The 54588-nt window shown below is 61.3% G+C and carries 58 protein-coding genes (2 of these 58 cut by a window edge); 27 read left to right on the top strand and 31 right to left on the bottom strand.

Features of this window, described 5'->3' with window-relative positions; translation table 11 throughout:
* The 4 genes from sucC to ACI2I1_RS12735 all read left to right on the top strand — a co-directional run.
* Positions 1-301, top strand: the end of a protein-coding gene (sucC, locus tag ACI2I1_RS12750) for an ADP-forming succinate--CoA ligase subunit beta (RefSeq protein WP_404679405.1). The gene continues 899 nt to the left of window position 1, outside the view; the window shows 301 of its 1200 coding nt (coding positions 900-1200); its start codon lies off the left edge, out of view; the stop codon is at positions 299-301.
* A gap of 197 nt (positions 302-498) precedes the next feature.
* Positions 499-1245: an electron transfer flavoprotein subunit beta/FixA family protein gene (locus tag ACI2I1_RS12745; RefSeq protein WP_221543727.1), complete on the top strand. Its 747-nt coding sequence runs from the start codon at positions 499-501 to the stop codon at positions 1243-1245.
* Between the two features lie 140 nt (positions 1246-1385).
* Positions 1386-2315 carry an electron transfer flavoprotein subunit alpha/FixB family protein gene (locus ACI2I1_RS12740; protein WP_221543728.1) on the top strand — a complete coding sequence of 310 codons (930 nt, stop codon included), beginning with the start codon at positions 1386-1388 and terminating at the stop codon, positions 2313-2315.
* A 61-nt stretch (positions 2316-2376) separates the two neighbouring features.
* Complete coding sequence (locus ACI2I1_RS12735; RefSeq protein WP_404679404.1) at positions 2377-3297, top strand: energy transducer TonB; 921 nt, start codon at positions 2377-2379, stop codon at positions 3295-3297.
* A gap of 21 nt (positions 3298-3318) precedes the next feature.
* Here ACI2I1_RS12735 and ACI2I1_RS12730 read toward each other — a convergent pair whose 3' ends face one another.
* The 6 genes from ACI2I1_RS12730 to ACI2I1_RS12705 all read right to left on the bottom strand — a co-directional run bounded on the left by ACI2I1_RS12730 (position 3319) and on the right by ACI2I1_RS12705 (position 10263).
* Complete coding sequence (locus ACI2I1_RS12730; protein ID WP_404679660.1) at positions 3319-4530, bottom strand: DUF445 domain-containing protein; 1212 nt, start codon at positions 4528-4530, stop codon at positions 3319-3321.
* A gap of 86 nt (positions 4531-4616) precedes the next feature.
* Positions 4617-7814, bottom strand: a complete 3198-nt coding sequence (locus tag ACI2I1_RS12725; protein ID WP_404679403.1) for an efflux RND transporter permease subunit — start codon at positions 7812-7814, stop codon at positions 4617-4619.
* Between the two features lie 3 nt (positions 7815-7817).
* Complete coding sequence (locus tag ACI2I1_RS12720; RefSeq protein ID WP_404679402.1) at positions 7818-9014, bottom strand: efflux RND transporter periplasmic adaptor subunit; 1197 nt, start codon at positions 9012-9014, stop codon at positions 7818-7820.
* A 226-nt stretch (positions 9015-9240) separates the two neighbouring features.
* Positions 9241-9507, bottom strand: a complete 267-nt coding sequence (locus ACI2I1_RS12715) for a GlsB/YeaQ/YmgE family stress response membrane protein (RefSeq protein WP_221543732.1) — start codon at positions 9505-9507, stop codon at positions 9241-9243.
* A gap of 141 nt (positions 9508-9648) precedes the next feature.
* Positions 9649-9948: a DUF1153 domain-containing protein gene (locus tag ACI2I1_RS12710; RefSeq protein ID WP_221543733.1), complete on the bottom strand. Its 300-nt coding sequence runs from the start codon at positions 9946-9948 to the stop codon at positions 9649-9651.
* Positions 9949-10263 (bottom strand): hypothetical protein, encoded by a 315-nt coding sequence (locus tag ACI2I1_RS12705; RefSeq protein WP_404679401.1) that lies wholly within the window; start codon positions 10261-10263, stop codon positions 9949-9951.
* 83 nt (positions 10264-10346) lie between these two features.
* Here ACI2I1_RS12705 and mnmA point away from each other — a divergent pair, with 83 nt between their 5' ends.
* Positions 10347-11501, top strand: a complete 1155-nt coding sequence (mnmA, locus tag ACI2I1_RS12700) for a tRNA 2-thiouridine(34) synthase MnmA (RefSeq protein ID WP_404679400.1) — start codon at positions 10347-10349, stop codon at positions 11499-11501.
* Positions 11502-11537: 36 nt separating this feature from the next.
* Here mnmA and ACI2I1_RS12695 read toward each other — a convergent pair whose 3' ends face one another.
* A complete protein-coding gene (locus ACI2I1_RS12695) occupies positions 11538-11876 on the bottom strand; it encodes a hypothetical protein (RefSeq protein WP_404679399.1) in 339 nt (112 codons plus the stop codon).
* Positions 11877-11911: 35 nt separating this feature from the next.
* On the opposite strand from ACI2I1_RS12695, the gene ACI2I1_RS12690 reads away from it, so the two are divergent.
* Positions 11912-13045 (top strand): serine hydrolase domain-containing protein, encoded by a 1134-nt coding sequence (locus tag ACI2I1_RS12690; protein WP_404679398.1) that lies wholly within the window; start codon positions 11912-11914, stop codon positions 13043-13045.
* Here the strand turns inward: ACI2I1_RS12690 and ACI2I1_RS12685 are convergent.
* Genes ACI2I1_RS12685 through pdxH form a run of 3 tightly spaced genes read right to left on the bottom strand, consistent with a single transcriptional unit; the run spans position 13024 to position 15403 of the window.
* On the bottom strand, positions 13024-13824 hold the full coding sequence (locus ACI2I1_RS12685) for a PhzF family phenazine biosynthesis protein (RefSeq protein WP_404679397.1): 801 nt from the start codon (positions 13822-13824) through the stop codon (positions 13024-13026). The two genes, ACI2I1_RS12690 and ACI2I1_RS12685, sit on opposite strands and share 22 nt — an antisense overlap.
* Positions 13824-14771: a cation diffusion facilitator family transporter gene (locus ACI2I1_RS12680; protein WP_404679396.1), complete on the bottom strand. Its 948-nt coding sequence runs from the start codon at positions 14769-14771 to the stop codon at positions 13824-13826. The genes ACI2I1_RS12685 and ACI2I1_RS12680 overlap by 1 nt, the downstream gene beginning before the upstream one ends.
* Positions 14768-15403: a pyridoxamine 5'-phosphate oxidase gene (pdxH, locus tag ACI2I1_RS12675; RefSeq protein ID WP_221543740.1), complete on the bottom strand. Its 636-nt coding sequence runs from the start codon at positions 15401-15403 to the stop codon at positions 14768-14770. Before pdxH ends, ACI2I1_RS12680 begins: the two co-directional genes overlap by 4 nt.
* 213 nt (positions 15404-15616) lie before the next feature.
* On the opposite strand from pdxH, the gene ACI2I1_RS12670 reads away from it, so the two are divergent.
* Genes ACI2I1_RS12670 through ACI2I1_RS12650 form a run of 5 tightly spaced genes read left to right on the top strand, consistent with a single transcriptional unit; the run spans position 15617 to position 19877 of the window.
* The gene (locus ACI2I1_RS12670) at positions 15617-16579 is read left to right on the top strand and encodes a DnaJ C-terminal domain-containing protein (RefSeq protein ID WP_404679395.1); all 963 of its coding nucleotides are present in this window, start codon (positions 15617-15619) and stop codon (positions 16577-16579) included.
* The gene (locus ACI2I1_RS12665; protein WP_221543742.1) at positions 16533-17609 is read left to right on the top strand and encodes a YihY/virulence factor BrkB family protein; all 1077 of its coding nucleotides are present in this window, start codon (positions 16533-16535) and stop codon (positions 17607-17609) included. Before ACI2I1_RS12670 ends, ACI2I1_RS12665 begins: the two co-directional genes overlap by 47 nt.
* Positions 17606-18415, top strand: coding sequence for an enoyl-ACP reductase FabI (gene fabI / locus ACI2I1_RS12660; protein WP_221543743.1), 810 nt, complete (start codon positions 17606-17608; stop codon positions 18413-18415). Before ACI2I1_RS12665 ends, fabI begins: the two co-directional genes overlap by 4 nt.
* A gap of 6 nt (positions 18416-18421) precedes the next feature.
* The gene (locus ACI2I1_RS12655) at positions 18422-19420 is read left to right on the top strand and encodes an NAD-dependent epimerase/dehydratase family protein (protein ID WP_404679394.1); all 999 of its coding nucleotides are present in this window, start codon (positions 18422-18424) and stop codon (positions 19418-19420) included.
* Positions 19421-19478: 58 nt separating this feature from the next.
* Positions 19479-19877, top strand: a complete 399-nt coding sequence (locus ACI2I1_RS12650; RefSeq protein ID WP_404679393.1) for a GFA family protein — start codon at positions 19479-19481, stop codon at positions 19875-19877.
* Between the two features lie 10 nt (positions 19878-19887).
* Here ACI2I1_RS12650 and wecB read toward each other — a convergent pair whose 3' ends face one another.
* The 9 genes from wecB to ACI2I1_RS12605 form a co-directional block, all read right to left on the bottom strand.
* A complete protein-coding gene (wecB, locus tag ACI2I1_RS12645; protein ID WP_404679392.1) occupies positions 19888-21012 on the bottom strand; it encodes a non-hydrolyzing UDP-N-acetylglucosamine 2-epimerase in 1125 nt (374 codons plus the stop codon).
* Between the two features lie 41 nt (positions 21013-21053).
* A complete protein-coding gene (locus tag ACI2I1_RS12640; protein ID WP_404679391.1) occupies positions 21054-21641 on the bottom strand; it encodes a hypothetical protein in 588 nt (195 codons plus the stop codon).
* A 104-nt stretch (positions 21642-21745) separates the two neighbouring features.
* A complete protein-coding gene (locus ACI2I1_RS12635; RefSeq protein WP_224812838.1) occupies positions 21746-22291 on the bottom strand; it encodes a demethoxyubiquinone hydroxylase family protein in 546 nt (181 codons plus the stop codon).
* Positions 22288-22767, bottom strand: coding sequence for a disulfide bond formation protein B (locus ACI2I1_RS12630; RefSeq protein ID WP_404679659.1), 480 nt, complete (start codon positions 22765-22767; stop codon positions 22288-22290). The genes ACI2I1_RS12635 and ACI2I1_RS12630 overlap by 4 nt, the downstream gene beginning before the upstream one ends.
* 22 nt (positions 22768-22789) lie before the next feature.
* Complete coding sequence (locus ACI2I1_RS12625; RefSeq protein ID WP_404679390.1) at positions 22790-24130, bottom strand: S41 family peptidase; 1341 nt, start codon at positions 24128-24130, stop codon at positions 22790-22792.
* A gap of 117 nt (positions 24131-24247) precedes the next feature.
* Entirely contained in the window at positions 24248-25420 is a 1173-nt protein-coding gene (locus tag ACI2I1_RS12620) for a murein hydrolase activator EnvC family protein (RefSeq protein ID WP_404679389.1), read from the bottom strand.
* Positions 25421-25438: 18 nt separating this feature from the next.
* Entirely contained in the window at positions 25439-25861 is a 423-nt protein-coding gene (locus ACI2I1_RS12615; protein WP_404679388.1) for a 23S rRNA (pseudouridine(1915)-N(3))-methyltransferase RlmH, read from the bottom strand.
* Between the two features lie 100 nt (positions 25862-25961).
* The gene (rsfS, locus tag ACI2I1_RS12610; protein ID WP_224812833.1) at positions 25962-26321 is read right to left on the bottom strand and encodes a ribosome silencing factor; all 360 of its coding nucleotides are present in this window, start codon (positions 26319-26321) and stop codon (positions 25962-25964) included.
* A gap of 129 nt (positions 26322-26450) precedes the next feature.
* Entirely contained in the window at positions 26451-27110 is a 660-nt protein-coding gene (locus tag ACI2I1_RS12605; protein WP_404679387.1) for a nicotinate-nucleotide adenylyltransferase, read from the bottom strand.
* A 237-nt stretch (positions 27111-27347) separates the two neighbouring features.
* On the opposite strand from ACI2I1_RS12605, the gene ACI2I1_RS12600 reads away from it, so the two are divergent.
* A complete protein-coding gene (locus ACI2I1_RS12600) occupies positions 27348-28526 on the top strand; it encodes a M23 family metallopeptidase (RefSeq protein ID WP_221543753.1) in 1179 nt (392 codons plus the stop codon).
* A 19-nt stretch (positions 28527-28545) separates the two neighbouring features.
* Positions 28546-28938, top strand: coding sequence for a polymer-forming cytoskeletal protein (locus tag ACI2I1_RS12595; protein ID WP_404679386.1), 393 nt, complete (start codon positions 28546-28548; stop codon positions 28936-28938).
* 103 nt (positions 28939-29041) lie between these two features.
* On the opposite strand, the gene ACI2I1_RS12590 is transcribed toward ACI2I1_RS12595, so the two are convergent.
* From ACI2I1_RS12590 to ACI2I1_RS12570, 5 genes are all read right to left on the bottom strand, one after another.
* Positions 29042-30712 (bottom strand): long-chain fatty acid--CoA ligase, encoded by a 1671-nt coding sequence (locus ACI2I1_RS12590; protein ID WP_404679385.1) that lies wholly within the window; start codon positions 30710-30712, stop codon positions 29042-29044.
* 92 nt (positions 30713-30804) lie between these two features.
* The gene (locus ACI2I1_RS12585; RefSeq protein WP_221543756.1) at positions 30805-31527 is read right to left on the bottom strand and encodes a DUF1013 domain-containing protein; all 723 of its coding nucleotides are present in this window, start codon (positions 31525-31527) and stop codon (positions 30805-30807) included.
* Between the two features lie 135 nt (positions 31528-31662).
* On the bottom strand, positions 31663-32646 hold the full coding sequence (locus ACI2I1_RS12580; RefSeq protein WP_404679384.1) for a glycosyltransferase family 4 protein: 984 nt from the start codon (positions 32644-32646) through the stop codon (positions 31663-31665).
* Between the two features lie 86 nt (positions 32647-32732).
* Positions 32733-33620: a UDP-2,3-diacylglucosamine diphosphatase gene (locus tag ACI2I1_RS12575; RefSeq protein ID WP_404679383.1), complete on the bottom strand. Its 888-nt coding sequence runs from the start codon at positions 33618-33620 to the stop codon at positions 32733-32735.
* A 98-nt stretch (positions 33621-33718) separates the two neighbouring features.
* Complete coding sequence (locus tag ACI2I1_RS12570) at positions 33719-34732, bottom strand: NAD(P)H-quinone oxidoreductase (RefSeq protein WP_404679382.1); 1014 nt, start codon at positions 34730-34732, stop codon at positions 33719-33721.
* Positions 34733-34828: 96 nt separating this feature from the next.
* On the opposite strand from ACI2I1_RS12570, the gene ACI2I1_RS12565 reads away from it, so the two are divergent.
* The 6 genes from ACI2I1_RS12565 to ACI2I1_RS12540 all read left to right on the top strand — a co-directional run bounded on the left by ACI2I1_RS12565 (position 34829) and on the right by ACI2I1_RS12540 (position 42748).
* Entirely contained in the window at positions 34829-35029 is a 201-nt protein-coding gene (locus tag ACI2I1_RS12565; protein ID WP_404679381.1) for a DUF1192 family protein, read from the top strand.
* A gap of 129 nt (positions 35030-35158) precedes the next feature.
* Positions 35159-37528, top strand: a complete 2370-nt coding sequence (gene clpA, locus ACI2I1_RS12560) for an ATP-dependent Clp protease ATP-binding subunit ClpA (RefSeq protein WP_404679380.1) — start codon at positions 35159-35161, stop codon at positions 37526-37528.
* 134 nt (positions 37529-37662) lie between these two features.
* Complete coding sequence (locus ACI2I1_RS12555; RefSeq protein ID WP_404679379.1) at positions 37663-38580, top strand: ABC transporter ATP-binding protein; 918 nt, start codon at positions 37663-37665, stop codon at positions 38578-38580.
* Positions 38577-40064: an ABC transporter permease gene (locus ACI2I1_RS12550; protein ID WP_404679378.1), complete on the top strand. Its 1488-nt coding sequence runs from the start codon at positions 38577-38579 to the stop codon at positions 40062-40064. Before ACI2I1_RS12555 ends, ACI2I1_RS12550 begins: the two co-directional genes overlap by 4 nt.
* A gap of 56 nt (positions 40065-40120) precedes the next feature.
* Entirely contained in the window at positions 40121-41152 is a 1032-nt protein-coding gene (locus ACI2I1_RS12545; RefSeq protein ID WP_404679377.1) for a ligase-associated DNA damage response exonuclease, read from the top strand.
* 3 nt (positions 41153-41155) lie between these two features.
* On the top strand, positions 41156-42748 hold the full coding sequence (locus ACI2I1_RS12540) for a cisplatin damage response ATP-dependent DNA ligase (RefSeq protein ID WP_404679376.1): 1593 nt from the start codon (positions 41156-41158) through the stop codon (positions 42746-42748).
* 37 nt (positions 42749-42785) lie between these two features.
* Here ACI2I1_RS12540 and ACI2I1_RS12535 read toward each other — a convergent pair whose 3' ends face one another.
* Genes ACI2I1_RS12535 through ACI2I1_RS12510 form a run of 6 tightly spaced genes read right to left on the bottom strand, consistent with a single transcriptional unit; the run spans position 42786 to position 47361 of the window.
* Positions 42786-43067 carry a DUF167 domain-containing protein gene (locus tag ACI2I1_RS12535; RefSeq protein WP_404679375.1) on the bottom strand — a complete coding sequence of 94 codons (282 nt, stop codon included), beginning with the start codon at positions 43065-43067 and terminating at the stop codon, positions 42786-42788.
* Positions 43048-43617, bottom strand: a complete 570-nt coding sequence (locus ACI2I1_RS12530; protein WP_404679374.1) for a gamma carbonic anhydrase family protein — start codon at positions 43615-43617, stop codon at positions 43048-43050. The genes ACI2I1_RS12535 and ACI2I1_RS12530 overlap by 20 nt, the downstream gene beginning before the upstream one ends.
* A complete protein-coding gene (locus ACI2I1_RS12525) occupies positions 43614-44171 on the bottom strand; it encodes a GNAT family N-acetyltransferase (protein ID WP_404679373.1) in 558 nt (185 codons plus the stop codon). Before ACI2I1_RS12525 ends, ACI2I1_RS12530 begins: the two co-directional genes overlap by 4 nt.
* Positions 44164-44715: a GNAT family N-acetyltransferase gene (locus ACI2I1_RS12520; protein WP_404679372.1), complete on the bottom strand. Its 552-nt coding sequence runs from the start codon at positions 44713-44715 to the stop codon at positions 44164-44166. Before ACI2I1_RS12520 ends, ACI2I1_RS12525 begins: the two co-directional genes overlap by 8 nt.
* Positions 44708-45706 carry a porphobilinogen synthase gene (hemB, locus tag ACI2I1_RS12515; protein WP_404679371.1) on the bottom strand — a complete coding sequence of 333 codons (999 nt, stop codon included), beginning with the start codon at positions 45704-45706 and terminating at the stop codon, positions 44708-44710. The genes ACI2I1_RS12520 and hemB overlap by 8 nt, the downstream gene beginning before the upstream one ends.
* 50 nt (positions 45707-45756) lie before the next feature.
* Positions 45757-47361, bottom strand: a complete 1605-nt coding sequence (locus ACI2I1_RS12510; protein WP_404679370.1) for a peptidoglycan DD-metalloendopeptidase family protein — start codon at positions 47359-47361, stop codon at positions 45757-45759.
* Positions 47362-47525: 164 nt separating this feature from the next.
* Between ACI2I1_RS12510 and ACI2I1_RS12505 the strand changes: the two genes are divergently transcribed.
* The 7 genes from ACI2I1_RS12505 to ACI2I1_RS12475 all read left to right on the top strand — a co-directional run bounded on the left by ACI2I1_RS12505 (position 47526) and on the right by ACI2I1_RS12475 (position 53531).
* Positions 47526-50039, top strand: coding sequence for a helicase-related protein (locus tag ACI2I1_RS12505; protein ID WP_404679369.1), 2514 nt, complete (start codon positions 47526-47528; stop codon positions 50037-50039).
* A gap of 3 nt (positions 50040-50042) precedes the next feature.
* On the top strand, positions 50043-50300 hold the full coding sequence (locus ACI2I1_RS12500; protein ID WP_221543771.1) for an RNA-binding S4 domain-containing protein: 258 nt from the start codon (positions 50043-50045) through the stop codon (positions 50298-50300).
* A 49-nt stretch (positions 50301-50349) separates the two neighbouring features.
* The gene (fdxA, locus tag ACI2I1_RS12495; RefSeq protein ID WP_221543772.1) at positions 50350-50688 is read left to right on the top strand and encodes a ferredoxin FdxA; all 339 of its coding nucleotides are present in this window, start codon (positions 50350-50352) and stop codon (positions 50686-50688) included.
* On the top strand, positions 50685-51491 hold the full coding sequence (locus ACI2I1_RS12490) for a YihY/virulence factor BrkB family protein (RefSeq protein ID WP_404679658.1): 807 nt from the start codon (positions 50685-50687) through the stop codon (positions 51489-51491). Before fdxA ends, ACI2I1_RS12490 begins: the two co-directional genes overlap by 4 nt.
* A gap of 216 nt (positions 51492-51707) precedes the next feature.
* Positions 51708-52244 carry a CarD family transcriptional regulator gene (locus ACI2I1_RS12485; RefSeq protein WP_221543773.1) on the top strand — a complete coding sequence of 179 codons (537 nt, stop codon included), beginning with the start codon at positions 51708-51710 and terminating at the stop codon, positions 52242-52244.
* Positions 52245-52381: 137 nt separating this feature from the next.
* A complete protein-coding gene (locus tag ACI2I1_RS12480; RefSeq protein WP_404679368.1) occupies positions 52382-53131 on the top strand; it encodes a head GIN domain-containing protein in 750 nt (249 codons plus the stop codon).
* A 73-nt stretch (positions 53132-53204) separates the two neighbouring features.
* Positions 53205-53531, top strand: coding sequence for a hypothetical protein (locus ACI2I1_RS12475; protein WP_221543775.1), 327 nt, complete (start codon positions 53205-53207; stop codon positions 53529-53531).
* Here ACI2I1_RS12475 and ACI2I1_RS12470 read toward each other — a convergent pair.
* Positions 53528-54463, bottom strand: coding sequence for an L-threonylcarbamoyladenylate synthase (locus tag ACI2I1_RS12470; protein ID WP_404679367.1), 936 nt, complete (start codon positions 54461-54463; stop codon positions 53528-53530). The two genes, ACI2I1_RS12475 and ACI2I1_RS12470, sit on opposite strands and share 4 nt — an antisense overlap.
* Before the next feature lie 47 nt (positions 54464-54510).
* Here ACI2I1_RS12470 and ACI2I1_RS12465 point away from each other — a divergent pair, with 47 nt between their 5' ends.
* Positions 54511-54588: the beginning of an acyl-CoA dehydrogenase gene (locus ACI2I1_RS12465; protein WP_404679366.1), read on the top strand. It continues 1656 nt past the right edge of the window; the window shows 78 of its 1734 coding nt (coding positions 1-78); the start codon lies at positions 54511-54513; its stop codon lies off the right edge, out of view.

The following is a 54588-nucleotide window of genomic DNA, read 5'->3' as shown; positions in this document are numbered from 1 at the left end:
CGGCGGCGCCACCACCGAGAAGGTGACGGCAGCGTTCAAGATCATCCTCAAGGATCCGGCGGTCGAGGGCATCCTCGTCAACATCTTCGGCGGCATCATGAAGTGCGACGTGATCGCCAACGGCATCGTACAGGCGGCGAAGGACGTGAACCTGTCGGTCCCGCTTGTGGTTCGCCTCGAAGGCACCAATGTCGAAGCTGGCAAGGAAATCCTCGAGAATTCCGGCCTGCCCATCGTCAGTGCCGACGATCTCGGCGATGCAGCGAAGAAGATCGTGGCGGAGGTCAAGAAAGCGGCCTGATCGCCTCTTTCGAGATAGAGACACCGGAAGGCGGGCCAGCGGAAACGCGGCCCGCCTTTCCTTTTGCAGCAGGGCGCGGGAACGCTCGCAGGCGCCCCGCCTTATCTAAGCAAGCACTCGCCCCGCCTTGCTTGACGTTTACGTAAACGCAAGCTAGGCGGGACCAACAGTTTTCAAGTCGAGAGGAAGGTACCCCCATGAAGATCCTCGTCCCCGTCAAGCGGGTGATCGATTACAACGTCAAACCGCGCGTGAAGGCCGATGGCTCGGGCGTGGACCTCGCCAACGTCAAGATGAGCATGAACCCCTTCGACGAAATCGCCGTCGAAGAGGCGATCCGCATCAAGGAAGCGGGCAATGCCGAAGAAATCGTGGCCGTATCCATCGGCCCGGCAAAGGCGCAGGAAACACTGCGCACCGCGCTCGCCATGGGTGCCGACCGGGCGATCCTCGTCGAAACCGATGACGAAGTCGAACCGCTCGCCGTCGCGAAGATCCTCAAGGCCATTGCCGAAGAGGAAGAGCCCGGCCTCGTGATGCTCGGCAAGCAGGCGATCGACGACGATTCGAACCAGACCGGCCAGATGCTCGCCGCCCTGATGGGCCGTCCGCAGGGCACCTTCGCCAACACGGTCGAAGTGGCCGGTGATAGCGTCACCGTGAAGCGCGAAGTCGATGGCGGTCTCGAAACCGTGAAACTGACGCTCCCCGCGATCGTCACCACCGACCTGCGCCTGAACGAACCGCGCTATGCTTCGCTGCCGAACATCATGAAGGCGAAGAAGAAGCCGCTCGATACCAAGAGCCCGGCCGATTACGGTGTCGACACCGCGCCGCGCCTCAAGACCACCAATGTCTCCGAACCGCCGGTTCGCCAGGCTGGCGAGAAGGTCGAGGACGTCGATGCGCTGGTCGCCAAGATCAAGGCGATGGGCATCGTTTAAGGAATTCACCCATCATCCGTTCGTGCTGAGCTTGTCGAAGCACCGTCCTTCTTTCGGGCGCTCGGATGAAGAAAAGTACGGCCCTTCTCAAGCGACGGACAGGCAGTCGCTGTAGGGCGAACGGACTTAGAGGTTTGAAAATGAAGACACTCGTATGGGTCGAACACGACAATGCCGAGATCAAGGACGCAACGCTGGCAGCCGTCACTGCGGCGGGCAAGCTGGGTGAAGTTCACCTGCTGGTCGCCGGATCGGGCTGCCGCGCCGTTGCCGAAGCTGCTGCGAAGATCGCCGGAGTGGGCAAGGTCCACCTCGCCGACGATGCGGCTTACGAACATGCGCTGGCCGAAAACGTCGCGCCGCTGATCGCCGATCAGATGGGCCATCACGACGCCTTCGTCGCGCCTGCCACCACCACCGGCAAGAACATCGCGCCGCGCGTCGCCGCCCTGCTCGACGTGATGCAGATTTCGGACATCCTTTCGGTCGAAGGCGACAAGACCTTCACCCGTCCGATCTATGCCGGCAACGCCATCGCCACCGTCGAATCGAGCGACGAGAAGCTCGTCATCACCGTGCGCGGCACTGCTTTCGACAAGGCGGAAGCAGAAGGCGGATCGGGCGAGATCGAGGAAATCTCCGGCCCTACCGATGCCGGGATCTCCAGCTTCGTCAGCCAGGAAATCGCGGAAAGCGATCGTCCCGAACTGACCAGCGCCAGCGTGATCGTTTCGGGCGGACGCGCGCTGAAGGATGCGGAGACCTTCGAGGAATACATCACGCCGTTGGCCGACAAGCTCGGCGCAGGCATCGGCGCATCGCGGGCCGCAGTGGATGCAGGCTATGTCCCCAACGATTACCAGGTCGGCCAGACCGGCAAGATCGTGGCGCCGGAAGTCTACATCGCCATCGGCATCTCGGGAGCGATCCAGCACCTGGCAGGCATGAAGGATTCCAAGACCATCATCGCCATCAACAAGGATGAAGACGCGCCGATCTTCCAGGTCGCGGACATCGGCCTCGTCGCCGATCTGTTCAAGGCAGTGCCGGAACTGACCGAGAAACTTTAAGATCAAAACCAATTGAAAACACACCCTCTTCGCGGCATGTTCGCTGCGAGGGGGGTTTTTCGTGAATATTTCCAGATTTGTTTTCGCGATTACTTCGCTGGGTCTTGCATCTTCGGCTGTCCAGCCGACCTTCGCTGCCGAGGATGAGGCAAAGATTCTCGAACCCGTCGGCCCGTGGCAGCTCGACATGGGCGAAAACAAGTGCCGGATCGCGCGCGTATTCGGCGAAGACGGCCAGCAGACGATGTTCTATCTCGAACAATGGGATCCCTCCTCTGCAGCGCACTGGTTGGTCGCAGGTCCCCCTCTCGAAAAGTACAAATCCTGGCGTGACACCCGCTTCCAATTCGGGCCCGACGGCGCCGAGGACGAATTCCGTTTCCAAGAATCGACTATGGGCGAATGGGGTAATGCGATTTCCCATTTGTCTGGCCTGACCTCTTCCGACACGGATAAAGATGGCGCTTCCGGAAGCGATGAGGCCGCCAAGCCGCGCGGGCTGCCGGGCATGGATGCCGAAGCCGGGGCGAATATAAACAGGCTCACCCTCAGCCAGAGCGGCCGCCCGGCAGTCGTCCTCGAGCTGGGCGAGATGAAGAATGTCATGATCGCCATGAACGATTGCATGGCAAATTTGGTCGAACACTGGGGCTTCGATGTCGAGGAACAGAAAAGCGTCCAGTCGTCCCCGAAGGTGACCAATCTCGCGCGGGTGACGAGAAGGATCGTGGATTATTATCCGCATGATGCGCGGCGCAAAGGCGCGCAGGCCGACTTCCACCTGCGGCTGACCGTAGGGGCCGATGGCTCGTTCAAGTCATGCACGCTGCTCAACCAGACCCTGGCGCCCGACTTCGACATGGAGCGGCACCCCTGCACGGCCTTCGAGAGGATCGGCGAATTCGAGCCTGCGCTGACGGCAAATGGCACTCCGGTGGAATCTTTTTACACCGTCCGGATCAGGTACGTAATGCCCAGTTGAGCCCCCGCTCCTCGTCCGACCTCAACCTAGAACGGTCGACAGTGCGTGGAGCGTGAGCCCGACAAGGCCGCCGACCAGCGTGCCGTTGATGCGGATGAACTGCAGATCGCGGCCCACGGCACTTTCTACGCGGTCGGTCAGCGTTGTCGCATCCCAGCGGCGGACGGTCTCGCTCACGAGCTGCACGATCTGGTCGCCGTAGCGGGTCGAGACGCCGACGGCGGTGCGGCGGGCGAACCGGTTGATCTGGCGCTGAAGGCGGATGTCGTCACGGAGCGCGCGGCCCAGTTCCGCGATCGTCTCGGCAAGATGGCCGCCGCCCGATCCGCCTGACTCGCGGATGCTGGCAATCAGGCGGGCGCGCAGACGCTCCCACACCGATTGCCACCAGTCGCCGACCGCCGGATTGTTCAGCAGCTCGATCTTGATCCGCTCGACCCTCGCCTGCATCTCCGGATCCTCGCGCAGATCGCGGGCGAAGTCCTGCAGGCCTTCCTCGATCTTGTTGCGCAGGGGATGCTCGGGATCGATCAGGACTTCGGCGAGAAGCTTGTAGAGGCCGTCGATCACCGAATTGGCCAGCCGTTCGTCGAGGCCGGTGAAGCGCAGCACGGCATTGGCACGGTTGTGCACCATGTCGCGCACCATCTGCTCATTGTCTTCGAGCACCAGCCCGGCCCGGCGGATGATCTTGTCGATCAGCTCCCTGTGCCGCCCCTTCTCGATCATCGCATCGAGCATGGAGCCCAGCAGCGGGGCGATTTCGAGCTTTTCAAGCTGCGCGGCAAGACCGGCGCGAACCTGTGTGCCCAGACGATCGGGATCGAGCGATTCGAGCACCTCGACCATCAGCTCCCCCGCCCCGGCCCGCACGCGCGAATCCCGCGATGCGGCAGGGTCTGCAAGGTAGCTGCCGACGGCGCCGGCCAGGTTCATCGCACCCATGCGCCGCGCCACCACCTGCGGCGTCAGGAAGTTCTCCCGCAGAAACCCGGCCATCGTATCGGCGATACGGTCCTTGTTCTCCGGGATGATGGCGGTGTGCGTGATCGGCAAACCGAGCGGACGGCGGAAGAGCGCGGTGACCGCGAACCAGTCTGCGAGACCTCCGACCATCGCCGCTTCCGCGAAGGCGTGAACGTAACCCCAGGCAGGATGTATCTCGAGCCACCGGCCCGACGCGATGAAGATCGCCGCCATCAGCACCAGCATGCCGGTCGCCGTGCGGCGCATCACGCGGGCGCGGTCCGGCGGAATGGGCGCACCGCCCGCCGGTTTGATCGAAATCGAGAATTTGCCCGCCATATATCAGGCGACGCTTATTCCGCCGGTTCGATCCCGGTTTTGCGTCCGCGGATCTCCCCCGTGTCCATTCCCGGGCGATAGGAGAGGAAGCGGTTTCGCAGCGCCGGTCCCACGCGCTTCTCGATCCCGTCTGCCAGGCTGAAGCCTGCAGGAACGATCAGCAGGGTGAGGAAGGTCGACAGGATGAGCCCGCCGATCACGGCCACGCCCATGGGCTGGCGCCATGCACCGTCGGCCGACAGCGACAGCGCCGTGGGGATCATGCCCGCAGTCATGGCGACCGTGGTCATCACGATGGGCTGCGCACGCTTCTGGCCGGCTTCCATGATCGCATCGTACTTGCGCTGGCCGTGCTCCATCGCCTCGATCGCGAAATCGACCAGCAGGATCGAGTTCTTGGCGACGATGCCGAACAACAGCAGCACGCCGATGAAAACGGGCAGCGAGAGCGCGAGACCAACCATCTTGATGGCGATGATGCCGCCAAGAGGCGCGAGAAGAAGCGACCCCATGTTGACCAGCGGCGACATCAGGCGCCGGTAGAGCAATACAAGGACCGCAAAGACCAGGAGAATGCCGGACAGAAGAGCGATCTGGAAGTTCGCCACGAATTCCAGCAGCCAGCGATCCTGCCCGCTCGGTGCATTCGACACACCGATCGGCAGATCCTGCATGATCGGCAGTTCGTTGATCCGCTTCTTCGCCACGCCTTCCTCTGCGCCGGGGGCAAGGTCGGCGCTGACATAGACGCGGCGCTTGCGATCTTCGCGCTGGATGGTCGTCGGACCGGCCCCGAAACGAATGTCGGCGACGCGTTCGAGCGGAACGGAGCCGCCGCTCGCCGTGGGCACCGGCAGATTGCGGATGGTCGAGATCCGGTCGCGCGAATTTTCCGGCAGCATGACCCTGATCGGAATCTGGCGATCGGAGAGCGAGAACCGTGCGGCATTCTGGTCGATCTCGCCGATCGTGGCGATACGGATCGCCTGGCTGAGCGATGCGGTAGTCACACCCAGCGACGCCGCCAGATCCGCACGCGGTTCGATGATCAGTTCCGGGCGCTGCAGATCGGCTTCGAGCCTGGGACCCTGGATCTCGGAGACGTCGCCCATCTGCTCGACCAGCGTTTCGGCGGTCCGTTCGAGAAGATCTGGATTGCTGCCCGAAAGCATCACATTGATGGCGCGGCCTGAACCGCCTCCACCGCCGCCCTGCTGATCGCGGAAGTTGATGCGCGCATCGGCGACCTGGTTGAAAAGGACGGACACATCGCGTTCGATTTCCTGGCTCGTCCGTTCACGCTCGGCCTTATAGGTCACGAAGAAGCTCGCGCTTCCTTCGGATACGGTCAGGAGCACATTCTCGACTTCGGGCTGGTCCTCGATAATAGCGAGCGCCTGTTCAGCACGCTCTTCCGTCTGTTCCAGCGTGGTACCGGGGACCATTTCCATGCGCACTTCGCCGAAGTCGAAATCGGCATCGGGGAAGAACTGGGTCGGAGTCGTCACGAAAAGGAAAATGGTCAGAATGAAGGACAGGAAGCCCACGCCCATGACCCAGGCGCGGTGATCTCCGCGCATATGGGCGCCAAGCTTGCCCCAAAAACCGATCTTGCCGCGGCGCTCGATCCGCGCCTTTTTCAGTTCCTGCGCGCGCGTGCGGTCGAGCGTCCACTCAAGAACCCGTGTATAACGCTGTATCCAGGGGCCGTTCGCATGCTCGGCATGGCCATGCGGCTTGAGGAAATACGCAGCCATGAGCGGCGTAATCATACGGGCGACGGCAAGGCTCATCAGCACCGAGACGACGACGGTGACGCCAAAGTTCTGGAAGAACTGGCCCGCCACCCCGGGGAGCAACGCCACGGGCAGAAAGACAGCAATGATCGAAAAGGATGTCGCAGCGACAGCAAGGCCGATTTCGTCGGCCGCATCGATCGATGCCTGAAACGCGTTCTTGCCCATCCGCATGTGCCGGACGATATTCTCGATCTCCACGATAGCATCGTCGACCAGAACCCCGGCCACCAGCCCCAGCGCCAGCAGGCTCATCTGGTTCAGCGTGTACCCCATGTATTCGAGGAAGAAGAAAGTGGGGATGGCGGACAGCGGGATGGCGATGGCTGAGATGAACGTCGCGCGCCAGTCGCGCAGGAAGAAGAAGACGACGACGACCGCGAGGATCGCGCCTTCGACAAGCGCGGCGATCGAGCTTTCGTATTGCGCCTTGGTATATTGGACGATGTTGAAGAGTTCGACGAATTCGACGCCGGGATATTCCTCTTCGATTTCCTGCATCACGATCTGCGCTTCGTCATAGACCGACACGTCGGATTCGCCGCGGGCGCGGGACAGATCGATGGTCACCACAGGCCGTCCATTGACCTTGGAGATCGACTTGATTTCGCTCTCCCCGTCGCTGACGTCGGCGATATCCGCGAGCTTGATCGACCGGCCTCCGCCAAGCGAAATGCGGCGCTGGCTCAGTTCGTAAGCTGTTTCGGCATTGCCGACCACGCGGACCGACTGGCGAACGCCAGCGATTTCAGCCTGGCCGCCGCCCGCGTTGAGGTTGTTCTGCCGCAGGACGGAGTTGACCTGGGATGCCGTGACACCGAGCGATTGCATCCTGGAGGGATCCAGAATGACCCGGATCTCGCGATTGACGCCGCCACTTCGCGACGCGCTGGCCATTCCGGGAACTGCCAAGAGCCGTTTCGAGACCGTGTCGTCGACGAACCAGCTCAGCTGCTCCATCGTCATGTCCTGCGAGACGACAGCATAGTTCGCGAAACTGTTGTTGCTCGTCTGGACCTTGTAGACCCGGGGCTCGATGATGCCTTCGGGCAGATCTCCCCGTATCTGGTCGATATTGGCCTTCACCTCGTTGACGAGGTCATTCACGTCATAGCCGAGTTCGAAGGTGATGAAGGTGCTCGAGCTACCTTCCCGCACGGTGCTGCGGATGGATTCCAGCCCTTCGAGCGAGGCAATCGCGGATTCCACCTTTTCGGTGATCTGCGTATCGATTTCCGTCGGCGCCGCGCCGGGCTGAGCGATCGAAACGATCACTGCCGGAAATTCGATATCCGGATCGTTCTGCACCTGCATCCGGTTGAATGCCACGATGCCGGCAAGCGTGAGCGCGGCGAACAGGACCAGCGGCACCACCGGGTTGCGGATGGACCAAGCGGAAAGGTTGCGCAGGTTCATGGTCTACTGGCCCGCCCGGCGTTGCAGCATCGGTTTGACTTCCTGACCTTCACGCAGGAACCCGCCCGCGCGAAGAACCACGCGCTCGTTACCCGTCAAACCTTCGGTCACGGACAGACCGCCATCGGTTATGATGCCAGTCTCGACATTGCGGCGGACGACCTTGTCCTCGCTGTCGATGATATAGACATAGGTCTGCCCGTCGTCGTCGAGCAAGGCGCTCTCCGGCAAGACCGGTGCCACTACGGTACCCGAATTGATCGTCGCGTTGGCGAAACCGCCGGGCTTAAGTTCCGGGCTGTAGGACAGGGCGATGCGCGCCGTACCCTGCCGCGTGCTGTCGTCGATCGTCGGGGCGATCTGCCAGATCTGGCCGGTGAACCCCTCGTCGGTTCCGACCGGGAACACCGTGGCCGATGCGCCTGCGCGCAAGCTTGCCAGTTCGGTCTCGCCCAGTTGGGCCAGCATTTCCATCTCGCCGCCCTGGGCGATGGTGAAGAGGGCCTGCGATCCGGCACCGACCGTCTGGCCGGGCTCGACATTGCGTTCAAGCACGAGGCCGGCTGCGGGGGCGACGATATTGAGGCGGGCATTGCGTGCCTGCAATTCGCCCGCTTGCGCCTTGGCGACGCGAACGCGCGCGACGGCGGCGTCGCGGGTCGCCGTCAGGCGGTCCACATCGGCCTTGGAAACGAATCCCCGCTCGACCAGCTGGAGGGCGCGGTCGAGATTGGACTGTGCGAGATTGGCATCGGCCTGCGCGACTTGGACCTGCGCAGCGGCGCTGAGGGCCTGCTGGTTTTGCACCGAGCGGTCGATCACGGCGAGGACCTGGCCCTGGCGCACCCAGCTGCCCGCATCGACGGGTACCGAAACCACGCGCCCGCCTTCGCCGACCACGCCGACCGGCAGGGTCCGGCGGGCGGCGATCGTTCCGGTCGCGGAAATTTCGCCTTCGACGGTAGTACGCCCGGGCGCCACGACGGTTACCGCAGGCAATTGCGGTTCGGATGGGGCCTGTTCTTCGTCTCCGGCAAGAAAATACCAGGCCAGAGCGAGGGCGGCCACCAGGATGACTGCGGCAATCGCCAGCTTGCGGCGCCGACCCGGGCGTTTCTCAGCATCTACGCTATCAACCTCGATCCGCTCCGGCGGCAAGGCACCGTCGTCATCAGCGCGAATTTCCGTTTCGTACGTCATCAAATAGCCCCGTCTGGCAGCAGCCTATATCGATTGGTGTATTACTCTGCTAAATCACAGAGCGCAAGGCTGTCGAATTGTCGTAGGGGCTTGCCCTGTCTGGAGCAATCTTACACTCGACAGGGGCATTAGCGAAACAGACGAATGTCTTCGATGTTCGAAAAGCACGAAAAAGGGCGGCTCAGATGCCGAACCGCCCTTCTCGATTTAAACTTCGTGCTGGTTTTTAGCGCACACGACCACGCTGAATGAGGTTGGCGATACCAAGCAGAACGATTGCACCAACGATCGCGATGATGAAACCGGTCAAGTTGAAGGTCTGAATGGTGCCCTCAATGCCGAACAGGGCTCCGGCGAGAAAGTTACCGATCAGTGCGCCGATGATACCGACGATGATATTCCAGAAAATGCCCATCGAAGCGTCGCGCGCCATGACCATGCTTGCGAGCCATCCGGCGACGCCGCCGACGATAATTGCGATAATCCAACCCATTGCAAATCCTCCTTTACTTCCCATCCGACCCAATGCCAGCCGAACGGGTGGCAGTGCCAGCGGTTCCCCTTTTTTGCATGGGGGACACGAATTTAGCGGATTTACAGGGTTTTTGTTCCCGCCTCTTGGCGGGACGCGCGATCAATACTTGAACTGGCGTTCGTATAAATCGCGGTAATGCTGGATCCGGGTGACCCTCAGTCCCTGCATTCCCGACCGGTCGACTGCGCGCTGCCAGGAGGCAAACTCTTCCAGCGTCAAGCCGTAGCGCTCGAGAACTTCATCGATACTGAGCAGGCCGCCATTCACGGCAGCGACCACCTCGGCCTTGCGGCGCACCACCCACCGCTTCGTGGACGGGGACGGCAAATCCTCAAGGGTCAGCGGCTCGCCAAGCGGGCCGATCACCTGTGCAGGGCGGATGTCCTGATTTTCGATCATCTATTTCTCTCGGTCGCCATGCACCGCACCATCTGCGGCGGAGTCCTCGTCTAACGGTTCAGATTTTCCATGCGCTAAACCATCATGGTAAACGGGCCGTTTACTTTCTCCTTCCGTTTCCCGCCTCGCTTCGCCGAAAGACTGGAAACCGGCATGCTCCCTTCTCGCCACTTCCTCGCGAAAGTCGCGAGTCGCGGACAATTTTGCGACAAGTTCGGTCCAACGGAATTTGTGCAGGACGTCCTTGTTCTTGGTCGCCTCTTCGCTTTTCTTGGTGAATTGCCCCTCGATCATGAGGCTGTGATAATCAGACATGGTAAAGAGGAAGTGAATCATGTTTCGTGGCTCAAACCGGGAAATACTGGAGCCCGGGGCCAAGGCCGTGTAAGGGGCCGCGCATGCTCGAATCCCGTTTTCTCGACCCGGCCGGCGCCGCCGCGCTGTTCGATCTTGGTAAGCCCGCATCGCAGGCCCGCATCGTCGTCGCGATGTCGGGCGGCGTCGATTCATCCGTGGTTGCCGCACTCGCCGCAAAGAGCGGGGCGGAAGTCATCGGAATTACCTTGCAACTCTACGATTATGGCGCGGCAACCGGGCGCAAGGGTGCCTGCTGCGCGGGTGACGATATCGCCGATGCACGCGCCGTGGCAGAACGTCTGGGCATTGCTCACTATGTGTCCGATCACGAAAGCGCCTTCCGCGAAGAAGTGGTCGAAACTTTTGCCGACGAATATCTGGCCGGGCGCACGCCGGTGCCCTGCATCCGCTGCAACATGGGGCCCAAATTCACCGATCTCTTCGCCATGGCCCGCGAACTGGGCGCCGATTGCCTGGCGACCGGTCATTACGTCCAGCGGGTAATGGGGCCGGCCGGGGCGGAGCTTCACCGGGCCACCGATCCGGCGCGCGATCAGTCCTATTTCCTTTATGCGACGACAGACGACCAGCTGGCCTATCTGCGCTTCCCCCTGGGCGGCCTGCCCAAGAGCGAAGTGCGCGAGCTCGCCGAAGCTGCCGGCCTGCGCAATGCCGCCAAGCCCGACAGCCAGGACATCTGCTTCGTGCCCGATGGCGATTACGCGAAGATCGTCAAGAAGATGCGCCCCGAAGGCGCGCGTCCGGGCGCGATCGTCCATGCCGGGACCGGGGAGGAACTGGGCGAGCATCGCGGCGTGATCCATTATACCGTCGGCCAGCGCCGGGGGCTGGAAATCGGCGGCCAGCCGGAGCCGCTCTACGTCGTCGGCATCGATGCTGCCGAGGCGCAGGTAAAGGTCGGCCCCAAGCGCATGCTTGCCGTGTCCGCCGCCCATCTTGTCGAGACCAATCGCATCGGCCCGCTGCCCGATGTACCGCTGACGGCCAAGGTCCGCAGCCTGGCCAAGCCAGTGCCGATCACGCTGGAGGGGTCGCTGGGCAATGATGAAGCGGCGACAATACGCTTCGATACACCCGAATTCGGCGTCGCGCCCGGCCAGGCGGCGGTCATCTACGCCGGAGAGCGGGTCGTGGGTGGCGGCTGGATCGACAGCACGACGCGCTGCGAAGGCTGACCGGCAGGAGCCATCTGCGGCTGCTGATAGTCTGCCTCAATATTCCCATTCATCCAGAACGCAGCCGTAACCTTCACGATAGCGCGCCGTATCCGCGGCAATGACCGGAATGCTCGCCGTCACGGTGCGGTCGGCAGCATTTTCGCTCAGCGAGACAAGTTCCATGCCTTCGAGCTTGTCCTTGCCGCAATCCTCAAGACTGCGCCCGGCCACAAAGCGGCAGGAGCAACCCACCCGCGCAGCATAGGCCGTGGCAACCTCTCCCGTGCGCGTTGCCGTCTCGCCATAGGCCAGCCAGGCGCCGCCCGCTGCGGCGGCGAGAACCAGCGCCAGCCAGAACCACCAGCGGGAAAGAAGGGAGCGTTTTTTCGCCATTGCGCGGGTGTAGTCCTCATGCGAGTGGAGCGGGCATGTTCCCGCGGCCCCTGCCCCTTATCGCTCTTGCCCTCCTCGCCACAAGCCTTGCCGCATGCGGTTCGTCCGGAGGCGAGGAAGAACCGCCGCTGAGCGAGGCAGCGCTGGCTGCGGTCGGGGAGGATCCCGGTGCCCCCACCAAGGCGCTCGCCCGCGAGATCGACGATCTTTTCACGCAGGAGGGCCTTGGCGAGACCCGCGCCCTGATCGTGATGCACGATGGCAAGCGTGCGGCGGAACGCTATGCCGAAGGATATAACGAAGACACGCTCTTCGTCAGCTGGTCGATGGCCAAGCCCGTTACCGCCATGATGATCGGCCAGCTGGTCGGCGATGGCCTGCTGCGGCTCGATCAGCCCGCCCCGGTGCCGCGCTGGCAGCGCAGCGGCGATCCACGTGCCGACATCACCCTGCGGCATCTCCTTCAGATGCGCAGCGGGCTCGAGCATACCGAAGCGGGCGATCCGCCCTATGAGAGCAGCGAAGTCCGCATGCTCTTCCTCGACGGGCGGGACGATATGGCGGATTACGCCACCGCCCAGCCTCCCGAAGCGGAGCCGGGCGAGAAGTTCGAATATTCATCGAACACCACCGTCATCCTGGCCGACATCGCGGCCCGTGCCCTGACCGATAGCGATCAGCCCGAAGCCCGCCGCCGGGCGCTGTCCGATTATCTCCACGCCCGCCTGTTCGAGCCGCTGGGCATGTCTACCGCCGTCCCCGAGTTCGACCGCGCCGGTACGCTGATCGGCGGCAGCCTGATGCATGCAAGTGCCCGCGACTGGGCCAAGCTCGGCGAATTGCTGCGCAACAAGGGCTCCTATCGCGGGGAGCAGCTGGTCCCCCGCAGCTGGGTGGGACAGATGGTGACCCCCAGCCCCAAATCGCCGCAATACGGCCTGCAGACTTGGCTCAACCGGCCGACTGGCGAGGCGGAGCACCCGCTGTTTCCCGACCGAGCGCCCGAAACGGCCTTTTCCATGATCGGCCACATGGGCCAGTATGTCTTCGTGTCGCCCGAGCAGGGGCTCACCATCGTGCGGCTCGGCCATTCGAATGCCGCCGAACGCAAGGCGATGCTCCAGCAGCTGGCCGATATCGTCGAGCTTTACCCCGCCGAGGGAAGGTAGAAGCTCCCCTCCACCACGGTCACGCATTGGCCGGAGAGGATCGCACGGTCGCCCTCCAGTCGGCAGCCTACATGGCCGCCGCGGCGGCTTGCCTGATAGGCGGTGAAGCTTTCGCGCGAGAGGCGCTCGGCCCAGAAGGGTGTAAGCGTGGCGTGGGCCGCACCGGTCACCGGATCCTCGTCCACTCCGCCGCCCGGTACGAAGACGCGGCTCACCACGTCGGTATCTCGTCCCGGAGCAGTGCAGACGAAGAGATTGTTGCCCAGCTTCGCCAGCCCGCGCAGATCGGGCTCAAGCGTATGGATCGAGTCCTCATCCGGGTAAAGGAACAGGTCGTAACCATGCGGATTGCGCCAGCATTCGGTGGGCGAGCCGCCGAGTAGCGCGGCCGCCTCGGGCCACTCGCCCTGCTCGGTCCGGATCGCGGGTAAGGCGAGCTCGTATACCTCGCCAAGCTTGCGCACTTCGAGAATCCCCGACTGGCGCGTGCGAAAGCTCACGGCCTCGCCCCCATCGCGCCCAAGCATCACGTGCCCGCTCGCAAGCGTCGCGTGGCCGCACAGGCGAACTTCTTCGGTCGGCGTGAACCAGCGCAGTTCCCAATCGGCCTCGCCAGTATCGTCCTTCACCAGGAAAGCCGTTTCGGCGAAGTTGTTCTCTTCCGCGATCGCGAGCAGCGTCGCATCGTCCAGCCACTCGTCGAGCGGCATCACCGCCGCCTGATTGCCCGTGAAGGGCCGTGAAGCAAAGGCATCGACATGGGTGTAAGGCAGTTTCATCAGCTGTCGCCCTCCAGTTTTGCAAACTCGTCTTCCTCGACCAGCGGATTGCCCGGCTCGTCGACATGGCCTCGGGGATCGATGTGGATCAGCAGCTCCATGTTCGGGAAGCGCTGGCACAGGTCCTTTTCCACCCGCTCGATGATATCATGCGCTTCTTCCACCGTCATGGTGCCGGGCAGATCGACATGGAACTGGACGAAATCACGATTGCCGCTGGCCCGCGTGCGCAGATCGTGCAGATTGGTAAGCTCGGGATGGAGCGCCGCCGCCTCCACGAAGGCGAGTCGCTTTTCTTCCGGCCATTCGCGGTCCATCAGATCGTCCACGGCTTCGCGCGCCGCAGTGAAGGCGCCCCACGCCAGCCAGGCGGCGATGGCGAGGCCGAACAGCGGATCGGCCATGCCGAAGCCCGCATATTGGTCGAGGACCAGCGCCGCGATCACCGCGAGGTTAAGCAGCAGGTCGGATTTGTAATGCAGATGATCGGTCTGGATCGCGAGGCTGCGCGTCCGGTTCATCACGTATTTCTGCCAAGCGAGCAGAGCGAAGGTGAGCACGATGGCGATGGCCGACACCGCTATGCCTTCCCCAGCAGCGGAAGTCTGCGTGCCGCCGGCCAGCTGGCTCAGCGCCCGCGCCGCGATGCCGAAAGCCGAAACCGCGATCAGCATGACCTGGAAGATCGCCGCCAGCGCCTCTGCCTTTCCGTGCCCGAACCGATGGTCCTGATCGGCGGGCATCGAGGCGATCCAGACACCTGTCAGCGTGGCGATGCTGGCAATCAGATCGAGCGCCGAATCGGCGAGGCTGCCGAGCATGGCGGTCGAACCGGTTTGCCAGCTCGCCCAGCTTTTCAGCGCGACGAGGATGAGCGCCACCGAGATCGAGGCGATCGCGGCAGAACGCGTTAGTTTCGCGCGATTGTCGGCCGTGGTTTCCGTCATGGATAGAGCAGCGTGTTGGACCACGCTTCTCCCGGCCCGCTACGCGTGAACTGCCGCCGGTCGTGGAGGCGGAATTCGCGGTCGCGCCAGAACTCCACCGTGTGCGGGGTCAGCAGGAACCCGGTCCAGTGCGCCGGCCGCGGGATATCACCTTCGGGATAGCGGGCCTCCAGCGCGGCGACCCGGTCGAGATAGATCTGCCGGTCCGGCAGGGGGCGCGACTGGTCGCTAGCAGCCGAGCCGATCTGCGAGGCGTGCGGGCGCGAGTGGAAATAGTCGTCCGCCTGCTCCGCGGCGACTTCTTCCAGCGTGCCTTCGATCCGGATCTGGCGGCGCAGGCTCTTCCAGTGAAACAGCAGCGAGGCGTGCATATTGCTCAGGATTTCCTGGCCCTTGCGGCTTTCGGCATTGGTGTAGAAGACGAAACCGCCCCCCTCGCCCCAATGCGAGCCATGCCCTTTCAGCAGCACCATGCGGACCGACGGGCGGCCCTGCGCAGTGGCCGTTGCCAGAGCCATGGCATTGGCATCATTGGGTTCGCTCGCCTTGGCTTCGCCGTACCAGATCTCGAACAGCGAGAAAGGATCGGCAACCGGAATAGCGCTTTCGGATTCGGGGGCATTGTTGCTCATAACGCAATCCTACAGGATGGAGCACATGGAGCACGGTCCAGAGCAAAAAAACGGACGGGGTATATTTCCCCCGAAAACGGCGGAACCACGCGGGCTTGCGGCACATTGAACGGGGACATGAGACATTCCCTAGCCCGAGCCGCCTGTGTAGGAAAGCCTCGCCGCGAACAGGCACGCTTGCGGTCGGCCACCGTCGCAACTAGCTAACACACCATGGCAGACCCCTACACCACCCTCGGCGTCACGCGTTCCGCGAACGAGAAGGACATCAAGAGCGCTTATCGCAAGCTGGCGAAGGAGCTTCATCCCGATCGCAACAAGGACAATCCCAAGGCATCCGAACGCTTTTCGGACGTGACCAAGGCGTATGACCTCCTGTCCGACAAGGACAAGCGCGCGCAGTTCGACCGCGGCGAGATCGACATGGAAGGCAATCCGACCAATCCCTTTGGCGGAATGGGCAGCGGTGGCGGCGGATTTCGCGGTGCCGGTGGCGGCCAGCGCGGGTTCCGGGCAGAGGATTTCCAGGGCTTCGGCACCGACCAGGGCGATCTCGGCGATATTTTCGAAGGGCTCTTCGGTGGCGGCGGCGCGCGCGGACGTGCGGGCGGCATGGGAGGCGATCCGTTCGGCGGCCGGCGGCAGCGCCCCCCGCAGAAAGGCGCGGACATCGCCTACACGCTGCGCGTGTCCTTCATCGATGCGGCGACGCTCAAGGACCAGCGGATTACGCTGGCCGACGGCAAGACAATCGATCTCAAGCTGCCCAAGGGCGTGGAGGACGGCACGCAGATGCGCCTCAAGGGCAAGGGCCAGCAGGGCCCCGGCGGCGCGGGCGACGGGCTGGTGACGATTAAGGTCGACAAGCACCGCGTCTACCAGCGGGACGGGTCCGACGTGCGCTTCGACCTGCCCATCACGCTCGACGAGGCGGTCAATGGCGGCAAGGTCCGGGTTCCCACCGTGGATGGTCCGGTGATGATGACGATCAGGCCCGGCACGAGCGGCGGTGCGGTGCTGCGCCTCAAGGGCAAGGGCTTCACCAAGAAGGATGGCAGCCGCGGCGATCAGCTGGTGACGCTCGAAATTCAGCTACCCGAGGATCTTGGAGAACTTGCCAAGCGGCTCGATGGGTGGAAGGACGAAAGCGACCCGCGCAGCAAACTCCAGGTGTAACCTGCCCCCAGCCGACCTACCCTCGACGAAGGAACGTGAGCGCCAGTCGCTTTCCCCCGAAGCCCGGCGGAAGGAGGCGTACCACCTCCGCGATCGAATCGAGGATCGCGTCGGTCCGGGCACCCGCGCGTGGGACGTCGCCAAGCGGACGCTGGTTGGCACCTATAACGACGGTTTCATCCATGCGGGCAATCTCGCCTATCTCGCCATGCTGGCGATTTTTCCCTTCTTTATCCTCGGCGCCGCTGTCTTCTCGGCCATCGGCGAGGAAAGCGAACGGGCCGCCACGATCAATGCGATTCTCTTCGCCCTCCCCCCGGTTGTCGGCAATGTGATCGAACCCGTTGCGCGCGATGTCATTCAGGCGCGCAGCGGATGGCTGCTGTGGGCCGGTGCGCTGGTGGCGCTCTGGACGGTGGGCAGCCTGGTCGAGACGATCAGGGATATCCTGCGCCGCGCCTATGGCACGGAGGCCACGCATGCGTTCTGGAAATACCGCCTGCTGTCAGCAGGCGTCATCCTCGGCTCGGTATTCCTGTTGATGATGAGCCTGATGGCGCAGTTCCTGATCGGAGCGGCACAGGAAGTAATCCAGGCCTATTTTCCCCAGCTCGTCGATCGGATCCTCGATCTGCAATTGTCACGCATAGTCCCGGCGCTGGGCCTCTTCGGTTCGCTTTACCTGCTGTTCTATACGCTGACGCCATCGAAATACCGGCGGAACCGTTACCCCAAATGGCCCGGAGTGCTCCTCACCTCCATTTGGTGGATTGCAGTGACGACGCTGCTGCCCGCCGTATTGAAACAATTCTTTGCTTACGATCTGACCTATGGCGGCCTTGCAGGCGTAATGGTGGTCCTGTTCTTTTTCTGGCTTGTCGGACTTGGTGTGGTTATCGGCGCTGAATTGAATGCTGCGCTTGCTGAAACGCCGGAAGAAGAAATGAACCTGATCGGGCAGTCGGACAACCGCCGGCGGGCGCAGCTCAAACAGGAAATGATCGAAGAGCAGGAAGGAAAAGAGGAATGAGCGGTTTGATGGAGGGCAAACGTGGCCTCATCATGGGCCTCGCCAACGACAAGTCGCTGGCCTGGGGCATAGCCAAGCAATTGCGCGACCAGGGCGCCGAGATGGCGTTCTCCTATCAAGGCGAAGCGCTGAAGAAGCGCGTCGGTCCGCTTGCCGAACAGCTGGGCAGCGACTTCATCTTCGAATGCGACGTGTCTGACATGGACGCGCTCGACAGCGCCTTTGCCACGCTGAAGGAACGCTGGGACACCATCGACTTCGTCGTCCACGCCATCGGTTTTTCGGACAAGAGCGAGCTGCGCGGCAAATATGTCGATACCAGTCTCGACAACTTCCTGATGACGATGAACATTTCCGCCTACAGCCTGGTCGCGGTGGCCAAGCGCGCGCGCGAAATGATGCCGAATGGCGGCAGCATTCTGACGCTGACCTATTACGGCGCGGAAAAGGTCATCCCGCATTACAATGTGATGGGTGTCGCCAAGGCGGCGCTGGAAACTTCGGTCCAGTATCTCGCCAACGATCTCGGCCCCGAGGGCATTCGCGTCAACGCCATCAGCGCGGGACCGATCAAGACGCTGGCCGCCAGCGGGATCGGCGATTTCCGCTACATCCTGAAGTGGAACGAATACAATTCGCCGCTGCGCCGCAATGTCACGATCGAGGATGTGGGCGGCTCCGGCCTCTACTTCCTGTCGGACCTCTCATCGGGCGTGACGGGTGAAACGCATCACGTGGATGCCGGTTACCATGTGGTCGGCATGAAGCAGGAAGACGCCCCCGACATCGCGCTCGACAAGGGCTGACCGGCCATGCGCGTCCTCGTCACCGGCGCGGCCGGCTTTATCGGCGCCGCGGTAGCGGAGCGGCTGTGCGCCCGTGGTGACGAGGTTCTCGGGATCGACAGTCTCAACGACTATTACCAGGTCTCGCTGAAGGACGACCGGGTCGCCCGCGTCGAAGCCGCAGCCGGAGCCAGATTCGCTTTCAAGAAAGTCGACTTTTCGCGCTGGGAAGAGCTTTCCGCAGCGCTCGATGGCGAGGAATTCGACCGCATCGTGCATCTCGGCGCGCAAGCCGGTGTGCGCTACAGCATCGAAAATCCCCGCGCCTATGTCGAGGCGAATCTGATGGGCCACCTCAACCTGCTCGAAGTGGCACGCCATCGCGGGACGGCGCATATGGTCTATGCCAGTTCCTCTTCGGTCTATGGCGGAAATGACAAACTGCCCTTCGCCGTAGAGGACCGGGCCGAGCATCCGGTCTCGCTCTATGCCGCGACGAAGAAGTCCGACGAGCTGATGAGCGAAACCTACGCCCATCTTTACCGCGTGCCGCTGACCGGGCTCCGGTTCTTCACCGTATACGGGCCGTGGGGCCGGCCGGACATGGCGCTGTGGCTGTTCACGGACGCCATCCTGTCCGGGCGCCCGATCAAGGTCTTCAACCACGGTGATATGTGGCGCGACTTCACTTTCATCGACGATATCGTGAGCGGCGTGGTCGCTTGCCTGGACAGCCCGCCCGCCGACGACGGGGCGCAGAAGGCTGGCGGCAGCATGAAGCCGCATGCGCTGTACAATATCGGCAATCACCGCAGCGAGGAGCTGACGCGGGTGATCGAGCTGATCGAACAGGCCTGCGGGACCAAGGCCGAAGTGGAACTGCTGCCGATGCAGGCGGGCGATGTCGAGAAAACCTATGCCGACATCGACGCGATCCAGCGCGATATCGGGTACCAGCCGACCACGGCGATCGAGCAGGGCATTCCGCGCTTCGTGGAGTGGTACCGCGAGTATCACGGGGTTTGACTTCGATCCCCTCGAGTCGTTATGTTCTTTTTATGTTCTGACGGAAGAGGAGATCCCTATGCTTACGGGTGGATGCCAATGCGGTGAGATCCGCTACGAAGTAACAGGTGAAGCTGGCCATCATTCGCTCTGTCATTGCGCCGACTGCCGCGCTTCTTCCGGAGCTCCGGCTACCGCGTGGCTGGGCGTCCCCTCCGACACATTCCGCGTGACGAAGGGGAAGGCGACAGCCTTCAACTCTTCCGGTGCTTCGTGGAGGCATTTTTGCGGGACCTGCGGCACCGGCCTCTATTTTATCAATGAGGAAATGCTTCCCGGCATCGTCGACATCCAGTCTGCGACGCTGGACGATGCCCATCTCCATTCTCCAACGGTGCATATCCAGACTGCGGAGCGGCTCGGTTATATGCGTGAGCTCGCCAGCCTGCCCGAGTTCGAACGTTTCCCCGGGCCGTGAAAAAAGTTTTTCAGCTGGCATGCGCCAGCAGATCGCAGATCCGCTGGGCCGAGTTTCCGTCACCGAAAGGATTGTGGGCACGCGCCATGGCAGCATAGGCGGCCGGATCGTCGAGCAGACGCTCGGTCTCGCGCACAATGGTTTCGGCATCGGTGCCGACGAGGCGCGCCGTCCCTGCAGCCACGCCTTCGGGCCGTTCGGTCGTTTCACGCATGACAAGCACCGGCTTGCCGAGCGCCGGCGCTTCCTCCTGCACCCCGCCGCTATCGGTCAGCATCATATGGCTGATATCCAGCAACCGGGCGAAATGCGGATAGTCCAGCGGTTCGATCAGAGCGACATTGTCGAGGCCTTCGAGTTCCGCGTTCATGACCGCGCGCACATTGGGGTTGAGATGAACAGGAAAAATGAAGGCCAAATCGCCGCGTGAGGCCAGACGCCTGATCGCCTTTGCAATACCGTGCATCCCCTCACCGAAATTTTCGCGGCGGTGGCTGGTCACCCCAATTATCCGCTTGGCGGCAAACCGCTGCTCAAGATCCGAAAGCCCCGCCGCCAGTTCGGGTCGAGCATCGATCTGCTGCGTCACCCATTTAAGTGCATCGATCACGGTGTTGCCGGTGACATGAACGCTTGCCGGATCGATATTTTCGCGCAGCAGGGCATCGGCACTGGTCTGGGTAGGCGCGCAGTGCAGTTTGGCGAAAGTCCCGACCGTGCGGCGGTTCACCTCCTCCGGCCATGGCTGGTAAATGTCGCCGCTGCGCAGCCCTGCCTCGACATGGCAGACAGCGATCTTGCGGTAGTAGGCGGCAAGAGCGCCCGCGAGGACAGTCGTCGTGTCGCCTTGCACCACCACCCAATCCGGCTTTTCCCGGTCAAGAACGCGGCCGATCCCGGTCAGCGCCCTGGCGGTCAGTTCGTCGAGCGACTGCCCATCCGTCATGAGATCCAAATCGTGGTGGGGATCGATCCCGGCGATATCCAACACCTGGTCGAGCATGCCGCGATGTTGCGCCGACACGCATACGCGGCTCTCGAACCGGTCATCCCGATCCAACAGGTGGATCAGCGGAAAAAGTTTGATCGCTTCGGGACGTGTCCCGAAGATCGTAAGTATGCGGCGCCCGTCCATGGGGAAGCTTTGACAAACAAAGCTTCACTAGAAAAGGAAATTCAGCCTTCGGGGTCGCCCGCAACAACTTTTGCTTCGGGTTGTGGCAGATCTTCCTCGTCGGGAGTGGGCGCATCGCGCTGCTCTTCGAGGCGCTGCATGTATTCGCGCTCGATCATCTCGACATCTTCTTGCGTGCGCTCGGCATCTTCATCGATAGTACTCAGACGATCCGCCCGCGCGGCGGCAATGACTTCGCCGAAGCGGACAGCGCTGGAATTTTCCTTGTCCGCATAAGCCTTGCGGATCATTTCCTGGGTACAGCCGGTCATGCCCCCTGCCCCGACGGGCGAACAGGAGAGCGTTCCGAAAGAGCCCACCATTTCCAGCTGCTCCACACGCTCTGCCCAGCTCTGGGCCTGCGGACCATCGGTGAAGCGCATGCTTTCCGGAATCCGGAAACGTTCGCTTTCCGCTTGGCGGGCACACACCACGATCGTTCCATCCTCGCTGGTGGGGCAGGCATCATCGCCATAGACGATGACCATATTGTAGCTTTCATCGCCGGTATCGACAGGCGTCTGCGCCTGTGCGGGGCCAGCGATGGCGGCAGCGCCGAAGGCGGCAAGGGCGAGCAGGGAACGGGTCATCGGATCCTCAATATTGCGTGAGCGGCATTAGGCAGCGCGCCGCGTGAACTGTCCATGAAGCGGGCGCTGTGAATGAAGCGAGTCAGGGGGCAGAAGCGTTCCCGCTATATCCGTTCGGAAATCTTGATCGCAGCCTTGCAGCCGAGCCGGATCAGGCCGGAAAGGACCGGATATCCCGGCGCGCGCTCCGCTCCGGCAGCCAGAGCGGCATCGCGGTGCTCACGCTCATCCTCGCGGAACTCTTCGATCATGCGGGCGAGTTCGGGATCTTCGTTCGTCGCCTCGAGCTGGTCGAGTTGCTGCGAATAATGAAGGTCGATCTCGGTTTCGACGGCTGCGGTGCAGGCCATTGCCGCCTCGGGGCCGATCAAGGCCGTGGCCGCACCAAGGGCGAAGCCTGCCTTGTCCCAGAAAGGCTGAAGCGCGGTGGGGCGGACGCGACGCCGCGCCATCAGCGCATCGAATTTTGCGCGATGCCCGGCTTCCTGCTCGGCCATGCCAGCGATTTCCGCGGAATCCGGCGCGCGGTCACCCATGACGGCAAGCTGGCCGGCATAGATACGGGTCGCACCGAATTCCCCGGCCTGATCGACACGGATCATGCGCGCGATATGCGGCGGAGTAGCCCTGGTTATCGGCTGATCGGTCATGCGCGGTGATCCTTTCGGAGCTGGTTGAAGATGAAGAGGCTGGCCGCGGCAGAAATCAGGAAATTGAAACCCGCCAGGCTGATCCCGAAGAGCGTCCACGCCGGTTCGTCACAGCGCACGAGGGGGGAATTCATGATCGCATCCAGCGCGCTTTGACCGTCATCGGTCTGGGGTATCGCGGCACATGACGTGATGCCTTCCCACCAACCATATTCCACCCCGGCATGAAACAGGCCGATCAGGCCCGAAGTCAGAATACCGCCAGCCGCCAGTGCAACCCACAGGCGTTTGGGGGGGGTGAAAAACGAGAGCAGCGCCAAGGCAACCGCGGCAAAATGGGGCCAGCGCTGCCACCAGCACATTTCGCACGGATAAAGCCCGAACACATATTGCGATACATAGGCGCCCGCGAGAAGAAGCGCAGGCACGGCCAGCGCAGTCCGTTGAGCAAGGCGCAGATACGGGCTTTCGGTCATTTTCACCAGCGAGTGGCTAGCCTTACTTCCGGCGACTGGCAACGGAGTTGGGACTGGTCCTGCGCAGCGTCTCGACTGCATAATGCAGCTGGAAATCTTCGATTCCCTTTTGCTCGAGTTCTTCTGCGGTGAGCTGGAACCGCGGATCGGTTCGGGTATCGTTTTCCAGATCCTCGTCCTTGATACCCAATTCGTTGATCAGATGTCCGCGAAGATCGCTTTCCCGCATGGTGAATTTGCTGCGCTTGGCGAGATCCGGATCGGACAGCTGCGGGACGCGGATATCGGGCTTGATGCCGCCTTCCTGCACGGAATGGCCTGAGGGGGTGTAGTACCGTGCCGTCGTGAGCTTGAGCGCGGCATCGTTGCCCAGCGGCAGCAGCGACTGAACACTGCCCTTGCCGAAGCTCCGCTCGCCCATGACGACGGCGCGGCGGTGATCCTGGAGCGCCCCGGCGACGATTTCGCTGGCGGAGGCGGATCCGGCGTCGATCAGGACAACGATGGGAAGGCCTTCGGCAATATCTCCCCGGAAGACCGTTTCGGCATCATAGCTGATCGATTCCCCGCGTGCCCGGCCGCGCTGCGAGACGATCTGGCCGTCGGTCAGGAAGAGATCGGACAACGCCACGGCTTCATCGAGCGAACCGCCGGGATTGGACCGTAGATCGAGGACGAGGCCATTGAGCCGCCCGGTCGCTTGGCTTTGCAGATCCTTCCATGCGGCAAAGACGTCAGCACCGACATCGCGGGAGAATTCATTGACCATGATGTGGCCGATGTTCCCATCCTGCAATTCCCAGGTAACCGGCTCGAGTTCGATGACGCCGCGCGTGACGTCGACATCGAATGGTTCGTCCCGGCCCGGGCGATAGACGGTAAGGCGGATCGATGTGCCCGCCTTGCCGCGCATTCTCGCTACCGCTTCATCGAGTTCCAGCCCGTAAATGAGTTCGCCGTCGATATGGGTGATGTAATCGCCGGCCTTGATTCCCGCCTTGTCAGCCGGACTGCCGCGGAAGGGCGAGATGATCTTTACCGCACCGTCTTCACCGACAACCGACAGGCCAAGGCCCGAATAATTGCCGTCGATCATCGTCTCGAGCCGCTGAAGATCGGAACCGTCGAGATAGGCCGAATGCGGATCGAGTGCGGCGAGCATGCCGCTGATCGCGCCATTGATCAGCACATCATCCTCGACCGGCTCTACGTAGCTCGCCTTCACCCGTTGATAAACCGCGAAAAGTTTGGAAAATTCCGGGCCAGCACTGCCTTCCACGCGTGCCAGGCCAGCCGTGGTCGCAGGCACAAGTGCAACAGCGGTCACAAGGGCAGCCGAGCGGGCAAAAGCGGCGAATTTCATGTAATCTGGTCTCCGGGCATTGGCGCAAGTGTATCGCGCATGGTGCGTGAATGGAAGATGAGCCGAAAAGTGCCGGGCGCGCGACAGTTTTTCTGACCGCGACGGGAAAACCGGTGATCAGCGCGCGTATCGCTGCGGATCGACCGGCCTTCCTTTCCGGCGCAGTTCAAATGTGATTTCGGGGCGCGACGATGGTGCGAGGCCGAGAGGATATCCCGCCGATACTTCCTGGCCGGTCGCGACGCCAAGGCTGCCCAGCCCTGTCAGCACGCTGGTCCAGCCTTGGGTGTGATCCATGATGACGATATGGCCGTATCCGTCATAGTCTCCGGCAAACGCCACCCGGCCATCGGCTGGGGCGACGACCTGGCCCTGGGGCCGCGATGCGATGGAGATGCCGACCCGCCTAGCCCCGCTTTCCGTGGTCTCGCCAAAGCGGGATATGACAGGCCCGACCACAGGCATGAGGTATGAGGAAGGACTGCTTGCAGCACTCCTCGGCGGGTTTTCTGCGGCAGCCTTTGAATTCGCCCCATCTCGATCGGTCGTCAGTTCAAGGCGCTGCACTAACGCATCCAGACTGCGCGATTCCTGCGCCAGTTCAAAGGCCCGTCGGCGTTCGCGAGCGATTCCGCCTGCCGCCTGTTCTGCAACCACCCGGCCCTGTTCTGCTGCGGCGAGCAGATTCCGTCGCCGCACCGCCAACGCGCCTTGCGCCTTTCGGCGCTCCGCCAATATTTCGGCGCGGTCGGCGGCAAGCGAAGTCGTCCGATCGATATTCGCCCGCAAGCTGGCCGTCTGGCGCCGCACGTCGGGAAGCGTGCTTCCCAGAATGGCCCGTGTATGCACGACGTCCTGCAAACTTCCCGGCTGCAGTGCCGCAAGCACGAGGGGGCGCCGGCTGAAAGTCTCCAGAGCCGCAGTCAATTCGGCTGCGGGTTCGATTCGCGTGGCAAGATCGCGGGCCAGACGTTGCCTTTGCTGTTCGATCATGCCGAGTTCTGCTTCAGCTGCCGTTACCGCCGCTTCTGCCTGCTGGACGCGCGCCGCCAGCGCGGCAGCTTTTTTCCGGGCGGTCGCCGACGCCTCTTCGGCACGCGCCATCTCGGCCTCCAGTCGCTCTGCCCGAAGACGGGCGCTGCGTTGCTGAGTGCGTGCGCTGTCGAGCGCCCTTCGCGCCTCGACGGTTTGGCTTCGTCGCTCGACCGATTGTGCAGGTACTGGGGTAAACTCTTGAATCAGAAAAACAAACGCGGTGAGCGATCCGAGTATGACGAGCGGCCGGTTCATGACGTCACATCCCTCCCATCATCCGCTGCGGTGGTAAGGATGGCCAGCGATAATGGTCGTTGCGCGGTAAAGCTGCTCGGCCAGCATGGCCCTTGCCAGCAGGTGGGGCCAAGTGGCCTTGCCGAATGCCAGAAGCAAATCCGCCTCGTCGCGCTCGGCCTCGGAATGGCCATCTGCAGCACCGAGGATGAAGCGGCATTCGCGCATTCCCCCATCCCTCCAGCCTTCCAGAATTGCGGCGAGACTTTCGGAAGGGAGATCTTTGCCTCGCTCGTCCAGCAAAACCGTTTTCAACGGGGTTTGGGGATCGGGAATACGCCCGCCCGTTTCTGGTAGCTCGGTGAATTTGACCGGCCAAGTGAGGCGCTTCTCGTAGCGCGCAACGAGATCCGCCTCGGGTGACCGGGCGATTTTTCCTCGTGCAATGATGTGAAGAAGCACGACTTAGCCCCTGATTCTCCGCAGCTCTCGCCCTTTTGAGTGCGCCCGCGGCACGGCTGCGCCAAACGGTGCAGCCGGTCGATTAATCGGCAATGGCTGCTTACGCGGTTCCTGCGACTGGCGGAGCATCCCCAAACGCCCACATGCGTTCGAGATTGTAGAAGCTGCGCACTTCCGGGCGGAACAGGTGTACGACGATATCGCCTGCGTCCAGCAAGACCCAGTCTGCAGCCGGAAGCCCTTCCAGCTTCACCGGCCCATATCCGTTCTGCTTCAGTTTTTCCGCGAGCTTCTGAGCAATGGAGGCCACCTGCCGAGTCGAACGACCCGAAGCGATCACCATGTAATCTGCGATCGAACTTTTGCCTCCGAGATCGATGGTCACCACATCCTGGGCCTGATCGTCATCGAGCTGCTTCAGGACGAAGTCGAGCATTTCCTGCTTGTCGGCATCAGTCATGCGAACGATTTTCGCACTTGTCGTTCCGGATGCAGCCGGATCTGTATGCGCCTGAGTCATAGGCGTTTATATCACTCCTGAATTGATAGGCCCCCGAGATAGGGAGCATCGGGGAAAGAGCAACGCGCATCATTGCGTGGCCGCTTCCCCTTCGGACGCGATCAGGCGGTGAGTCACCTGGTCTCGCGGAGACTTGCCGGCGTGGCGTGATGCCCAGTCGGGGTTGGCACGGCGTATTGCCGTGGCCGAACGCGGATCGGGATCGAAACGCAATGTCACCAGTGCCGGTGCGCTCCATTCGCCCCCGTGTCGAAAGCTGGCGAGCGGCACGCGAAAGTGCCGGAGCCAGGCCATCGCGGGGCTTGCGACAGCGGCAGCATCATAGCCCGGCCGCGCGACGACTGCAATCGGCATGGTTTCCGCGATACCCCTCCAGTCACGCCAGCGGTGAAATTGCGCGAGATTGTCGGAGCCCATCAGCCAGACAAATTCTCTTTTCGGGTAACGACGCGTGAGCGCACGGAGGGTATCGACGGTGAAACGCGTTTGAAACTGGCGCTCGATCGCAGTGACCCGGATCGGCGCCCGCTTCGCCTGCTCGACTGCGGAACGAAAGCGTGCGGAAAGCGGTGCCATTCCTTTCTTGGGCTTGAGCGGATTGCCCGGCGACACAAGCCACCAGATTTCGTCCAGCCCAAGCGCTTCAAGGGCGAAAAGCGAGATGCGTCGGTGCCCACCGTGGGCAGGATTAAAGCTGCCGCCAAGCAAGCCGATTTTGGCGTAGACCACCGTACTTACGAATCGCGTTTTTCGGATTGCAGCATCTGGCTGAGCTAGCACCTGCTCCGGCGGCTGTCAGGGCAATTACGTCAATCACGGGTCCTTCCACGACCCACAAACGGATGGGTGCCTGCTCACTTGGCCCATCGGACAACGGCTCACCCCGCCGAACGCTCAACTCATGGATTCCATGGGAACCGGATTCGATTTCGTAAGGATTTGCGCGTAGCGAGTTTCCAGGGACTAATGACCAAGGGACGGGTCGTCTTGGATAACAAGCAATTACACCGCGGCTGGAAAAGCCGCATCGACGCGTGGTTTCCGGATCGCGAATTTTTTATGCGGTCGCAGGGGCAGGTGCGTTTCATCACCATATCTTCCGGCGTGCAAAAGGCCGCTGCGGCGACCGCCGCCTTGATCGTGCTGGTCTGGGCAGCATCGATGGCTGTGGCCGGATGGGCCCAGTACAGCGCGAGCGCCGACCGGGACAGCCTCCTTAGCCGCGAAGCGCGTGTTGCAACTTCGGAAGAGCGTCTTGCCGCTTACGGCGACAATCTGGAAGCCGTTAGCAGTGATCTCGATCGCCGCATGGAATTCATCGAAGGCGTCGCGGAACTTCTGCCCGCCGACATGAAGATCGAGAACGTGAGCGATTCCTCAGGCGAGGCGGCAGCTACGGTCGAAAAGGTCAGCGCAGCATTTCCGCAGGCCACCGGGCTCGCCCGCATCGAAGCCCGCCAACTGGCGGTTGTCGAAGGCCTCACCCGCTATGCAGACTGGCGCGCGAAACGTGCAGCCGCTGCCCTCAAGAAACTCGAACTCAATCCCGACGCTGTGATCCGCCGTTCCGAACAGCAAGCGATGGGTGGTCCGCTCGAAGGGCTCGCCACCGATGCGGACGGCAAGATCGATCCGCGTTTCGAACGTCTGGGCCTTTCCATGGCACGGATGTCCGCGCTTGAGCAGGCGCTTGAAGGCGTTCCGCAGTTTGCTCCTGCCCGCAGGGACCTCATTTCCTCAGGCTTCGGCTATCGCCGCGACCCGTTCAACCGCCGGGCGGCCATGCACAAGGGCCTGGACTTCCGCGGCGCCGTGGGCACGCCGATCTATTCGGCAGCCAAGGGCCGTGTGAGCTTTGTCGGCTGGAAAGGTGGCTACGGCAAGACGATCGAGATCACCCACGGCAATGGTCTGATGACCCGCTATGCCCATATGTCGAAATTCAGCGCCAAGGTTGGCGATCAGGTCGAGGCTGGCAACACGATTGGCGCCATTGGCAGCACCGGGCGTTCGACCGGCCCGCACCTTCACTTCGAGGTCCGCATCAATGGCCGGGCCGTGAATCCCCGAACCTTCCTGGAGACAGCTCCTAATGTTCTCGAAGAAATCCGCCGAGCCCCAGAGCTCGACGACAATTCCCACTAATCCAGGACGCAGCGCTGCGATGGCTTCCAAGAATAATTCAACCTTTTCCGTCCTTGGTTCGGATCTCTCCATCAAGGGCGACATCAAGGCCTCTGCCGATCTGCATATCGACGGGGACGTGGATGGCGATATCAGCTGCACCAGCCTCGTTCAGGGAGAAAGCAGCACGGTGACCGGCGCAGTCGAAGCAGAAACCGCACGCCTCGCGGGTACGGTGGAAGGTTCGATCACCGCGCGTGAGCTCGTCATTCTGAAAACCGCAAAGATTACCGGCGACGTCTTTTACGACGCGCTTACGATCGAGCAGGGCGCGCAAGTCGAGGGCCGGTTTGCCCATCGCGATCCCAAGCGGAATACGAAGCAGTCTGCGCCCGAGGCCGAAGCCAAGCCTGAGCTTCAGCTGGCAAACTGAAGGAAGTTTTATAGTTTAAGAAAAGGCCGCTCCTGCACACGCAGGGCGGCCTTTTGTTTTTCCTGGATGTGATACAGGGGCGGACGCAACAGCGTCGTCCGGTTCAGCCGAGCACTTCTGCCCTTAGCGCCTTGCGGTCGAGCTTTCCGATCATGGTCTTCGGCAAATCTTTACGCAGCACGACCTGCTCCACACGTTCATGCTTGCCAATTCGGGAATTGAGCCAGTCACGCAATTGGTCGGCGGTCTCGGTCGCACCGGGATGCAGGACGACATAGGCATATGGGCTTTCGCCTCGATAATCGTCCGGCTGGCCGATAACGAGGACTTCCTTGACCGCTACATGTTCGAGCAGGACATCCTCGACCTGGCTCGGGAAGACCTTGAAGCCTCCGACGGCGATCATGTCCTTGATCCGATCGACGATCTCCAGAAAGCCTTCATCGTCCATCACGGCGACATCGCCGGTGCGCAGCCACTTCTTGCCTTCTCTCATGACGAAAGTATCGTTTCCGGTATCCGGCTTGTTCCAATACCCGCGCATGATCTGCGGGCCATGGACCGCCAGTTCGCCAGGTTCTCCCGGAGCTGCGAGTTTTTCCGGATGTTCCTTGTCGAGAAAGATGACTTCGGTCCCCATGATGAGCTGTCCGATAGTGCCTTTTTTCCGAACCCCTTCATAGGGATTGGCAGACACCACACCGGAACTTTCAGTGAGACCGTACCCTTCGACCACGCGTACTCCGGTCACTTCTTCAAATTTGGTATGGACTGGTGCGGGCATGGGCGCCCCGCCCGATATGCATACTCTCAGTGAGGAGATATCGGTCTTTTTAAGTTTGGGATGGTCGAGAAGTGCCTGAAACATGGTGGGCACACCGGGAAAACCAGTGGCTTTGTATTTCTCGATCGTCGCCAGCACCTGCCCGGCCTCAAACCGGGGCACCATGGCAATGGACGCGCCGGTCACCATGGCATGGTTGAGCAGGGCGGTGTTCGCAAAAACATGGAAGAACGGCAGCGCCCCCATGAATACTTCAGCGGTAGGATTTCCGAACGGATTGAGACCTGCCACCTGCTGGGCATTAATCGCCAGCTGCGAATGGCCGAGCATAGCGCCTTTGGGGCGGCCTGTGGTTCCTCCGGTGTATTGAAGCAGCGCTATATCGTTCGCGGCGTCGATTTCAGGGAAATGCACGCCTTGGCTGCTTCCCAATACATCTTTCCAACCCAGAATTTTACGCGAATAACCGACCTTCGCGATCTTGCTGCGACTCAGGGTGCTTAGCGCGAGCCCCTTGTACCACGGCAGCATGTCCGCCAGCGAACCGACGACGAGAGTCTCCAGCTGAGATTCCTCGAGCACGCTCGACGCGGTCGCGTATAGCTCCGGTACGTCGAGAGTAACCAGCAGGCGCGTTCCGGAATCGGCGACCTGCCAGGCGAGTTCTTCTACCGTGTAAAGCGGCGAGAAATTCACCACGACGGCACCCGCCATCATGGCGCCATAATAGGCAGAAGCGTAGATGGGCACATTTGGCAGGAAGAGACCGACCCGATCGCCGGGCCCTATCCCCTTCGCAATCAGCCCTGCGGCAAAGCTTCGGGCTTCTTCATAAATATCGCGATAAGAGAAAGTACGGCCGAGAAAATGCAGGAATGGCGCGTCCGGCGCTTTTGCAACGGTCTGCGCCAGGAAATCGGGCAAACTTTTCTCTTCGAATTTCTCGTCCCAAGGCGTGGGATGGTTATAAGTGTAGTTACTAACATCCATGTCAATAGCATGGCTGATCCATTCGCAAACGCAAGCAAAAAGGGCGTGAAAAGCAGCCGCCTTTCACGCCCTTTGCAATTGGGTGCGTTCGATCAGACTTCGGGCGCGCCCTCGCCCGCTTTCTCTGCCGCGCGCTTGGCTGTGAGCCATGCTTCCGCTTCGGCTTCCTGAGCCGCCTCGGCCGCCGCCTTTTCGTTGGCGTCGCGCTCGGCGCGCAATTCCTCGATCAGCTTTTCGCGATCGCTGGTGCCGCTGGCAGCGACAGGTGCCTGTTCTTCGTCCGAAACGGGCAGATTCTTCGCTGCCTTCGCGACGACCGCATCCAGTTCACGCTGCGAACAAAGGCCGAGCGTTACGGGATCCTTGGGTTGGATGTTCTGGATGTTCCAGTGACTGCGCTCACGGATCGCACCGATGGTGTTGCGCGTCGTGCCGATCAGCTTCGAAATCTGCGCATCCGAAACTTCGGGGTGATTACGGATAAGCCACGCGATGCCGTCCGGCTTGTCCTGACGCTTGGATACAGGCGTGTAGCGCGGGCCCTTGGTGCGGCTGACGGCGACAGGCGCGCGCTGCATCTTGAGGCGATAGTCGCTGTCCTTCTCGCCCTTGGCGATCTCGTCCTGCGTCAGTTCCCCTGAATGCAGCGGGTCGCGACCGGTATATTTGCTGCCGGCAAGGTCATCCGCCATGGCCTGCACTTCGAGGATGTGGAGGCCGCAGAATTCGGCGATCTGCTCGAAGGTGAGCCCGGTATTGTCGACCAGCCAGGTGGCAGTCGCATGGGGCATCAGCGGGGTGGGTTGGTCGGCCATGAAAGTGCCTTTTCTCGTAATCGTAAAATAGAAGGGCCGCCCCTCTCGGAGCGGCCGTTGCCCTTACCATGTAGGTGAAATGGGCGGATTCGGCAAGCAAGTAGAACATACTGCCTTCTGGGGCGAACGATTCTGTCAGCCTGTCGCGGGCTCCGCGTCGAAAGCGGCCAGCCCGGCAAGGAACTGGTTGGTAGCCGCCGCCCAGCTGAATTTCGCTCCGTATTCGGCGCAAGCGTTGCGGTCACAATAGAGCGCTGCATCTATCGCACGGTCGAGATCTTCCGACAGGGCGCCGACTGCATCGATAACGATATCCTGAGGCCCTGCGACGGGAAATGCAGCGACCGGTGTGCCGCATGCCAGGGATTCGATCATGACCAGTCCGAAGGTATCGGTTCTGCTGGGGAAAACGAATACGTCCGCTCCAGCATAGCATCCAGCCAGCTCCCGCCCACTCTTGCGCCCGAGGAACACCGTTTCAGGATAGCGTGCGCGCAGGCTTTCCAGAGCGGGACCGTCACCGACGACCACTTTGCTGCCGGGATGGCCGGCGTCGAGAAAGGCTTCGATATTCTTTTCGACGGCGACGCGTCCCACATAAAGCTGGATTGGCCGAGGAAGGTCGGCGTATTCCGGCGGTACGGGCGCAGCGGGATCGAAACAGGCCATATCCACACCGCGTGTCCAGTGATGCAGGCGGGTCAGCCCGTGAGTTCTCAGTTCCTCCCGAATGCTCTCCGTGGCAACGAGAATACGGCGCGATGCGCCATGGAACCATTCGATGTAGCGCCAGAACCAGCTCGCCGGGAGCCTCGTGCGTTTCGCAACGTAATCTGGAAACTGCGTGTGATAGGCAGTCGTGAAGGGAACTCCCGCCCGCTGACAATAGCGCCTTGCGGCTAGACCCAAAGGCCCCTCGGTCGCGATATGAATTGCGTCGGGTCCGAATTCGCGCAGCTTGGCGGAGATTGCACCCGGTCGCCCGAAGGCCAGACGGATTTCGGGGTAGGTCGGGCACGGGAGGGACATGAACTGGTCCGGCGACAGCACGAGGACTTCATGCCCATGCTCTCTAAGCAATTCGCAAGTGGTCGTCAGCGTACGGACCACCCCGTTCATCTGTGGTGCCCAGGCGTCAGTGACGAGCGCAATGCGCTTCAAACTTCGGGGGGCGGAAGAGATGAAGGTGCCGGCGTCGGCCGGGATCACGCGGCTGCCCGCTCTCTTCCAGCATCCCGGACTTGCCGTGCGGCGACCTCGTCCGGCCAGTGCAGCAGCTCCATCGTGCCATCGAAATGCTCGACCAATGCGTTGCATCCTTCCACCCAATCCCCGTCATTGTAGTAGGAAACGGTTTTGCCCTCGTGGGAGAACTCGCGAATTTCAGCGGTATGGATGTGCCCGCACACCACCCCGTCGACACCACGCTCCCCTGCGGCGCGCGCCACCACCTCCTCGTATTTGGAGATGAATTCGACGGCGTTCTTCACCTTGTGCTTGGCGGCCTTGCTGATCGACCAATAAGGCAGGCCGAGCAGCTTGCGGACGCTGGCCACCCAGCCGTTGAGCTTCATCATCATGTGATAAAGAGCATCACCGACGAAGGCGAGCCAACGGTGCGCGAGCATAATGGTGTCGAATTCGTCGCCGTGAAGCACCAGCAGGCGCCTGCCGTCGACCGTATCGTGAAAGGCCGCGCGCGCTATCTCGACCCCGCCGAAATTCATGCCCGAGAACGGACGGATCATTTCGTCATGATTGCCGGGAATATAGACGATGCGGGTCCCGCGGCGCGCCCGCTTCAGAATGCGCCACACAATATCATTGTGTTCCGCCGGCCAATAAACCTTCTTCTTGAGCCGCCAGCCATCGATAATATCGCCTACGAGATACATCGTGTCGCTATCGGTATGGTCGAGAAAATCGATCAGCAGTTCCGCATTGCAGCCCTTCGTCCCGAGGTGCACGTCACTGATCCATATGGCGCGATATTTACGCCGCTCGCCGATGAGGCGTTCGGGTACCGACGGCTGGACGAGCGGGAAGCCCGCGACGTTGGGAAAGTCGGAAAGGTCTTTCGGCAGTTCGGTCATGGGTAATCCCCCGAAGCTCTCGGGAAATCCATGGCATGCTAATGTTACAGCAGAATCTCGGTTGCGTTACGGTTCCGAGGCCTTGCGACAGTTTGGTGTCAATTCTCCGCGCGGACCTCGAGAACGATCTTCCCGATATGATCGCCTTCTTCCATCCGCGCATGAGCCGCAGCGGCATCGGTCAGAGAGAATTTTTGATCCATGACTGGCGCAACGGTCCCGTCCTCGAACAACGACCAGACATTCTTGCGGATTTCGTCACCCAGAAGCGCTTTGAATTCGTCCGACCGCGGGCGAAGCGTCGAACCGGTCATCGTCTGGCGCTTGCTCATCAGTTTGGCCATATTGATCTCGGCCTTGGCTCCTCCGAGCGCAGCGATGGTAACGTGCCGCCCCTCTACCGCAAGACAATCCAGATTTCGCTGAACGTAATCGCCCGACACCATATCGAGGATGACGTCAGCACCCCGACCATTCGTGAATTCATTGACCTTTTCGACGAAATCTTCAGTCTTGTAATTCACGGCAAGGTCCGCGCCTAATTCCTTGGCGGCCTTACACTTCTCCTCGCCCCCCGCAGTTGTGACCACCCTTAGAGCGTAGGCTTTAGCCAACTGGATTGCCATGGTGCCGATACCGCTCGTGCCGCCATGCACAAGCAGCGTCTCGCCATCCATTGCGAAGCCGCGCTCGAACACATTGTGCCAGACGGTGAAGAGCGTTTCCGGAATGGCAGCAGCCTGAGCCATGTCCATATTCGCGGGCACGGAAAGGCAGTGCCGCTCGTGCGCGATGCAATATTCGGCATAGCCACCGCCATTGACCAGCGCACACACCCTGCGGTTCAGCATTTCCGGGGCGACCCCCTTACCGATCGCGACAACTTGGCCGGAAACTTCCAGCCCCGGGATAGGCGAGGCTCCGGGAGGCGGGGGATAGGACCCCTTGCGTTGGAACACGTCCGGCCTGTTTACCCCTGCATGGCTGACTTTGATCAGAACCTGATTTTCGCCAGCTACCGGTAACGCCAACTTCTCGCTGCGCAGAACTTCGGGTTCGCCTGGCTCGTCAAATCCCATGGCGGTCATCGTTTCAGGTAGTTCGGTCGCCAAGAATGCCCCTCCGTTGCCAAGAATATGGCGGTTGAACGGTGCATTACCCCGCAGGCGTGTTGACAGCAACCGGCCTCGGTACGAATGTGTCTCGCGATGGAAGAGGACGATCGTCCGCGCCTTAAGGGCGATTCCGCGAGCAAGCTCGCCGCAGAAGATCTCGCCCCCTATTCCCAGGACGAACTCGACGTACGGATTGCCTTGCTCGAGGCCGAGATAGCCCGCGTCAAATCGCACCGTCTCAAGGCCGCCGCACATCGCGATGCCGCCGAAGCATTGTTCGGACGCAAGGACTAGCCGCGGTGCAGGGTCTTCAAACCTGTCGCTTGCCCCCCATATTGCCTCATACAGCTTTGGCTAACTTTCGCCGCTTAAGCTGCCCTCATCTCGCACTGCCGCGAGCCCTTCGGAAAAGCAGAGACGCACATGCCCAGTTTTGCCGCCAACCTTGAAAAGACCCTCCACGCCGCGCTGACCGACGCGGGCGAGCGGCGTCATGAATATGCCACGTTGGAGCATCTCCTGCTCGCGCTGATCGGGGACGAGGATGCAGCGCAGGTGATGGCCGCTTGCGGCGTGGATACCGACGAGCTGATGGCGGTCGTGAAGCAGTATCTCGAGCAGGAATATCAGTCGCTGAAAAGCGAGGATGGCGCCGATCCGCAGCCCACGGCTGGTTTCCAGCGGGTGATCCAGCGTGCCATCCTGCACGTCCAATCTTCGGGTAAGGACACTGTCACTGGTGCCAATGTTCTCGTCGCCCTGTTCTCGGAACGCGACAGCTATGCCGTCTACTTCCTTCAGCAGCAGGATATGAGCCGGCTGGATGCGGTAAGTTACATCAGCCACGGGATCGGCAAAGGCGGCAAGCAGGCAGACAGCAAGCCGCCCCAGGGCGCCGAGGATACCCAGGGCGCCGAACAAGGCGTCGAGAACGGGAAGAGCGACAAGAAGGAAACCGCTCTCGACCAGTTCACCGTCAATCTCAACAAGAAGGCAGAAGATGGCAAGGTCGATCCGCTGATCGGCCGCGGCCCCGAAGTCGATCGCACTGTACAGATCCTCTGCCGCCGTTCGAAAAACAATCCGCTGTATGTGGGCGATCCCGGAGTAGGCAAAACCGCGATTGCGGAAGGCCTCGCTCGCAAGATCGTCGAAGGCGATGTGCCCGAAGTGCTCGAAGAGGCAGTGATCTATTCGCTCGATATGGGCGCTCTGCTTGCCGGAACGCGCTATCGCGGCGATTTCGAGGAGCGCCTGAAGCAGGTTGTCAACGAACTCGAAGGCATGCCCGAGGCGATCCTGTTCATCGACGAGATTCATACTGTCATCGGGGCCGGCGCCACCAGCGGCGGGGCGATGGATGCCTCGAACCTTCTGAAGCCCGCTCTTTCGAGCGGGGCGATCCGTTGCATCGGATCGACTACCTACAAGGAGTTTCGGAACCACTTCGAGAAGGATCGGGCGCTGCTGCGCCGGTTCCAGAAAATCGACGTAAACGAACCGACGATCGAAGACACGGTGGCCATCCTGAAGGGTCTGCGCAGCGCCTTCGAGGATCATCACAAGGTCAAATACACCTCGGACGCAATCAAGACTGCGGTCGAACTTTCGGCGCGCTATATCAATGACCGCAAGTTGCCGGACAAGGCAATCGATGTGATTGACGAAGTGGGCGCGATGCAGATGCTGGTTCCCCCAAGCCGCCGCAAGAAGAAGATTACTTCGAAAGAGATCGAAGCCGTCATTGCGACCATGGCGCGGATACCGCCCAAATCAGTGTCTAGCGATGACAAGAAGGCGCTTCAGAATCTTGATCGCGATCTCAAGCAGGTCGTCTTCGGGCAGGATGCCGCGGTCGACAAGCTGGCTACTGCAATGAAGCTGAGCCGTGCTGGGCTGCGAGACCCGGACAAACCGATCGGCTCGTTTCTCTTCTCGGGGCCCACTGGCGTCGGCAAGACCGAAGTCGCGCGCCAGCTCGCCAGTATCATGGGCATCGAGCTCAAGCGGTTCGACATGTCGGAATATATGGAGCGCCACAGCGTTTCGCGCCTGATCGGCGCGCCTCCGGGCTATGTGGGATACGATCAGGGCGGACTTCTGACCGATGCGATCGACCAGAACCCGCATTGCGTGCTGCTGCTCGACGAGATCGAGAAGGCGCACCCTGACCTGTTCAACATCCTGTTGCAGGTGATGGATAACGGCCGCCTGACCGATCATCACGGCAAGACCGTGGACTTCCGCAATGTGGTGCTCATCATGACCACCAATGCCGGTGCGTCCGATATGGCAAAGCAGGGGATCGGATTCGGTGACGTATCGCGCGAAGATGCCAGCGAGGAAGCGGTGAAGCGCATGTTCACGCCGGAATTCCGCAACCGTCTCGATGCTATCGTGCCCTTCAGCTATCTCGGCAAGAGCACAGTGGCGCGCGTGGTCGACAAGTTCATTCTCCAGCTTGAACTCCAGCTTGCCGAGCAGAATGTCGACATCCAGTTCGACAAGGAAAGTCGCGCCTGGCTGGCCGACAAGGGCTACGACAGGCTTTATGGCGCTCGTCCGATGGGCCGCCTGATTCAGGAAAAGATCAAGCAACCATTGGCTGAAGAACTACTGTTCGGAAAGCTGGCCGATGGCGGCGAGGTCGCGGTTACCATGAAGGACGGAAAACCGTCCTTCGAACTCACCCCGGCGCCGCCAAAATCGAAACCGAAGAAGAAGGCAGCTGGCAATGAAAAGCCCGATGCCGATGCGAGCGAGAGCAGTGGATCGGGCGACGGCGAAAGCTGATTGCCACCCGAACTTCTAAGAGGGGTCGACGCCGGTCGGCCTTTTTTGCATCTCATACCTTTAGATTGGTGTTTTTCTTGCTGCTGCCCCCGATAATCCATAGGCTGGCCTGACCAATACGGTCCGGGGGGTTCATGTCGGTTCTGCAAGTTTCCAATCTCGTCAAAAGGTTCGACAACGTTCTGGCGGTGGACGATTTGTCTTTCTCCGTCTCGCAGGGAGAAATATTCGGTTTCCTCGGCGGCAATGGTGCCGGGAAAACAACCACGCTGCGCATGGTGCTGGACATCATTCGCCCCACTTCGGGCAGCATTACGGTCCTCGGAGGAGCCCCTGACCGGCGCCAGGCCAATGCCATCGGCTTCCTGCCCGAAGAGCGTGGGCTCTATTCGGGCATGAGCGCCATCGACACCATAATTTACTTTGGACGCCTCAAGGGCATGAGCCCTGGCGATGCCCGTCGGCGCGGCATGGCCCTGCTCGAACGCTTCGATCTCGCCGGGCGCGCCAAAAGCGATATCGGTGACATGTCGAAGGGGATGGCCCAGAAAGTTCAGCTCGCGACCGCTCTTGTGAACGACCCGCAATTACTGATGCTGGATGAACCCTTCTCCGGCCTAGATCCCGTCAACCAAGGTCTACTCGAATCCGAAATTCTGAGCGCCTCGCAGCGTGGCGCAGCAGTGATATTTTCCACCCACGTCATGCAGCATGCCGAGCGCCTGTGTGACCGGCTGTTGCTGCTGCGCAAGGGACGTAAGCGTTTTGAAGGAACGCTGGAAGAAGCACGCGGGCAACTGCCCGCCAGCCTTGTCGCTGTATCCAAAAGCGACTTGTCCGATATCGCCGGCGTTCATTCGGCCTCGGCAATCGGCGATGCGAGCGACGGCTGGCAGGAATACCGCGTTCAGCTGGCCCCGGGCATCGCGCCCGAAAGCATACTCGAACATTGCTCCACTTCGGGCATAGCATTGCGGCGCTGGGACGAGCGCCGCGCCAGCCTGCACGACATTTTCGTCCACATGGTCGGCGAAGAGGGGGTCCAACAATGATGAACAACGTGCTGCTCGTCGCCGGTCGCGAAATCCGTCAGATCCTGGCAATGAAGAGCTTCTGGCTGACCTTGCTGATCCTGCCCGTTGCGCTTGCGCTCGGCCCGATCTTTACCAGCACGCTCGACGAAGACGAGCCAAGCCGCGTCGTAATCGTCGACCGGTCCGGCGGGGACGTGGCAGCCGCGATCGAAGCGCGGTTCATGGCTGATGACGACCGCGCCACGCTGCGTCGCCTGTCGCGTTACGTGCAACGTTACGATCTGGAAGAAGCCGATCCGCAGGCTGTGTGGACCCAGCATGACCGGTGGTATACCGACGCCGATATCGCGACGTTCAGAGCGAGCGGCGGGGTCGATAGTGCACTGGAGAAAATCGCCGCTGTTAAGCCAGACGGCGTGCCAGACTTCGAGGATGAAAATCCCCGCTACACCTTCACGCCTGCCACTTCGCAGCTGGAGGGTCTACAGGGGGAGGAATTCGGCCAGGCGGCTCAGGCTTTGTTCGACAGCGATGCCGACGATGCGCCTGAAATGGTCGTGCTGATCGGCGAGAATTATCCTGAAAATCCCGAAATCGGTCTTTTTTCCGCCAATCAGCCGAACCCGGTTTTCGTGTCCGGATTGCAGGAAACCCTGACCGGCGATCTCCGCACGCGCTTGCTCGCTTCGCGCGGGATCACCGGCGCAGAAGCTGCCGCTATTCAAAGCGCGGTCCCGGCGATCGCGGTCAGTACCCCGCCTCCGGGGGGAGGCGCGCGTGAAGCCTTGCTGGTGCGCTCCATCGTGCCGCTGGCGCTGGCCTATATTCTGATGATGAGCCTGATGCTGACCGGCAGCTGGATGCTGCAAGGATCGGTCGAGGAGCGCTCGAACAAGCTCCTCGAATCCCTTCTCGCCTGCATCCGCCCGGAAGAATTGATGTACGGAAAACTTCTAGGCGGTCTCGCGGTAGGCCTCTTGATGATCCTCGTCTGGGGCGGGTGCGCCGGGATTGCCGCTTACGCCACGCAAGGAGTTATTTCGGATTTGATCCGGCCGGCGCTGGAACCGGTCTCGTCGCCCGGCATCATCCTGGCAATCCTCTACTTCTTCATCGCTGGATACATCCTGATCTCGGCCATGTTTGTCGCCATCGGCGCGATGGTCGATTCGATGAGCGAAGCGCAGGGCTATCTCATGCCGGTCATCCTCGGTCCGCTGCTGCCCATAACCTTCCTCATTCAGGCTATTCTTGCAGGCAAGGATAGCATGCTGATCGATCTGCTGACCTGGATCCCGTTGTGGACGCCCTTCGCGGTCCTGGCGCGATTGGGCCTCGGCATCGAGACATGGGTGATGATTGCCGCAGGGGCATCGTTGGCCGTGGCCATTCTGGTCGAGATGATTTTCATCGGTCGCCTCTTCCGCGCAAGCCTGCTCGCAACTGGTCAGAAGCCGACACTGAAGCGTGTGCTCGCGCGCTTCCGCGCGCAGCCACAATAACCGGGTCGCGGCATCGCAGCGGGAACGCATGAGCGCGGTTCTCGCTTCATAGGGCGATGGCCGCGCCCTTTTCCTGGATAAAACCCGAACCGCACGGGATTTACATTCCTCCGGCCGATTGCTGGGTCGATCCCAGCCGCGCCGTCGACAACGCGCTGGTTACCCACGGCCATGCAGACCATGCACGCGGCGGGCATGGCCAGACCGTTGCCACCCCGGAAACGCTCGCCATCATGGAATTACGCTATCGCACCGGGGCGCAAGACGAGGCGGGCGAGATCCCGCACAAGGCCGTCTCGGTGCAATATGGCGAAACGATCCGGCTGAAAGGCGGCGTCGATGCGACCTACATCCCAGCAGGTCATGTGCTTGGCAGCGCACAGATCCTGCTTGAACACGCAGGAGAGCGCGTGATCGTGACCGGCGACTACAAGCGGAGGGCCGACCCGACCTGCCCACCTTTCGAAGTAACGCCCTGCGATATCTTCATCACCGAGGCGACCTTCGGCCTGCCCGTATTCGAACATCCACCGATCGCGGAGGAGATGTCCAAACTGCTCGACCGCCTGGCCGCCCATCCCGACCGCTGCGTGCTGGTCGGTGCCTATGCGCTTGGCAAGGCGCAGCGGGTCATCGCCGAGTTACGCGCTGCTGGACACCGCCAGCCGATCTACCTTCATGGGGCGATGGAGAAGATGTGCCGTCTTTACGAGGAGCACGGCGTGGATCTCGGCGAATTGCGTCTCGTGGCCGATGTGCAGAAAGACGATTTGCGGGGACAGATCGTTATTTCTCCCCCTTCCGCATTGAATGACCGCTGGAGCCGGCGACTGCCTGAACCGATCACCGCCATGGCAAGTGGGTGGATGCGCGTGCGCCAGCGTGCCCGCCAGCGTAATGTCGAACTACCCCTGGTCATATCCGACCATGCCGACTGGAACGAATTGACCCGGACGATCCGTGAGGTCGACGCGCAGGAAAACTGGATCACGCACGGCCGCGAAGATGCGCTCTTGCGTTGGTGCCAACTCCACCAGCGCCGCGCCAAAGCGCTTGCCCTGGTAGGATATGAAGAGGAAGACGACTGAGGCGTGGAGGAGTTCGCCGCCCTTATCGATGCGCTGGTCTATACGCGCAGCCGCAACGAGAAATTGCGGCTCATCGCAGACTATCTGCGTGCGACGCCCGACCCGGATCGTGGCTGGGCTCTCGCTGCGCTATCCGATGGGCTCGATTTTCCAGCAGTTAAAAGCTCGACCATCCGCAACCTCCTCAAGGATCGGATCGATCCGGTTCTGTGGACCCTGAGCCGCGATTTCGTAGGCGACACTGCGGAGACCGCAAGTTTGCTGTGGCCTGCACCAGAAACCGCGCTCTCCCCTCCGCCGGTTAGTGAAACGGTCGAATTGCTGACCGCCATGAGCCGCAAGTCGGTGCTAACTGAACTGCCCAAGCTCCTGGATCGGCTGGATTCTTCAGGGCGCTACGCGCTGCTCAAATTGGCGACGGGCGGAATGAGGATCGGCGTGAGCTCGCGGCTGGCCAAAACCGCTTTCGCGCAGGCTTTCGCGGTGTCAGTCGACGATGTTGAGGAATATTGGCACGGTCTCACCCCTCCCTATGCCGATCTGTTCACCTGGGCCGCCGATGGCGGCGATCCGCCCGACATCGAGAACCTGCCAACCTTCCGTCCATTCATGCTCGCCCACCCCTTGGAGCAGACGGTCGTCGACCTTGAGGATTACGCAGCAGAATGGAAATGGGACGGTATTCGCGTTCAGCTCGTGCGGGCGGGCGGGGAAAGTCGGCTCTTCTCGCGATCGGGTGACGATATCTCCGCGACATTCCCCGAATTTCTCGATCCCTTGACGATGAACGCCGTCCTTGACGGTGAATTGCTGGTACGAGGCACTACTCAGGGCGGTGAAGCGGGAGGTGCCGCCAGTTTCAACGCCCTTCAGCAAAGGCTGGGCCGAAAGACGGTTTCGAAGAAGATGCTGCAGGAATATCCTGCCTTCATCCGGCTTTATGATGCTCTGCTGATCGAGGGAGAGGATTTGCGTCCTCTGCCTTGGACAGCACGGCGATCGCGGCTTGAAGCGCTGGCGTCACGACTTCCGGATACTTATTTCGACCTGAGCTCGGTCGTGGAGGCGGCTGATTTTGAAGACCTTTCGCGCATTCGTGATGCCAGCCGCGAGGACGCCATCGAAGGCCTGATGCTCAAACGCAAGGACAGTCCCTATATCGCCGGCCGGCGTGTGGGATACTGGTACAAGTGGAAACGCGACCCGCTGCTTATCGATTGCGTCCTGATGTATGCGCAACGCGGGAGCGGAAAACGATCGAGTTTCTTTTCGGATTACACCTTCGGTTGCTGGGACGGCGACCCGGACAGAGGGGCGGACCTTCTACCGGTCGGGAAGGCATATTCCGGGTTCACCGACGAAGAACTCAAGAAGCTGGACAAGCATGTTCGCCAGAACACGATCAATCGTTTTGGCCCAGTGCGCGAGACAGACAAGAGCTTGGTATTCGAAGTGGCATTCGACAGCGTCCACGAGAGCAAACGACACAAATCGGGCCTCGCGATGCGCTTTCCGCGGATACACCGCATCCGTTGGGATAAGCCGCCCCATGAGGCTGATCGGATCGAAACCTTGAAGAACCTGATCGCCGATTGATATCGGTATAGTTGAGAGCCAGTGGCCGGAAAGGGCTTTAAACCTCTAACCGAAAAGTCTTTTCACGCGCGGTGTCGCCGCGCAGGAGGTGGCACCGAGACCGTGCGATGCCAAACGCGCGTGCGATCATTTCGCAGAGCGCGCGATTGGCGGCACCGTCCTGCGGCTTTGCCCGCGTCTTGATGATCAGCTGCCCCTGTTCGATCTTCATGGCATCCTGCCGCGCTCCCGGCGTTGCTTTGATGCGAAGCCGACCTTCAGGATCGAGAAGCGCCAACAGATCCTCTCGATCGGGAAACTCAACTGCTGAGCGCTTCATCGACCGCCGCAGAATGTAATTTCGCGTTTTCCGCATAATGAGCCACACCCATGCGCATACCCGCAATGGCGGAATCGCTGAGATCCTTCAGCTTCTTGGCTGGTCTTCCCGCCCACAGTTCGCGCTCGCCCATCGTCTTTCCTTCGGTCAGCATCGCGCCGGCTGCCAGCATCGCGTCGCTGGCGATGACTGCCTTGTTCATTGCGATTGCACCAAGTCCGACAAAGCCCCTGTTTTCAATGCGGCATCCATGGACCATGGCCATGTGACCGATCAGAACATCGTCCCCGATGATGAGCGGGCTGCCATCTGGATCGCCGGGACGCTCCGGATCGCAATGAAGGACACTGCCGTCCTGCACATTGGTCCGCTCTCCGATGACAATGCGGCTGACGTCTGCACGAAGGACGCAATTGTACCAGATGGAACTGTCCGCACCGATGGTGACGTCACCGATGATGGTGCAACCCGGGGCGATGAAAGCGCTTTCGTGAATTTCCGGCGACTTGCCGTTGATCGGTATAATGGTGACGCCGGGGCGGCTCTTCATGACTGGCTCTCCCACTGCTCTTTGGTCAGACTGTAAAGGATGGTGCGGCGATCATCCGGAGGAAAGGCCGGATCATCGAAATCCAAATCCTCCCGGCGGATCATGCCGAGCTTTTCCATAAGCTTCCAGCTTGGCACATTCGGCCTGCTGGTCAGGGCTACGATTGCTGGAAGGTGCAGTCTTGCAAATGCCCAGTCGAGAATTGCGCGAACTGCCTCTTCGGCATAGCCGCGCCGCCATCGATCCTCGCGGATCACCCAGCCGATCTCGGCATCGCCCTTGTTTTTGGCCAATTCATTGTCCACGAGTTTGAGGCCCGCATGGCCGACCAACTCTCCGCGTTCCTTCTCGATCAAAAAGAGGAAGCTGAAACCGTGGCGGGCCTGCATCTGCATGGTCTTCGCATGCTTGGCTTCGATCTCATGCATTTCTTTCGGCCCGCCCAGCCTTGCCATCACCTCCGGGCTGTTGAGCATACGATACTGCAGCTCGGCGTCCCCTTCTCCGATCGTGCGAAGGATAAGACGGTCGGTTTCGGCGATGATGTCAGGCATCGGGTCTCCGCCACTCCTCGCGGCTAATCGAATAGACGATGATCATGTCGTCTCCGAAATCCGAATTCGGGAAATCGAGATCCTCCCGCCGCGTCATGCCCAGCCGCTTCATCAGCTCCCAGCTGGCGTCATTAGGGGCAACTGTCAGAGCGATGACTTGCTCGGCTGCAAAACTCTCAAACGCCACCTCAAGGGCGGCTGCCGCGGCTTCTTTGGCGTAGCCCCTGCCCCAAGCATCCTCTCGCAGGCGCCAGCCAACCTCCATTTCTCCAAGCGGCCCGCCGGCCTGGTTTGACCGTTTCAGGCCGCAAAAACCGAGTATCGCCCCATCCTCTTTGCGCTCGACCACCCAGAAAGTGTGCCCGTGATCACGCTGATAAGACAGCAGTCTTTTCTGTACCGCTGTGCGCTTGACGTCATCGCAGACGCCCCCCAGCCAGCGCATGACGGCAGGTGTGTTGGTGGCCCGCCAGAAGGGCTCCCAATCCTCATCCTGCCAATCGCGCAGCACGAGCCGTTCGGTCTCGCGGCGGAAGTCACCCATTCAGGAGGCGCGCAGCAAACGGGGCGTGATAGGTTAGAATCCCGGAGCATCCGGCGCGCTTGAAGGCAATAAGCTTTTCCATGAGCAGCGCCTCGCGGTCCGCAATCCCAGCTGCCGCACCGGCTTCGATCAGCGCATATTCTCCGCTTACCTGATAGGCAAAAACCGGTACGCCGAATGCCTCCTTCGCACGCCAGATCACATCGAGATAGGCGAGACCCGGCTTGACCATGACGCTATCGGCGCCCTCGGCAATATCCATGCCGATTTCGCGCAGCGCCTCATCTCCGTTGGCAGCGTCCATCTGGTAGCTTTTCTTGTCCCCTTTCAGAAGACCGCCGGACCCAACCGCATCGCGAAATGGGCCATAGAATGCCGAGGCATATTTCGCCGCATAGGCCATGATCTGGACATTCGGCTTGCCATTCATCTCGAGCGCCATGCGGATTGCCTTCACGCGGCCGTCCATCATGTCTGACGGCGCAACAATATCCGCGCCCGCTTCTGCCTGCGTCATGGCTTGGTCTACGAGTACAGCGACGGTTTCGTCATTCAGTACGTAGCCTGCGTCATCCAGCAGACCATCCTGGCCGTGGCTGGTATAGGGATCGAGCGCCACATCGGTCAGAATGCCGATGTCATTGCCGCAAGTGTCGCGAATCGCGCGGATCGCGCGGCACATCAGATTGTCGGGGTTGAGCGCCTCATCCCCGCGTTCGCTGCGATTTTCCGCGGGCGTGTTAGGAAAAAGTGCCACGCAAGGAATGCCCAGCTCTACCGCCTCCCTGGCGCGCTTGGCGATTTCATCAACCGACCACCGCGATACCCCAGGCAAGCTTGCCACCGGTTCTTCGATATTTTTGCCGCCAGTCACGAAGAGTGGCCAGATCAGGTCGGCTGGCGTCAATATGGTCTCGCGGACCATCGCCCTGCTCCAGCTGTGAGCTCGGGTTCGACGCAGGCGGGTTGCGGGATAGCTAGCGTTGATCATCGCCGGGGCATTGCCCCAAAGCGGCGGTCGGCGCAATCCGCGGAGGGCGCTCAACCGATCTTGCGCGGGCGGTCGAGCTTATCGATTTCACGGTCCGGCGTTTCGGCGGCCGATTCTTCTGCCGTCGGAGCAAGATCGGCTAGCGCTGCACCCTCTTCAACGTCCTGAAGGATGCCCAGAGCGCTTCGAAACCGTTCCAGTTCCGCACCCGAGAGCTGCTTGCGCGTGACGAAGCTTACCGAGGCGGGATTGATGGCGCGGCCACCCTGATACATTTCATAATGCAGGTGGGGCCCGGTGGAGAGTCCTGTCGAGCCGACATAGCCGATCACTTGTCCGCGCCGCACCGATGCCCCGCGGTTTACGGCGATCCGGCTCATATGACAGTAACGCGTGTCGATTCCGTTGGCGTGACGGATCCGCACGGCATTGCCGCATCCACCCATCCTGCCCGCACCGATAATCCGGCCGTCTGTGACCGCCACGATGGGTGTGCCGTGACGCGCCTTGAAATCCACGCCGGAATGCATGCGCTTGTAGCCGAGGATCGGATGTCGGCGCATTCCGAAGCTGGACGTCATCCGGCCCGGCACCGGGGCAACCAGCCCCCCTTTCTCTTCGCCAACGCCCTTGGCATCGTAAAAATCCCCTTCCGATCCCCAGCGCATCAATTGCAGATCCCCGCGCGCTCCCCTTTCGAGTCCGGCGAACAACAATTGTCCGGCCTGCCGCTCTCCGGTCGCAGCGCGGCGGTGCGAGACGATCATGTCGAAAGTGTCCGAAGCCTGCACTTCGCGCTGGACGTCGACCTGGCTCCCCAATGCCTTGAGATAGGCCTGGACGGCGCTGGTTGGCGCCCCGGCTGCCCGTGCGGATCGATAGAGACTATCGCCGACGACGCCGCGAATACGCAGCGGGGTCTCGTCCACCCGGATGGTGCGGCGCGTCAGATTGAGCGGACCGCCGGGCTGCATCCGATCGATTTGCAGTTCGAGATCGAACCGTGCCCGAAAGCTCAGCTTTTCCAAGGGACGTTTCGCATCGGGCTGCGGCCGCCGACCGAGTGTAATATCGATCTGTGTCCCTGGCTCAAGCTCGTCGAGAGGAACAGCCCTGCCGATTAGCGCAGCAACCGTATCGGCCTCGCTACCTCCCAGCCCGGCCCTGCGCAGCATCCGGTCCAGGCTATCGCCGCGGCCTAAGGTCGCCAGCATCTGCATTTGTGGTCGTTCGGGCGCTTCGGCCAGCGGACGCACCAATGCGGTCGGTCCCATCTTGCGGCCCGTGTCCGCGCCAAGGGCCAGCGGCATGATCACCTGGCTGCGATATTCGCTGCGGATCGCCGCATCGTCAGGAAGGGGAGAGGCTGCCTCGAGAGGGGCGAAGTCCGGCCAGAATGCGAAGGCAATTACGGACAGCCCAACAAATGTGCCAAGACCCCGAAACCAACGCCGTGATCCGATATCCGCCCCAAGGTCAGGCGCGATATCCAGTCCCTCGATGTGCGAGTAGATTCTTTGCCGGACCGACAGTTTGGGTGAAGAGCCACCCGTCGCCGTATGGAAGGTTGCGCCCACCGCCCCGGAGTTTTCGTACCCTTTGAGCTGTTTATCCTTCGAAAGGTTCACCCTTGCCCCTCGTGCGGTAGGCAGCATCCGCCAGGATGCGCCACCTGTGTGGTTTTGCGAATTGCGAGGCCATAGCGAATCAAGGTGAATTTCTTGCTAACTTTCGGCAGACCGAGTCCTGCACGCGGCCAATAGAGGGCAAAAGTCCCCCGCCTGTTGCACAGGTAATCGGAGACTGCCACTTAGGCCGCGTGACTGACGCCTCCATCAAGGCGGTCCTCGGACCAACCAACACCGGCAAGACCCATCTCGCGATCGAGCGCATGTGCGCCCATTCCAGCGGCGCCATGGGATTCCCGCTGCGGTTGCTGGCGCGCGAGGTCTACGACCGCGTGGTGGCCATCAAAGGCGAAAAACAGGTCGCTCTCATCACCGGCGAACAGCGCATCGAACCTCCCGATGCCCGCTATCTGTGCTGCACGGTCGAGGCGATGCCCCGTGCCGCCAACGAGCGAGCGTTCGTGGCCCTTGACGAGGCGCAGCTTTCGGCAGACCGCGAACGTGGGCACATTTTCACCGATAGGCTGCTGAACACTCGCGGGCGCGAGGAAACGATGCTGATGGGAGCGGCGACCCTTGCCCCCATGGTTCAGGCGCTGATTCCCCGCGCGGAGATTTCCGACCGGGCGCGTTTCTCGACCCTGACCCATATCGGGCCGCGCAAGCTGTCCCGGCTGCCGCCGCGCAGCGCTATCGTCGCGTTCAGCGCTGAACAGGTCTATGCCGTGGCCGAAATGCTGCGCCGCTTCAGGGGCGGCGCTGCCGTGGTCATGGGCGCCCTGTCCCCGGAGACCCGCAACAAACAGGTTGAATTGTTTCAGAATGGAGAAGTCGACTACATAGTAGCGACCGATGCCATCGGCATGGGCCTCAATCTAGACGTCAATCACGTCGCTTTTGCAGGCCTCACCAAGTTCGACGGCATTCGCATGCGGCGGCTTCATCCGGCGGAAATGGCACAGATTGCTGGCCGTGCGGGGCGTCACCAGCGGGACGGGACTTTCGGCACTTTGGCGGGTACGGGTGGAAAGATGGGGCCTGCCCCCGAATTCACCGATGAAGAAATTTACGCGATCGAAGAACATCGTTTCGCCCCGATAACGAAGCTCTTCTGGCGCGAACCAGAGCCGCGATTCGACTCGATCGGGACGCTGATTGCCGATCTGGAAACGCCGCCCGATCATGAGGCGCTGCGGCTCGCCCCTGAAGCGATCGACCTCGCGACGCTCAAGCGATTGGCCGATGAACCGATCTCGGTCTCTATCCGTGGTTCCGGTCAGGTTCGGCGCTTTTGGGAGGCCTGCTCGCTCCCCGATTTCCGCGCCCGGGGGCCGGATGTCCACGCGCGCTTTGTTGCGCGGCTCTGGCAGGACCTGGCACAAGGCTATATTGGTGCTGACTATGTCGCAGCACGCATCTCCGAACTCGACCATACCAGCGGTGATATCGATACGCTTCAGGGGCGGATCGCTGCGATCCGCAGCTGGGCATATATCTGCCAGAGGCCGGACTGGGTGCTGGCGCGCGATGAAATGGCAGCGCGCGCTCGCGGGGTCGAAGCAAAATTGTCGGACGCGCTTCATGCGCGCCTGACCGAACGATTCGTAAATCGAAGGACTGCAATCTTGATGAAATCGCTGGGACAGGACGCCTCCATGCTCCCGATCACACTCGCCGAAGACGGCACACTGCTGGTTGAGGACGAAGCCCTCGGCAAGGTCGAAGGCTTTCGCTTCACGGTCGATCCGTCGGCGAACCATGCGGATCGCAAAATGCTGCTTTCGGCGGCCGAAAAGGGCCTCCCGCGTATTCTGGGCGAACGCGCACAGGCGCTGGCCAGCTCCGACCTCGGCGAACTCGAGCTTTACCGCGGTGCAATCCATTGGAACGGGCAAATGATCGCGAAGCTTGAGCCACGCGAGGGGCAGCTCAAGCCGGCGCTCGATCCGGCCCGCGAGGTATCCGCCCTTCCTGACGCTCCGCGCAAGGCGTTACTGGATGCGGTCGATGTATGGCTCGACAAGAAGCTCGAACCGCTGGAACCGCTGCGGCGAATGCACATCGCCTCCGCCAATCCGGATGCCGGTTCGCAAGCTCGCGCGCTATTGCTCAACCTGATCGCCGGACATGGCTTTGTTACGCGGGAAAAGGCCGGGATCGAACACCTGCCAAAGGATATGCGCCCCTTCCTCCGCAAGATTGGGGTGACGTTCGGCGCGCTCGACATATTCGCCCCGCCGCTTCTCAAGCCTGCTGCGAGGCAGTTGCTCAGTGCACTCGGGATCGATCGGCGACCGCTCCAGGAAGCCATGTTGCCGGTCATCCCCGATCAGAAAAAACTGCCCGCCGGCTATCGCCATGCGGGCAGTCAGGCGATTCGCCTCGATCTAGCAGAGAAAATCTTCCGCGCCGCGCACGAAGCGCGTGCCAAGGCCGACAAGCAGCGTCGCTTTCGTTTCGATCTCGCCTTACCGATTTCCATCGGACTGGAGGAGAAGAATGCGGAACGTCTGCTTGGCCAGGCCGGCTTTCGCGTACAGCGACCGAAGCCGCTCGAGGAAAACGTCTTCGGCCCACCCAGGCCCGCAAGCTGGGAATGGCGCCCGTCACGCCGCAAGCAGGTGCAGCGAGGTCCAGCGCGCAAGGAAGCACCCCGCGAAGGAAGCGCTTTCGCGGGGCTTGCCGAACTGATGAAGCAAGGCTGACGTTTGAGGATCGACCGCCTGCTCTGCATGCTGCGCTTTTCGCGCACGCGCAGCGCGGCGCAGAGGCTGGTCGAGCAGGGACATATTCGCCTCAATGGCGAACGCGTGGTTCGCGGCAGCCGCGATGTGGCCGTGGGCGATGTCCTCACTCTACCGCTCGGAAAGTCGGTGAGGCTGGTCGAAGTGCTTGCCCTCCCCGAACGGCGCGGCCCTCCGCGCGATGCGCAGGAATGTTATCGGGAACTTGACCCCGGCGCATGAATAGCCATAGCAGCGCTCACACACACCACTCACAGGGAAAACGCACCCCATGACCTATGTCGTCACCGACGCCTGCATCAAATGCAAATACACAGACTGCGTCGAGGTCTGCCCGGTCGACTGTTTCTATGAAGGCGAGAACATGCTCGTCATCAATCCGTCGGAATGCATCGATTGCGGCGTGTGCGAACCGGAATGCCCGGCAGAAGCCATCCTGCCCGACACCGAAGACAATCTGGAAAAATGGCTTGAGCTGAATACCAAGTTCAGCGCCGAATGGCCGAACATTACCGGCCAGAAAGATCCGCCTGCTGATGCCGACGAGCACAAGGGCGAGGAAGACAAGTTCGAAAAGTACTTTTCGCCGGAACCTGGCGAAGGGGACTGAGGCCCGTCATCGGCGCGCTTTCAGACATCAAGGCAGCCTGGTCGGCGGGAAGCAGGGACAATATCTCGCTTATCGCCGCCGGGATCGCGCATTATGCCCTGCTTGCCCTCGTTCCCGCGCTCGGTGCGCTCGTTCTGGCGTACGGCGTGTTCGCCGATCCCCAGACCGTGGCGGAGCATATTCAATTGCTCTCAGCCAATCTGCCTGCGGCGGCGGCCGAAATTATCGGTGAACAGCTACGCAATGTAAGCGAAGGCGCGAGCGGGGCGAAGGGCCTTGGCTTGATCGCATCCTTGGCGGTGGCCATTTTCGGCGCTCGCAATGCTGCGCGGGCGTTGGTGACAGGGCTGAACATCGCGTTCCATGCAGGAGAGATGCGAGGGTTCATCGGCGGGAATCTGATCGCGCTGGCGGTCACGGCAGGGGGAATCGCCGGTCTCGTTGTAACCGGGGGAATATCGGCAGCATTGGCCCTGATTGCCGGGCCGTTTGGCACGCTGGCGAGTTTCTGTTTTCTGGCTGGGTCGGCCACAGTCGCGGCTGCTGTGCTCTACAGGTTCGCTCCAAACCAGCGGGCGACTCCGTGGCGCGCTGCATTTTCCGGCGGGGTGATCTTCGCTTTGGGATGGATCGTGGCGACCGCCGGATTCGCGTTTTACGCGGCGAATTTCGGGAGTTACAACGCGACATACGGTTCGCTTGGCGCAGTGGTCGTGCTCATCACGTGGTTCTACGTAAGCGCATTGATGCTTCTGCTTGGTGGAGAGGTCGCCGCCCTCAAGTCCGGAGCGGACGAAGCCTAGGCAGGCAAAGCTGCACAGACTCGCAATATTCGGTTTCTTATGCTATATAATGCAACAACTGCACCGGTCTGGCCCGGGCAGAAGTAAGAATTGAAAGGGCCGCTCACCCGCAACGTCGTTGGAAGACCGCCACCGCGAACCGATTGTAGGGGCGCGGTGTGCCGCTTTTATGGCGATGCTCCCCCTCCCCCGCGGCTCTGATGAAAGGATTGATGCATGGCGAGTAAGGCAGATGCCTTCGACGTTGGCGATTACGTTGTCTATCCCAAGCACGGTGTGGGCCGTGTCATCGAACTGCAGAGCGAGGAAATCGCGGGAATGCAGCTCGACCTTTATGTTCTCCGCTTCGAGAAGGAACGCATGACGCTGCGCGTTCCGGTCAATAAAGTCGAATCGATCGGGATGCGCAAGCTGTCCTCCGACAAGACGCTAAAGGAAGCGATGGACACGCTCAAGGGCAAGCCCAAGGTCAAGCGGACCATGTGGAGCCGCCGCGCCCAGGAATATGAAGCGAAGATCAATTCGGGTGAGATCGTCCTGATCGCTGAAGTGACGCGCGATCTTTTCCGTCCCGACGATCAGCCAGAACAAAGCTATTCCGAACGTCAGATCTTCGAAGCTGCATCCAGCCGTCTGGCACGCGAACTTGCTGCCATGGAAAAGACCGACGAGCCGACCGCTCTCGAGAAGATTCTGGACGTGCTGCGCGAACATGCGCCGCAGTATTATAACAACGAGGAAGAGGAAGCCTGATATACAGGCACTTTTCTTGAATATATGAAGGGGCCGCTTCGAAAGGAGCGGCCCTTTTTCTTGGCGCTTGAATCGCTTCACTATGTGTATTATACCGATAACACGGTATGAATTCGTGAACGCAGGAGGAGCGGCCGATGTTGAAGAAATTGATCAAGAGTACAGGTCCGGGCGCGGCGCTGGCCGCGGGGGTGATACTATCCGGCTGCAATGTCGATATGGTGGTCGGGGAAGGCAACGGTGTGCCCTTGGCCGAACTCGACCGGAGCGGCGATCCACCTTCGGAAATTGTCTTGGCCGGGCCCGATACGGTGATCATCGAAAAGGGAAACGAATTCGAGATTGAACTTTCAGGCGATACGCGCGCCCGCGAAGCCCTGCGGTTTGAACTGGAGGACAACTCCCTTGCGATATCCCGTGTCAAGGATAGCGAGAAGAATATCGGCACGGCTTCAGTCCGCTTGACGGTCCCCAGCCTGCAGGCGATCGTGCTTGCCGGTTCCGGCTCGATGGAAGCGGAATCGATGGACGATGATGCTGAGGTGACCATTGCCGGTTCGGGCACGGCGAAGGTCGATCGGCTCGCGGCAAACTCGCTTCAGCTGACCATTGCGGGCTCGGGTGACTTCGATGCCTCGGGCACGGCCACAGAAATGGAAATGACGATCGCAGGCTCGGGATCGGCCAATATGACCGGGCTCAGGGTGGACCGAGCCGAAGTCACGATCGCTGGGTCAGGGGATGCCGCCTTCGCCTCTGACGGCAATGTCGAGGCAAGCATCGTTGGCTCAGGCGATGTCACGGTAACCGGAAATGCGAGCTGCACGGCAAGCGCAATGGGTTCCGGCAAGCTTCGCTGCGGTGGAAGGACTGCCGAAACCGAATAATTCGGACCCGCGCAGCTATTCATCGTAAAATTATCGAGATGGGTCTAGGGCGGTGTATCGAAAGGATTGAACGATGCACCGCGCTGCCCTGATTTTCCTCGCTTCCACCAGCTGTCTTCTCGCCGGATGCCTGGGCACCGTGGCCGATGTTGTCACCGCCCCCGTCAAGGTGGCGGGAAAGGCAGTCGATCTCGCAACCACCAGCCAGTCCGAAGCCGACGAAAAACGCGGGCGTGAGATCCGCCGTCGGGAGGAACGCCTCGGCAAGCTGGAACGCGAATATGCCAAAGAGCTCGATGACTGCAATGACGGCGACCGCAGAGCCTGCGAAAAGGCGACAGCTACCTATGCGGAGATACAGCAGATCCTGCCTACGATCCCGGCAGAACCGGAACGTTAGGCTGGCGTCGCGGCCCGGCGGAGGCGATCGTTGATGGCTTGCCCCACCCCGATGTGAGGAATTGGAGCCACCGCAATCCGTGGCAGATCGGATTCAGCGGCGAGATGTAGACAGGCATAGAGCCGCGCGGCCGCTTCTTCTAGATCGCCTTCTACCGAGAGTGAGCAGTCGCCCTCAACCTCTCCAAATCCAATGAAAAACTCGTCCTCCACAACACGGATGACGTCGAGCCGCATTGGCTTTCCGGGGGCGTAGTGGCTCGCGAGCTGTCCTGGCGCTTCGATCTTGTGCCCCATCGTCGGGACAGGACCGATCCCGTCGAAGCTGATTGGCCCTGGCCGCAATTGGTCAAAAGCGCCGTCTGGTCGCACGGCGATTATGGTAGACTCTACTCCCGACTTGCAGGCCCCGCCATCGATCACGGCGTCGATGCGGCCATCAAGGGTAGCAAGGACATGGGTGGCAGACGTGGGACTGATAAAGCCGCTCCGGTTGGCAGAGGGTGCGGCCAAGGGAAAACCCGACATTTCGATCAAGGCACGGATAACCGGATGTGCGGGCATCCTTATCGCGATTGTATCGAGGCCCGCCGTCACTGAAGACGCCAGTTTCGCACTGTTCTTCGCAGGGAGAACGAGCGTCAGCGGCCCTGGCCAGTGCTGGGCTGCTATCCCTTCGGCGTTTGGCGAGAATTCCGCGAGCTGGCGCGCCATCTCCATGGACGAGACATGGACGATCAAGGGGTTATAGCTGGGCCTTCCCTTGGCGGCATAGATCCGCCCGACAGCTCCGTCATCATCCGCTCTCGCCGCTAGGCCATAAACCGTTTCGGTGGGCACAGCCACCAAGCCACCGGCGGCGAGAATTTCCGCAGCCCGGGCGAGGCCACTTTCTCCCGTGCCAAGCGTTTCCGTAACGTATTTGCCGCTCATGCTCGCGCGCTATATCTGAAGCGCCTTAAAGCCAAGAGGATATCCCAGTGACCTATCGCCCAGCCACCAAGGACCAGTTGCTCGCAATCCGCGTTAACGCAGGCATAGAAGAGCTTGCGAAAACG

Origin of the sequence: Qipengyuania sp. NPDC077563, assembly GCF_044901345.1 — a bacterium.
GTDB classification, from domain to species: Bacteria; Pseudomonadota; Alphaproteobacteria; order Sphingomonadales; family Sphingomonadaceae; genus Qipengyuania; species Qipengyuania aestuarii.
Note: the sequence above shows the minus strand (reverse complement) of the source record. Positions and strands in the feature narration are given on the sequence as shown.

Excerpts from the sequence above, each read along its gene's own strand:
- ACI2I1_RS12630 (WP_404679659.1), bottom strand. The coding sequence starts at position 22,767 with ATGACCGAAAGCCCGTATCTGCGCCTTGCTCAACGGACTGCGCTGGCC.
- ACI2I1_RS12715 (WP_221543732.1), bottom strand. The coding sequence starts at position 9,507 with ATGGGTTGGATTATCGCAATTATCGTCGGCGGCGTCGCCGGATGGCTC.
- ACI2I1_RS12720 (WP_404679402.1), bottom strand. The coding sequence starts at position 9,014 with ATGACGTACGAAACGGAAATTCGCGCTGATGACGACGGTGCCTTGCCG.
- ACI2I1_RS12685 (WP_404679397.1), bottom strand. The coding sequence starts at position 13,824 with ATGAAACTGCCTTACACCCATGTCGATGCCTTTGCTTCACGGCCCTTC.
- ACI2I1_RS12600 (WP_221543753.1), top strand. The coding sequence starts at position 27,348 with ATGACCAAGGGACGGGTCGTCTTGGATAACAAGCAATTACACCGCGGC.
- ACI2I1_RS12575 (WP_404679383.1), bottom strand. The coding sequence starts at position 33,620 with ATGACCGAACTGCCGAAAGACCTTTCCGACTTTCCCAACGTCGCGGGC.
- ACI2I1_RS12640 (WP_404679391.1), bottom strand. The coding sequence starts at position 21,641 with ATGACCCGTTCCCTGCTCGCCCTTGCCGCCTTCGGCGCTGCCGCCATC.
- ACI2I1_RS12650 (WP_404679393.1), top strand. The coding sequence starts at position 19,479 with ATGCTTACGGGTGGATGCCAATGCGGTGAGATCCGCTACGAAGTAACA.
- fdxA (WP_221543772.1), top strand. The coding sequence starts at position 50,350 with ATGACCTATGTCGTCACCGACGCCTGCATCAAATGCAAATACACAGAC.
- mnmA (WP_404679400.1), top strand. The coding sequence starts at position 10,347 with ATGCTCGAATCCCGTTTTCTCGACCCGGCCGGCGCCGCCGCGCTGTTC.
- ACI2I1_RS12740 (WP_221543728.1), top strand. The coding sequence starts at position 1,386 with ATGAAGACACTCGTATGGGTCGAACACGACAATGCCGAGATCAAGGAC.
- ACI2I1_RS12585 (WP_221543756.1), bottom strand. The coding sequence starts at position 31,527 with ATGGCCGACCAACCCACCCCGCTGATGCCCCATGCGACTGCCACCTGG.
- ACI2I1_RS12730 (WP_404679660.1), bottom strand. The coding sequence starts at position 4,530 with ATGCGCCGCACGGCGACCGGCATGCTGGTGCTGATGGCGGCGATCTTC.
- ACI2I1_RS12550 (WP_404679378.1), top strand. The coding sequence starts at position 38,577 with ATGATGAACAACGTGCTGCTCGTCGCCGGTCGCGAAATCCGTCAGATC.
- ACI2I1_RS12680 (WP_404679396.1), bottom strand. The coding sequence starts at position 14,771 with ATGACGGAAACCACGGCCGACAATCGCGCGAAACTAACGCGTTCTGCC.
- ACI2I1_RS12710 (WP_221543733.1), bottom strand. The coding sequence starts at position 9,948 with ATGATCGAAAATCAGGACATCCGCCCTGCACAGGTGATCGGCCCGCTT.
- ACI2I1_RS12695 (WP_404679399.1), bottom strand. The coding sequence starts at position 11,876 with ATGGCGAAAAAACGCTCCCTTCTTTCCCGCTGGTGGTTCTGGCTGGCG.
- ACI2I1_RS12525 (WP_404679373.1), bottom strand. The coding sequence starts at position 44,171 with ATGCCTGACATCATCGCCGAAACCGACCGTCTTATCCTTCGCACGATC.
- ACI2I1_RS12690 (WP_404679398.1), top strand. The coding sequence starts at position 11,912 with ATGTTCCCGCGGCCCCTGCCCCTTATCGCTCTTGCCCTCCTCGCCACA.
- ACI2I1_RS12565 (WP_404679381.1), top strand. The coding sequence starts at position 34,829 with ATGGAAGAGGACGATCGTCCGCGCCTTAAGGGCGATTCCGCGAGCAAG.
- ACI2I1_RS12530 (WP_404679374.1), bottom strand. The coding sequence starts at position 43,617 with ATGAAGAGCCGCCCCGGCGTCACCATTATACCGATCAACGGCAAGTCG.
- ACI2I1_RS12595 (WP_404679386.1), top strand. The coding sequence starts at position 28,546 with ATGGCTTCCAAGAATAATTCAACCTTTTCCGTCCTTGGTTCGGATCTC.
- ACI2I1_RS12635 (WP_224812838.1), bottom strand. The coding sequence starts at position 22,291 with ATGACCGATCAGCCGATAACCAGGGCTACTCCGCCGCATATCGCGCGC.
- ACI2I1_RS12520 (WP_404679372.1), bottom strand. The coding sequence starts at position 44,715 with ATGGGTGACTTCCGCCGCGAGACCGAACGGCTCGTGCTGCGCGATTGG.
- ACI2I1_RS12705 (WP_404679401.1), bottom strand. The coding sequence starts at position 10,263 with ATGTCTGATTATCACAGCCTCATGATCGAGGGGCAATTCACCAAGAAA.
- ACI2I1_RS12510 (WP_404679370.1), bottom strand. The coding sequence starts at position 47,361 with ATGCTGCCTACCGCACGAGGGGCAAGGGTGAACCTTTCGAAGGATAAA.
- ACI2I1_RS12625 (WP_404679390.1), bottom strand. The coding sequence starts at position 24,130 with ATGAAATTCGCCGCTTTTGCCCGCTCGGCTGCCCTTGTGACCGCTGTT.
- rsfS (WP_224812833.1), bottom strand. The coding sequence starts at position 26,321 with ATGACTGATGCCGACAAGCAGGAAATGCTCGACTTCGTCCTGAAGCAG.
- ACI2I1_RS12745 (WP_221543727.1), top strand. The coding sequence starts at position 499 with ATGAAGATCCTCGTCCCCGTCAAGCGGGTGATCGATTACAACGTCAAA.
- ACI2I1_RS12580 (WP_404679384.1), bottom strand. The coding sequence starts at position 32,646 with ATGAACGGGGTGGTCCGTACGCTGACGACCACTTGCGAATTGCTTAGA.
- ACI2I1_RS12590 (WP_404679385.1), bottom strand. The coding sequence starts at position 30,712 with ATGGATGTTAGTAACTACACTTATAACCATCCCACGCCTTGGGACGAG.
- ACI2I1_RS12545 (WP_404679377.1), top strand. The coding sequence starts at position 40,121 with ATGGCCGCGCCCTTTTCCTGGATAAAACCCGAACCGCACGGGATTTAC.
- fabI (WP_221543743.1), top strand. The coding sequence starts at position 17,606 with ATGAGCGGTTTGATGGAGGGCAAACGTGGCCTCATCATGGGCCTCGCC.
- clpA (WP_404679380.1), top strand. The coding sequence starts at position 35,159 with ATGCCCAGTTTTGCCGCCAACCTTGAAAAGACCCTCCACGCCGCGCTG.
- wecB (WP_404679392.1), bottom strand. The coding sequence starts at position 21,012 with ATGGACGGGCGCCGCATACTTACGATCTTCGGGACACGTCCCGAAGCG.
- ACI2I1_RS12655 (WP_404679394.1), top strand. The coding sequence starts at position 18,422 with ATGCGCGTCCTCGTCACCGGCGCGGCCGGCTTTATCGGCGCCGCGGTA.
- ACI2I1_RS12485 (WP_221543773.1), top strand. The coding sequence starts at position 51,708 with ATGGCGAGTAAGGCAGATGCCTTCGACGTTGGCGATTACGTTGTCTAT.
- ACI2I1_RS12665 (WP_221543742.1), top strand. The coding sequence starts at position 16,533 with ATGGGTGGAAGGACGAAAGCGACCCGCGCAGCAAACTCCAGGTGTAAC.
- ACI2I1_RS12670 (WP_404679395.1), top strand. The coding sequence starts at position 15,617 with ATGGCAGACCCCTACACCACCCTCGGCGTCACGCGTTCCGCGAACGAG.
- ACI2I1_RS12475 (WP_221543775.1), top strand. The coding sequence starts at position 53,205 with ATGCACCGCGCTGCCCTGATTTTCCTCGCTTCCACCAGCTGTCTTCTC.
- hemB (WP_404679371.1), bottom strand. The coding sequence starts at position 45,706 with ATGATCAACGCTAGCTATCCCGCAACCCGCCTGCGTCGAACCCGAGCT.
- ACI2I1_RS12480 (WP_404679368.1), top strand. The coding sequence starts at position 52,382 with ATGTTGAAGAAATTGATCAAGAGTACAGGTCCGGGCGCGGCGCTGGCC.
- ACI2I1_RS12620 (WP_404679389.1), bottom strand. The coding sequence starts at position 25,420 with ATGAACCGGCCGCTCGTCATACTCGGATCGCTCACCGCGTTTGTTTTT.
- ACI2I1_RS12725 (WP_404679403.1), bottom strand. The coding sequence starts at position 7,814 with ATGAACCTGCGCAACCTTTCCGCTTGGTCCATCCGCAACCCGGTGGTG.
- ACI2I1_RS12470 (WP_404679367.1), bottom strand. The coding sequence starts at position 54,463 with ATGAGCGGCAAATACGTTACGGAAACGCTTGGCACGGGAGAAAGTGGC.
- pdxH (WP_221543740.1), bottom strand. The coding sequence starts at position 15,403 with ATGAGCAACAATGCCCCCGAATCCGAAAGCGCTATTCCGGTTGCCGAT.
- ACI2I1_RS12535 (WP_404679375.1), bottom strand. The coding sequence starts at position 43,067 with ATGAAGCGCTCAGCAGTTGAGTTTCCCGATCGAGAGGATCTGTTGGCG.
- ACI2I1_RS12555 (WP_404679379.1), top strand. The coding sequence starts at position 37,663 with ATGTCGGTTCTGCAAGTTTCCAATCTCGTCAAAAGGTTCGACAACGTT.